Below are 57,671 nucleotides of genomic sequence, written 5' to 3' on the forward strand. Positions count from 1 at the left end.
CGTCCGGCCACGCAGCGTCGCCGCGACCGGCAGGCGGAGCGGGACGACGCGCAGCGTGAGTTCGACGAGTTCGAGGCGTTCTAGTACTCGGGCGGTATCAGGTGGGCCCCTGCCGGACGTGTGTCCGGTGGGGGCCCGCGTGTGTCGGCGGGCGGAGTCCGGCGCAGCGGTCCGATGCCTGGGAGGCCCCCTGGGGCCGAGCGGTGCGAGGGCGGCGGTGGGGGGGTTCTGCCCACCGCCTCGAGGCCCCGCGTCCGGCCACGCAGCGTCGCCGCGACCGGCAGGCGGAGCGGGACGACGCGCAGCGTGAGTTCGACGAGTTCGAGGCGTTCTAGTACTCGGGCGGTGCCAGGTGGGCCCCTGCCGGACGTGTGTCCGGTGGGGGCCTTCTCGTGTGCCCTGCCTCCCGCCGTACGCGAAAGGGGCCCGTCCCCTCCGGTGAGGAGGAGACGGGCCCCTTCGTCGTGCGTCAGCGCGTTACGCGACCGGTTCCGGTTCGGGTTCCGGGTCCGGGTCCGAGGTCGGCTTCGAGGACCGCTTCGGCTCCGGCTTCGGCTCCGTGGGCTGGGAGCGCTTGGTGAAGCGCGGCTTCGCGCCGATCAGCGGGAGGCACATGATGCCGATGAACATCGGGGCGAACATGTACCGGGCCAGCGGGGCCGGGTTCGCGGCCACGACCGTCAGCTGGAGGGCCAGCGGGATCGACAGCAGGGCCACCGGCGCCCACGTGCGGTGCTTGCGGGAGAACGCCAGGACGATCGCGTACGCCGCGTAGCACCAGATGGCGCCGCGGAAGAGGAGCCACTGCAGCTGCGGGGTCTTGCTGGCCTGCCACACGAAGTACGCCGCGTGGTTCAGCTTGTAGGACAGCGGACGGATCTTCATGATCGGGCGGTACGGGCTGTCCCGGACCTCGTCGTTCCAGTCCGCCCAGCCGTACAGGTTCTTCGGCACGGCCGGCGGGCTGATGAGCGTGTGACCCATCTTGTCCACCGGACCCGGGAACGGCGACCACGCGATGTGCGAGCGGCACAGGCGCGCCGAGATCATCCGGTCCGGCGTGCGGTCCAGCACCCGGAACCACAGGTCGAGCAGCTCGTCGTTGTACTTCGCCGCCGCCTTGCGGTTCATCGGCTTCTTCATCGCCCAGTCGGCGTTGTAGCAGTTGGCCGCCCGGCCCTTCCAGTGGTCCAGCGGCGCGACCTTCGCCATGAGCTCCTTGTCGGCCTTGGTGAAGGTATGCGGAACCTGCCCGTACACGACGGCGATGTCCGCGTAGTTCATCGCGTACACCTGGTCCTTCGTCGGCGTCTTCACGCCGAGACCCGGGTAGATCACCGTGTTGAGGACCGCCGAGATCAGCACCGGCACGACCGTCGCGAAGAGCAGCCAGCGGCGCATCTTCGGCAGCGTCAGCAGCAGCACCGGCACCGCGATGACCGCGACCAGCAGGCCGTTGTTGCGGAAGATGCCCATGCACAGGAAGCCGAGGAACAGCATCGCGATCTCGTTGCGGAAGGCCTTGTCCCGCACCTGGGACTCGCCCCGCAGCCGGCGCACGGCCAGCCGGCCCGCCGCGCCGAAGGCGATGACCGCGCCGATCGAGAACGGCACGTCCTTCCACACGTAGATCACGAAGGTGCCGATGGACGGCAGCAGCGCGCACGCCACCGCCGCGCTGAACAGCCACTTCCCCTTGATCCCGAACATCCGCAGCGTCACGGCCACGTACGCGAGCGCCGCGGCCATCGCCACGGACTGCAGGAGGGTCAGTACCGCCAGATCACCGGTGATCTGGATGGACAGCCAGACCAGGCCGTCGTACGCCACCGAGTGGTTGGACATCCAGTGGCCGGTGGTGACGTGCCACACGTACGAGATGGAGTCGTAGCTCATCCCGCCCGGGTAGAACGCCGCCCACCAGACCAGGTAGATCAGCTGGGTCGCGGCGTACACGGCCAGCGGCAGGCGCCGCCGGACGGGGATCCGCTCCACTATCCGGTTCATCCGGTTCACGAAGGAGATGGAAGACGTGGTCAACGCTGCTCCGCTGGCTGCTCGGTGGACGGGCGTTCGGGGTGGGCGAGCTCCAGCATCCGGCGGATGACCCGCTCGGACGCGTGGCCGTCGTCGAGGTCGCAGAACACCTCGCGGAACTCGCGGTACGCGTCGGTGTATCCGGCGCTGATCCGGTCGATGTCCCCGAGGGCCTCGATGAGTTCGTCCGACGTCTGCAGCAGCGGACCGGGGGCCCGCTTCTCGAAGTCGAAGTAGAAGCCGCGGAGCTGGTCGCGGTAGTACTCGAGGTCGTACGTGAAGAACAGCATCGGGCGGCCGGTGTTCGCGAAGTCGAACATCAGCGACGAGTAGTCGGTGACCAGCACGTCGGTGATGAGGAACAGCTCCGCGATGTCCGGGTAGCTCGACACGTCGAAGACGAAGCCGTCACCGGCACCGGGCACGGCGTCCACGATGTTGGAGTGCTTGCGGACGAGCAGGACGTGGTCCTGGCCCAGCCGCTCCGCCGCCTTCTCGATGTCCAGGCGGAGATCGAACTTGTAGTTGCCCGCCTGGTAGAACTGGTCGTCCCGCCAGGTCGGCGCGTACAGCACGACCTTCTTGCCCTCGGGCAGCCCGATCCGCTCCCGCACCGTGCGCGCCAGGTCCTCCGTCTTGGGGGACAGCAGCACGTCGTTGCGCGGGTAGCCGGACTCCAGGATCTCGCCGTCGAACTGGAACGCGCGCTTCATGATCGGCGTCGAGAAGCGGTTGGGGGAGACCAGGAAGCTCCAGCTGGGAGTCTCCTCGGCCACCTTCTGCAGGTACTTGCGGTCCGCGAACTGCACGCTGTCGATGTCGTGGCCGATCCGCTTGAGCGGGGTGCCGTGCCAGGTCTGCACGATCACCTGGCCCTCACGGCGCCGGATCCAGAACGGCAGGTGCGTGTTGGTCACGATGTAGCGGCTGTTGCCCAGCGCCTCGTACCACTCGCGGCTCCAGCGCCGGATGACCCGGACGCCCTCGGGGATCTCGGCCCGGCGGTCCTCCACGACCCAGATGTGCTCCAGGTCGGAGTCCTGCCGGAGCAGCTCCTCGTAGACCGCGCGCGGGGAGTCGGAGAACTGGCGGCCGGAGAAGGACGCGTACACGACGGTGTCCTTCAGCGGCGTGTTGCGCGCCTCCTGGTAGACCGTGGTGCGCATCTCGCGCTGGCGGAACCAGCCGACGTCCTCGGTGTCCAGGTCGGGCGCGGCGTCCACGAGCAGCCGGTCGTAGAAGCGGTGGGTCAGCGCGTAGTCGCGGCCGCGCACCGTGAAGGCGACCGGCAGGGTGCCGAGGGTCGAGGGCACGGCCCGGACCGGCACCTCGACGCGGCTGTCGGCGGAGCGCACGAACAGGTACCAGCGGCCCTGGCGCAGCGGCACCTTGGTGAGACCGCCGGGCACCGGAAGGAAGTCGGCGTGGAAGACGCCGTCCTCGACGGTGACGGGGTGGGTGTGCTCCTCGGCGTGCCGGCTGTGGCGCAGCACGAGCTCCAGCGGCTCGGTGACGGGCGACGGCAGCGCGCCGGTGAGGACGATGCGGCCCTCGGCGCCGACGGTGGCCTCCGCGACCATGGGCTGCACCGGCTGGGTACGCAGCACGAGCCGGCCCACGCCGTCGTTGGTGACGGCGACGGTACGGGAGCCCCACGCGGTGGAGTCCGCGCCGTCGAGCGGGTACTGGCGGCCGAGGTCGCCCTCGCGGTCGTCCACGGCCACGGGGTGCTGCTGCTTGCCGAGCAGCAGCTCGACCGCCCACTTGTCGGTGACCTCCAGGTCCTCCGAGTCGCGGCCCTCGACGTCCAGGTCGGCGAGCGGCACCCGCACCGTGAAGGCGGCGCCGTCGCGGGCTGCGGGGAACTCCAGCGTGGCCTCGGAGGTGCCGTGGGTGAGCCGGATCACGGGCTTGGCGTCCGCCGCGGCGGCCTCGTGACCGAGGACACCGGACAGTTCGAGGACGCCGTCGACGAGCCGGTGGCCGGTCAGCTTGGCGCGGACCTTGTCGACCCGCACGTACAGGTGGGCGTCGGCGACGAACGGGATGATCCGCACGTCCTTCTCGACCCAGTGCTGGGCGGGGCTCTCGGCGCTGCCGCTCTCGCCGGCCTTCAGCCGGGTGCGGCGCACCACGCCCTCCTGCACGGTGGCGACGGTGAGCCGCCACACGGCGTCGCGCCAGCCGCCCCGGCCCTTCAGCTTGGCCGGGTCGAGGTCGAGCGAGAAGCCGGACCAGTCGTAGTTGTGCAGGGACTGGCCGGAGGTCTGGGTGGCCTTGGGCGCCCGGGTGCGGCTGGGCCGGACCAGGACGGTGCGCCGGCTGCCGGTCTCCCGCAGCATCAGCACGCGCAGCGAGGGCTTCGGCTTCGGGGCGGCCAGATTGCGGATGTAGGCGTGGCCGTCGAGGTGCAGCCGGCCGCCGCGCCAGACGACCTCCTCGACCCGGGCGCGGGCGGAGAACTCCGAGCCGACCCGCAGCAGGTCGCGGGGGACGCCCTTGCCCTTGTCGAGCACCGGGTAGTCGGCGAAGTGCCGCAGGCCCTGGCGGGTGACCGGGATCGCCTGGCCGGTCTCGCGCTCGAAGGCGATCAGGTCCAGGAGCTCGTCGAAGCGGCCCTGGGTGATCAGGTGGCACTTGAGCCGCAGCGACACGTCGACGCGCGAGAGGACCTTGGGGTCGACCCGTCCGAGGAAGTCGGCGGCGCCCCGCATGAACAGCTCGCGGAACTCCTCACCGGCCTCGTCGAGCACGCCCATGAAGAGCGGCAGCTCGTCGCTGATGAAGATCTGGTCGTACCAGCGCTTGTGCTCCGCGTACGCCTCGCCCGGCTGGGAGGCGAGGAACCGGCTCACGGAGTCGCACGACCTTATGCGGTCGCGGACGTTGACCGGCTCGGTCCGACGCTGGGTGATCGAGGGGGCGCCGCCGGTCCGCTGCCGCCACAGGTACACCGGGTCGCCGAGCACGTCCACGCTCTTGGCCCGGAAGTGGGCCGGGAGGGTGACCGGGGCGTCCTCGTAGAGGATGCCGGGGAACTCGAAGGCGTGCTTGTCCCAGAAGGAGCGCCGGAAGACCTTGTTCCACGCGGTGCGGTCGTAGACCAGCTGCTTGTCGCGGGAGATGTGGGTCTTGTCGCGGTCCGTGGAAAGGCGCTTCTGGTGCAGCGGCGAGGGCAGGATCTCGCCCGCCTTGAGCAGGTTCACGTTGCCGCTGGCGAAGTCGGAGCCGGTCGCGTCGAGCTTGGCGACGAAGCGCGCGTAGGTGTCGGGCAGCACGATGTCGTCGCTGTCGACGAACGCGAGGTACTCGGTGCCGTCCGTGAGGTGCGCGACACCGGTGTTACGGGCGGGCCCCAGCCCCTTGTTCTCCTGCGCGACCACACGGAACCGCTTGTCCTTCTCGGCCCACGCGTGCGCGATCGCGAGGCTGCCGTCCGAGGAGCCGTCGTCGACGACGACCGCCTCCCAGTCGGTGAACGTCTGGTCGGCGATGGACTGCAGGCACTCGTCGAGAAAGAGCTCCACGTTGTATACGGGAACGACTACTGACAGGCGGGGAGGCATTGGGTACTGCGCCTTTCCTCAAGGTGTTTCATGCGTGACGGCGACGTACGGCTCGCCGGACACGGTAGCTCTAGCCGCGGGTGCGAGGGGTCGGGCGCTCCGGGGGGAGAGCGACCGGCGGAACATTCTCTTCGTTCAGGAAGACCTTGCGTACCACGCGCTCGGCGGCGAAACCGTCGTCGAACTCACAGAACCGCCTCCGGAACTCCGTCCGCAGCTTCGCGGCGTCGGCGTCGGACCAGCGTCCGGAGAGGAAGACGTCCAGGAGCTCGGGCTCGGTTTCCACCACGTGGCCGGGGGACTCGACGTGGATGTCGAAGTAGGTGCCGCGGGTCGCGCGGTAGACGTCCCAGTCGTTGGCGAAGATCACGACCGGCCGGTCCAGCAGGGCGTAGTCGAACATCAGCGACGAGTAGTCGGTGAGCAGACAGTCGGCCGCCAGGAACAGCTCTTCGAGTGAGGGGTGCCGGCTGACGTCGACGATGCCGGTGCCCGCCTCCGTGCCGGTGCCACCCGGGTTCTCCAGGTGGAAGTAGTGGGCCCGGGACAGGACGGTGAAGCCCTCGCCGAGCTCGGCCGCCAGGTGCTCCAGGTCGAGCAGCGGCTGCGGCACGCTCTGGTAGTCGCGGTGGGTCGGCGCGTACAGGACGACCGTGCCGGCGGCGGCCAGGCCCAGCTTCTCGCGGGCCGCGCGCCGGTCCTCCTCGGTGGCCTTCACCAGCACGTCGTTGCGCGGGTAGCCGTAGTCCAGCGAGCGGTACTCGGCCGGGTAGGCGCGGTCCCAGACGGCGGTGGTGAAGCTGTTGGAGGAGACGCTGTAGTCCCAGCGGTCCACCCGGTCCATGAGCGACTTCATGTCGAGCTCGCCCTGGGCGATCGGGAACTCGGTCAGGTCGACGCCCATCCGCTTGAGCGGGGTGCCGTGGTGGGTCTGCACGTGGATCTGGCCGGGGCGCTTGACGACCCGGGTGGGGAAGTTCACGTTGTTGACGAAGTACTTCCCCCGGGCCATGGCACGCCAGAAGCCGAAGGAGCCCGGGTGCACGACGTTCGTGCCGGGCGGCGGGGTGTTGCGCGCGCCGGGCTTGAGGATCCAGGTGGTCTTCACCTTCGGCGCCAGTTCGAGCAGCTTCTGGTGGATTGCGGCCGGGTTGCAGGCGTAGTCCGTGTTCCAGTACGCGGCGAAGACCGCCGTGTCGTTCTGCACCGGCAGCATCCGCTGGGCCCGGTAGTAGCCGGCCAGGACGGCGGTGCGCAGCGGCTTGCGCAGCTTGCGCGGGGCCGCCTTGGCGCGCCGGGCCACCCGGTACGCGCGCCGGGCGGCGCCGCGCAGGGGGGCGGGCAGCTTGGCCACGGCCTTGCGGGAGGAGCCGCCGGCGGCCCGCGGGCCGGTGTGCCCGGCGGGGCGCAGGGTCGCCTCGTACCGCATGTGCTTGGCGTGGAACTCCGCGCGGGCCTCGTCGGGGAGGCGGCCGGGGGACTTCTCGACCACCCGGAAGTGGGTGATCATGCGGTCGAACAGCGGGCCGCGCCAGCGGTCGAACTCGGGGTGCGCGTCGAGGAACGCGAAGACCTTGTCGTACTGGTCGAAGACGTCGAAGTGCTTGCGGCTGGTGCTGTGCAGGATGCTGCCCTGGCGGCGCTGGCGGTAGTGCACGCAGATCCGCGGCAGCACGGCGATCGACTCGGCCGCGACCAGCACCGGATAGGTCCAGGGAGTGTCCTCGTAGTAGCCGACCGGGTACTCGAAGCCCCAGCGGTCGAGGAAGTCACGGCGGTACGCCTTGTTCCACGCGACCTGCAGCAGGTCGAGCAGGCCCGGGTTGTCGGCCAGGCCGACGGCGGCGCGCGGGCTGTCGGCCAGCACCTTCGCCTTGGCGTTGGGGGCGATCCGGCCGTCCCAGTGGGTCCGCGCGTAGTCGAAGACCAGCAGCTCCGGGTCGCCGGTCTCGGCGATCCGCTGCGCGATCGCCGCCAGCGAGCCGGGCAGCATCGTGTCGTCGCTGTCGAGGAACAGCAGGTAGGTGCCCCTGGCCCGGGCCATGCCCACGTTCCGGGCGCGGCCCAGACCGACGTTCTCGGTGAGCTGCACCGCCACGACCCGCGGGTCCACGGCCGCGTACTCGTCCATGATGACGCCGCACGCGTCGGGCGAGGCGTCGTTGACCGCGATGAGCTCGAAGTCCTGGAAGGACTGGCCCAGGACGGAGTCGAGGCAGTCCCGCAGGTACGCCTCGACGCCGTAGGCCGGAACGATGATGCTGAACCGGGGAGCGGCTGCGTCGTCGGACGGGCGTTCTGCTGCTTGCGAGGGAGTCATGAGGGCGTGGCTTCCGGACGGACGAGGGGCGGACGAGGTGCGGTCGGGACGGGCGTCTCGCGGCCGCGTACGGACAGAACTCCGCGGGGCGGCGGGAGTGGTCCCGCCGCCCCGCGGGGGACGGTCATCGTGCGTTGGTCAGGGCGTACCCCAGCAGACTGCGTACGGCCGCCGACTGGCGATGGCGCAAGGCTCCCGGGACCATCGTCAGCGCGTGCAGCCGCATCGACAGATGGCGGCGGGCGGCGCGGGCGGCCTTCGGCCAGCCGTGCCCGTCGAGTTCGTCGGCCACCTCGTTGAAGAAGCGGACGGCCTCGCCGAAGCGGGCTCCCGAGACGGCCTCCGAGGAGGACAGGCTGCCCGAGTGGCGCCGGTAGCGGAAGGCGGTGGCCGGCTCGACCACGAGCTTCTCGCCGCGCCGGATCAGCTCGATGATCAGCGCCAGGTCCTGGATGACCGACAGGTCCTCCCGGAAGCTGATCTCCTTGACGGCGGCGGCGCGCCACACGATCGAGGGGAAGTAGAGCCAGTTGCCGCCGAGCAGGTTCGCGGCGAGCGGCTCCCCGGCGAGCACCAGCCGGCGGCCGGTGTTCTTCGGGGCGTACAGGCGCTTCTTGACCTCGTCGCCGAGCGACGTGGAGGTGTTGCCGAGCTCGTCGATGACCTCGACGCCCGGCTGGTAGATCGCCGCGTCGGGCACGGCCGCGACGGCGGCGCGCATGGTCTCGACATAGGTCGGGAGCAGCAGGTCGTCGCTGCCGAGCATGGTGAAGTGGGTGGACTCCACCAGATCGACGCACTTGCGGAAGTTCCGGGTGATGCCCAGGTTCTGTTCGTTGCGCTGGTACCGGACCCGGCTGTCGCCGAGCGAGGCGAACCACTCGGGGACGTCCGGCTCCTTGCCGTCGTCGACGACGGTCAGCCGCCAGTCCTTGTCGGTCTGGTCGAGCACGCTGCGCACCGCGGCCTGCATCAGGGCGGTGTCGCCGTAGTGCGGCAGCATGATGTCGAGCGTGCCGAGGCCCTCCGTCCCGCGCACCGCCGTCACTTGCTCTTCCCCTTGGGGCCGAGGGCGGAGCGGCGGCTGAGCGCGAGCAGCAGGATCATGCCGATCCGGCCGAGGTAGAGCGTGGCCTTCCACGGGGACTGGCTGGGCGTGCCGGTGGCGCGCGGCCGCATCGCGACGGGCACCTGCTCGACGCGGTAGCCGGCCCGGACGACGGCGATCGTCGACTCGACGGTGTCGCCCAGGTACTCCACCGGGTACCAGTGCGCGAAGACGTCGATCAGGTCGCGGTTGGAGGCGCGGAAGCCCGAGGTGACGTCGGTCAGCTTGGTCCTGGCCATCCGCGACAGCCAGAAGGCGAGCACCTTCATGGCCCACTTGCGGGGGCCGCGGGTCTCGTAGTCGCCGGTGCCGGCGAAGCGCGCGCCCATGACGAGGTCGGCGCCGGTGTCCAGACGCGCGAGGAGCTCGGGGACGTTGCGCGGGTCGTGCTGACCGTCGGCGTCGACCTGGATGGCGACGTCGTAGCCGCGGTCGTGCGCGTAGCGGTAGCCGGCGCGCATCGCGCCGCCCACGCCGAGGTTGTACGGGAGCGTCATGACGGTCGCGCCGGCACCGCGCGCCACGGCGCTGGTGTCGTCGGCCGAGCCGTCGTCCACGACGAGGACGTCGACGCCTGGGAGCGTGGTGTGGACCTCCTTGATGACGTCGGCGACGCCCTCGGCCTCGTTCCACGCGGGCATGATGATGAGTACGCGCTTGCCGTCGATCACTTGCGACCCCCCTGCGCGGCCCCGTCGGTCTTCTCCGCCTTATCCGCGACCTGCCCGCGGAGTTCCTGTACGTCGATGCGGAGCAGTGCCACTTCCTCCGAAAGGGTGCGGCCCTCCTCTTCCAGGTGACCCACCTCCCAGCTCAGCTGGAGGCACACGATGAAGAGGAACGCCACGCTGAGGAAGAGGATCAGGCTGACGCCGGAGGCCACGCCCACGGCACGCGCGACGGAGTCGAGACCGGTCGGGAAGAAGCCGAGCGGAATGATCACCAGTCCGGTGAGCACCCACAGGAAGGCGTACTTCTCCTTGAGCTTGCGGCGGCGCAGCAACTCGATGATGCACGCGACGAGAAAGACTCCGGTGACCGAAGTCAGCATCCACAACTTCACGCGGGGCTCCGGTCTATCGGACGACTCATGGAAAGGGCCTGTCTACTTCCGAAGAGGGGGTGAAAAGGCGCCGTAAGGCTGCAGCCCACTGTCCGTCGGATGGTCACGGAGAGTGAGGGAATGGTGATCATTCCTATGAGTGGACCGAACGGTAGCCTACACGAGAGCGAAGAACGAGAATCATCACGGTGACGACCGCCAGCGACCCCACGGCATAGGCGACCTCGACCCTGGTGCGCAGCTCCAGGGGACTCAGCGTGATCGCCAGGAGAACGCCCGTTCCCACGATCCAGGCCAGCAGCTGCTGCCGCGCGGCACCGCTCGTGAGAAGCGCCTGGCCGAGCACCATGGCCAGCATGTAGAACGTCGTGCCGAGCGCCAGCCACATGAAGTCCACCGGTCCCAGCACGTCCGGCGAACCGAACAGCACCGGCAGCAGCAGGGGCCCCAGCGCGACCGCGCCGACGCCGAAGGCCGCGCCCAGACCCGCCGTGATCCCGCTCGCCCGCAGCAGCAACCGTCGGTAGCCGCGACTGTCGCCCTCGGCCTGCGCCGTCGACAGTCCCGCGAGCAGCGAGGCCTGGAAGGCGCCGAAGGCGAACAGCGGCACCCGGGCCAGGACCAGTGCCGAGAGCAGCGCGGCCACGAGGGCGCTGTCGTCCGTCGAGATCAGCTTGGTGCTGATCACCGCGATGTTGACCAGCACCTGCGCCAGCAGCGTCGAACCGACGAGCAGACCCAGGTGCTCGATGAGCTCCCGCCACTCCGCCGTCGAACCCGGCCGCGCCCCGCGCAGCACCGGCGGCAGCGTGACGAGCACCGAGATCAGCGGCGCCACGGTCATCACCGCCGCGAACACGAAGACCGACGTCACTCCGGCGAGCGCCAGGGCCACCGAGAGCACGATCCGCAGCAGGCCGTCGAGACCCAGCTGCAGCCCATACGCCTCGAAGCGGCCGAGCCCGGCCAGTATGCCGCGGGTGACATGCGCGCAGGCCAGCGCCGTGAAGGCGCCGCCGAGCGCGAGGATCAGGCTGCGGTCCCCGTGGAAGAACAGGTCGGCGAGCGGCTGCGCGAACACCGCGAGCGGCACCAGCACCGCCGCGAGCAGTCCGAAGGAGAGCGCCGCCCCGCGCTTCAGCACGGGCAGGGCACCGTCCCCGGCCACCACGCGGGCGGCCACCACCCGGGTGACCTCCTGCTCGACCGGGAAGAACAGGCCGAGGCCTAGGGAGGCGACCACCGTCCACAGGACGGAGAAGCTCGCCATGTCGTCGACGGACAGCGAGTGGCCGGCCGCCGCGAGATGGACGTAGTTGGCCCCGCCGAGCAGCGCGGTGCCGATACCGACGAAGGCGGTGCCGCGCGGCAGGGCCGTGGTGATCCGGTCGAGCAGGGTCACGCGCCGGACCGTCCGCCCGGAGCCAGGGTCTTCAGCGCCTCGGTGAGCTGGTCACGCCAGTGCGGCTGCGGAGCCACGCCCGCCTCCGCCCAGCGCTCGTGCGCGAGCACGCTGTAGGAAGGCCGGCGCGCGGGGCGCACGAACTTCTCCGACGTGGTCGGCCGCACCCGCTCCGGGTCCAGGCCGGTCAGCTCGAAGGCCGCCCGCGCCAGGTCGAACCAGGTCGCCGTCTCGGAGGCCGTTCCGTGGTAGACGCCCGCCGGGGCCCTGCCCGCCACGGCCGCCTCGCCCAGGTCGCGCAGCTGGCGGGCCAGGGCGCGGGTCCAGGTCGGCTGACCGCGCTGGTCGTCGACCACGTCGACGGTCTCGCGCTGCTCGGCCAGGCCCAGCATCGTCGACACGAAGTTCCGGCCGTGCGCGCCGTACAGCCAGGCCGTGCGCACGACGTAGCCGCGCTCGGGCAGCAGCTCGGCGACCGCCTGCTCGCCGGCCAGCTTGCCGCGGCCGTAGGCGTTCACCGGGGAGGTCGGGGCGTCGTGCCGGTAGGGCTCGGTGGCGTCGCCCGGGAAGACGTAGTCCGTGGAGACCTGCAGCAGCACGGCGCCGCTGTCGGCGCAGGCCGCCGCGAGGACCCGCGGGCCCTCGCCGTTGATCCGGGTGGCCGCGGCCTCCTCGGCCTCGGCGCCGTCGACGTCGGTCCAGGCGGCCGCGTTGACGACCACGTCGTGGCCCGTCACGGCGGCGCGCACGGCCTCGGCGTCGGTGATGTCCAGCTCGGCGCGGGTCAGCGCGGTGACGTCCGCGCCGGAGTCGGCCAGGACCTCGGCGAGGTCACGGCCGAGCATCCCGGCGGCACCGGTGATCAGCCAGCGGGTGGGGGCGTCGGCGCTCATCAGGCGAGGGCCGCCTTGGCCTTCAGCGGCTCCCACCACGAGCGGTTGTCGCGGTACCACTGCACGGTGGAGGCGAGGCCCTGCTCGAAGGTGACGAGCGGCTGGTAGCCGAGCTCCTCCTGGATCTTGGCGATCGACAGGGAGTAGCGCAGGTCGTGGCCCTTGCGGTCCTCGACGTGCTCGACCATGTCCCAGCCCGCGCCGCAGGCGTCGAGGAGCATGCCGGTGAGCTCCTTGTTGGTGACCTCGGTGCCGCCGCCGATGTGGTAGACCTCACCGGCGCGGCCGCCGCGCAGCACCATCTCGATGCCACGGCAGTGGTCCGAGACGTGCAGCCAGTCGCGGATGTTCAGGCCCTCGCCGTACAGCGGCACCTTCTTCCCGTCCAGCAGGTTCGTGGTGAACAGCGGGATCATCTTCTCGGGGAAGTGGTACTGCCCGTAGTTGTTGGAGCAGCGGGTCACGACGACGTCCATGCCGTGCGTGCGGTGGTACGACAGCGCCAGCAGGTCCGAGCCGGCCTTGGAGGCCGAGTACGGGGAGTTCGGGGCGAGCGGCCAGTCCTCGGTCCAGGTGCCCTCGGCGATGGAGCCGTAGACCTCGTCCGTGGAGACGTGCACGAAGCGGCCGACGCCGTGGCGCTTGGCGGCGTCGAGCAGGACCTGGGTGCCCAGCACGTTCGTGGTGACGAACGGCGAGGAGTCCAGGATCGAGCGGTCGACGTGGGACTCGGCGGCGAAGTGCACGACCGCGTCCTGACCGCGCATCGCGTCGTCGACCGTCGCGTAGTCGCGGATGTCGCCGTGGACGAACGTGTAGCCGGACTTGTCCGCCACCGGGGCGAGATTGGCCTCGTTGCCCGAATAGGTGAGGTTGTCCAGGACGGTGACCTGGGCGCCCTCGCCAGAGGGCAGCTCTCCGGAGAGCAGTGCCCGCACGAACTGTGAACCGATGAACCCGGCGCCGCCGGTGACGAGAATCCTCATAAGGGCCACCATTCTATGGGCTCGGCCCGGACCACCAGTTCGCCGGCCGTTCCGTGGCCGTTCTCACGGTCGTCCCGCACGTGTGATGGTGAGCGGCCCCACGGCGCTGCCGTAGGCTGCGTGCCCATGCGTGGAATTTTGCTTGCCGGTGGTACCGGCTCCCGACTGTGGCCGATCACCCGAGCCGTGTCGAAGCAGCTGATGCCGGTCTTCGACAAGCCGATGATCTATTACCCCCTGTCGACCCTCGTGATGGCGGGGATCAAGGAGATTCTGATCATCACCGGGCCGGAGGAGCGCCCGCAGTTCGAGCGCCTTCTGGGCGACGGGTCCGATTTCGGACTGGACATCCAGTTCGCGACCCAGGAGCACCCCAACGGAATTGCCGAGGCATTCGTCATCGGTGAGGAATTCATCGGCGACGAGCCCGTCGCCCTGATCCTCGGCGACAACATCTTCCACGGCGTCGGCCTCGGCCGTCAGCTGGCCAAGTACCGGCAGCCCGAGGGCGGTGTGGTCTTCGCCCACGCCGTCTCCGACCCCACCGCCTACGGTGTCGTCGACTTCGACGAGAACGGCGTCGCCCGCTCCATCGAGGAGAAGCCGAAGAACCCCAAGTCCCGCTACGCGGTGCCGGGTCTCTACTTCTACGACAGCCGGGTCGTCGAGATCGCCAAGGGCTTGAAGCCCAGCGGTCGCGGCGAGCTGGAGATCACCGACGTCAACAAGCACTACCTCGACCGCGGCGAGCTCCAGGTCTCGGTCCTCGACCGCGGCACCGTCTGGCTCGACACCGGCACCTTCCAGTCCCTGGTCCAGGCCTCCGAGTACGTCCGCGTGGTCGAGGAGCGCCAGGGCATGAAGATCGGCTGCCTGGAGGAGGCCGCCTGGCGGGCCGGCTTCATCGACGACGAGCGGCTGCGCGCTCTCGCCGAGCCGCTGACCAAGAGCGGCTACGGGAACTACCTGCTCGACCTGCTCGCGTACGAAGCCGACCAGGCCTGAGGGCCTTCAGAGAGGACCGACCGTTTCCATGAAGGTCAACCCGCTTGGCATCGAGGGTGCCTGGGAGTTCGTCCCGCAGCAGCACGGGGACGCCCGCGGCCTCTTCCTCGAGTGGTACAAGGCCGACGTGCTCGCCGAGGCCGTCGGTCACCCGCTCGGTCTGAAGCAGGGCAACCTCTCCGTCTCCGCGGCCGGGGTCGTGCGCGGCATCCACTTCGCCGACGTGCCGCCCGGCCAGGCGAAGTACGTGACCTGCGTGCGCGGCGCGGTGCTCGACATCATCGTCGACGTCCGGGTCGGCTCGCCGACCTTCGGCCGCTGGGAGGCCGTGCGCCTCGACGACAAGGACCGCAAGGCCGTCTACCTCTCCGAGGGCCTCGGCCACGGCTTCTGCGCGCTCACCGACGACGCGACCGTCACCTACCTCTGCTCCGAGGGGTACGCGCCGCAGCGCGAGCGCACGATCCACCCGCTCGACCCGGCGATCGGCATCGAGTGGCCGGTCGACGGTGAGCCCGAGCTCTCCGCCAAGGACGCCCAGGGCCCCACCCTGGAGCAGGCCCGCGAGGCCGGCATCCTGCCGGTGTACGAGGAGTGCCTGGCGTTCCGGGCCTCGCTCGCCGAGCGCGGCTGAGCCCCTGTCCGAGGCGGCGGCCCGGCGGTCCCCTTCGGGGAGCACCGTCGGGCCGCCGCTGTTTCGTCCCCTTCGCGTTAGGCTGCCCGAATGACGTGGCTCATCACCGGCGGCGCCGGCTACATCGGCTCCCATGTCGTCAAGTCCATGACCGAGGACGGTGAGCGGGTGGTCGTCCTGGACGACCTCTCCACCGGCGACCCGGCCAGGGTCCCGGCGGGCGTGCCCCTGGAGCGCGGCAGCGTCCTCGACCGCCCCTTCCTCGACCGGGTGCTGCGCGCGCACGCAATCAGCGGCATCGTCCACCTCGCCGCGAAGAAGGCCGTCGGCGAATCCGTCGAGCGCCCCCTCCTCTACTACCGCGAGAACGTCAGCGGCCTCCAGGTCCTGCTCGAAGCCGCCGCCGGGGCCGGCGTCCGCGCCTTCCTTTTCTCCTCCTCCGCCTCCGTGTACGGGACGCCCGACACCGAGCTCGTGACCGAGGACACCCCCTGCGCCCCGCTCAGCCCGTACGGCGAGACCAAGGTCACGGGCGAGTGGATGGTGCGCTCCGTCGGGCGCGCGCACGGCATGGCCACCGCCTGCCTGCGCTACTTCAACGTGGCCGGCACCGCCGAGCCCGCCCTCGCCGACACCGGCGTCTTCAACCTCGTGCCGATGGTCTTCCAGCGGCTCGACGCCGGCGAGCCGCCGCTGATCTTCGGCGACGACTACCCGACCCCCGACGGCACCTGTGTCCGCGACTACATCCACGTCGCCGACCTCGCCGACGCCCATCTGGCCACCGCGCGCCGGCTCACCGAGTTCGCCGCGGCGGGGGAGTCCCGCGACCTCACTCTCAACATCGGCCGGGGCGAAGGCGTCTCGGTCCGGGAGGTGATCGACCTGGTCCGCGAGGTCACCGGCCGGGACGTCGCGCCCGAGGTCGTCGCCCGGCGCCCCGGCGACCCGGCCCAGGTCGTCGCCTCCGCCGAGCGGATCACCGCGGAACTGGGCTGGAAGGCCCGCCACGACGTGCGCTCGATGATCGTCTCGGCCTGGCAGGCGCACACCGGAGCCGCCGTCCAGCCGGTGGAATAGGCGGGCGGCGGCCGCCGCGGCTCGCGTAGATTGCCTGCCGAGCGAGAGCACGAGCAGGACGGCGAGGACGACGCAGGTGACAGTGGCCAGGCAGTACGTGACGGAAGCCCGCAGGATCGTCGTGAAGGTCGGGTCGTCCTCGCTGACCACCGCCTCCGGGGGCCTGGACGCCGACCGCGTCGACGCCCTCGTGGACGTCCTCGCCAAGGTCCGCAGCGGCGGCGAGAAGGAGATCGTCCTGGTCTCCTCCGGCGCCATCGCCGCGGGCCTCGCACCGCTCGGCCTCACCCGCCGCCCCAAGGACCTCGCCCGGCAGCAGGCCGCCGCCAGCGTCGGCCAGGGCCTGCTCGTCGCCCGCTACACCGCCTCCTTCGCCCGCTACGGGGTCCGCGTCGGCCAGGTCCTGCTCACCACGGACGACACCAGCCGCCGCGCCCACTACCGCAACGCCTACCGCACCCTCGACCAGCTGCTCGCCATGGGCGCCCTGCCGGTCGTCAACGAGAACGACACCGTCGCCACCGACGAGATCCGCTTCGGCGACAACGACCGACTCGCCGCCCTCGTCGCCCACCTCGTCCGCGCCGACCTGCTCGTCCTGCTGTCCGACGTGGACGGGCTCTACGACGGCGACCCGTCGAAGCCCGGCACCTCGCGCATCGCGGAGGTCACCGGCCCCGCCGACATCGCCCACGTCGAGATCGGCTCCGCCGGCAAGGCGGGCGTCGGCACCGGCGGCATGGTCACCAAGGTCGAGGCCGCCCGGATCGCGGCCGCCGCCGGCATCCCCGTCGTCCTCACCTCCGCCGTCCGCGCCGCCGACGCCCTCGCCGGCCGCGACACCGGCACGTACTTCCACCGCACCGGCCGCCGCTCCGCCGACCGGCTGCTCTGGCTCGCCCACGCCTCCACCCCGCAGGGCGCGCTCACCCTCGACGACGGGGCCGTGCGGGCCGTGGTCGAGGGCAAGAAGTCGCTGCTCGCGGCCGGGATCGCCGCCGTCGAGGGCGAGTTCACCGCCGGTGACCCGGTCGAACTGCGCGACACCTCCGGCCACGCCGTCGCCCGTGGGCTCGTCAACTTCGACGCGAAGGAGATCCCGCAGTTGCTGGGCCGCTCCACCCACGAACTCGCCCGCGCACTCGGCCCCGAGTACGAGCGCGAGGTCGTCCACCGCGACGACCTCGTCGTGATGTGAACCGAAACGGCTGAAACTCTGGTCATCCGGTAGGGACCTTTACCAAAACCGCCCCATGCGTCGCCCCGGGCTGGTCAACTTTGTCTCGGGGACAACGAACAGGGCGGGGACGACAGCACGCGCAGCACACGCAGCAGCATGCAGCAGCACGCAGCACAGGCATCACACAGGAGGCCGCCGGTGAGACGAGCGCGCCCAGGGGCAACGCCCCGCGGGACGGCCGAACGCGCCCTGACGAGCGTCGAGGCCGGAGCCGACTTCGACCAGTACGAGCAGGACCCGCCCGAGCAGACGGACGAGACGACCCCGGACCGGGAGGTGTCCAAGCTCTGGCACATCACCCTCAGCGTCTCCGGGGCGGAGGCTCCGCTGACGGAGGTGCGCCGGGGCCTGGAGCAGCTGGCCCACGACCACCCGTTCCTGCTGACCAGCCGCTATGCCAACGACCACGCCGAGATCCGCTACTGGGAGGAGGCCCGCGACCTCCACGACGCCGCGGCCGTCGCCCTGCGGCTGTGGGGCGAGCACCGGCAGACCGCCAAGCTGCCGCCCTGGGAGATCGTCGGCCTGGAGGTCATCGACCGGGAGACCTACCACCAGCGGATCGCCGAGGGCTACGGCCCCCCACCGGCCGCCCCGGTCGGCGTCCACCCGTACTGACGTCGACTTCCGGCCGTTCGGCAGCCGGCCGCGGGGCGTCTCGCAGTGCGGGACGGCGGAGGGATACGTGAGGGATGTCCGCAGAGGTGCCAGTACCCTGCGGGCATGACCTCGCTCACGCCCTTCGACAACATGTCCCCGGTCACCCAGGCCGCCTACCGGGCCCGCGGCGCCGCCGCCGAGATCGCGCCACTCCCGCGCGCGACGAAGGACGACGCCCTGCTCGCCGTCGCGGACGCCCTGGAGGTCCGCACGGCGGAGATCGTCGAGGCCAACGGCGAGGACATCGCCCGCGCCCGTGAGGCCGGCACCAGCGAGGCGATCATCGACCGCCTGACCCTCACCCCCGAGCGGGTGCGGGCCATCGCCGCCGACGTCCGGCACGTGGCCGCCCTGCCCGACCCGGTCGGCGAGGTCGTCCGCGGCTCCACCCTCCCCAACGGCATCGACCTGCGTCAGGTCCGCGTCCCCCTCGGCGTCGTCGGCATCATCTACGAGGCCCGCCCCAACGTCACCGTCGACGCCGCCGCCCTCTGCCTCAAGTCCGGCAACGCGGTCCTGCTGCGCGGCTCGTCCTCCGCGTACTCCTCCAACACCGCCCTGGTGAGGGTCCTGCGCGACGCCGTCGGCGGCGCCGGACTGCCCGCCGACGCGATCCAGCTCGTCCCCGGCGAGTCCCGCGAGTCGGTGCGCGAGCTCATGCGCGCCCGCGGCCTCGTCGACGTCCTCATCCCGCGTGGCGGCGCCTCCCTGATCAAGACCGTCGTCGAGGAGTCCACGGTCCCCGTCATCGAGACCGGCACCGGCAACTGCCACGTCTACGTGGACGCCCAGGCCGACCTCGACATGGCCGTCGAGATCCTGATCAACTCCAAGGCCCACCGGGTCAGCGTCTGCAACGCCGCCGAGACCCTCCTCGTCCACCAGGACATCGCCGCCGACTTCCTGCCGCGCGCCCTGGACGCCCTGGCCGAGGCCGGCGTCACCGTCCACGCCGACGAGCGCGTCCTCGCCCTCGCCGAGGGCGGCAAGGCCACCGTCGTCCCGGCCACCCCGGAGGACTGGGAGACCGAGTACCTCTCCTACGACATCGCCGCCGCCGTGGTCGACTCCCTCGACCGGGCCGTCGAGCACATCCGCCTGTGGTCCTCCGGCCACACCGAGGCCATCGTGACCACCTCCCAGGCCGCGGCACGCCGCTTCACCCAGCTGGTCGACTCGACCACCGTCGCCGTCAACGCCTCCACCCGCTTCACGGACGGTGGACAGTTCGGCTTCGGCGCCGAGATCGGCATCTCCACCCAGAAGCTGCACGCCCGGGGCCCCATGGGCCTTCCGGAGCTCACCTCCACCAAGTACATCGTGACCGGCGACGGTCACGTTCGGTAACCGGCTTCCCCTTCCGGACGCCGGGATCGGGCAGGGACAGTTCGCGCTCTCCCTGCCCAAAACCCCCTCCCAGGTCTACTCTGAGTCCGTGCCGGACGACGTGGGGGGCGAGCCGTTCCAGGACGGCGGGGACCCCGAGGACTCTGTCGACCGCGGCGGCGCCGACGAGGATTTCGCCACCGTGGTCTTCGACGAGGACTTCGTACGGGCCGCCACCGTCCACGAGCCGACCGCCGTCGAGCGGCTGCTCGCCGCCGCGCAGGCCCGCGCCGAGGCCGAGGCCGCCCGGGCCCGCGCCGTCGCCGGTCTCGCCGACGACGACCTCTACGAGGACGGCTACGACTCCGGCCGCCTCCCCGACGGCTACGATCCGGACACCGCCGACGACGACCTCGGCCCCTACGGCCCGCACGGCGGCGCCCTGCGCCCCTACCGGAGCAGCGCACGCTGGCACAGGCCGGTCGCCTGGGTCCTTGCCCTGGTGATGGGGGTGGGCATGGTCGCCCTCGCCTTCAGCGCGGTCTACCGGGGCGCCTCCGCCAACCGCCAGGACCGCATTCCCCCGCCGGCCACCACCGGCGTGGACAAGCCCCGTACGGCGCCCTCCGCGGCCACCGCCTCCGCCCCGGCCGCCCCCGCCGTTCCCGCGGCACCGGGCGCTCCCTAGGACCCGACGGGCGCTCCCTAGGACCCGACGGGCGCTCAGGGCCGCCTCGCGGACCGCACCGGGCTCGTGGGAGCCCCGCGTCCGCTCGGGGTGTCAGGCACCTTGGCCCATTTGCCGCAGCACTTCCGCATTCTTCGGAAGTTGTCGTGTACCTGGGCGTTTACCGAAGCTTCCGCCGACCTACCCTGAAGGTATGGCAGGGCGTGGCGACCCGCCTGAGGGGACTCCCGAGGGACTCCCCGGCGGTGAGGACGAGTACCGATCCGTCGTCTTCGACGAGGCGTTCGTCCGTGCTGCCCGGCTCCAGGAGTTCTCCGCCCAGGAGCGCATGGGGGAGCACGCCCAGGCGGTCCGCTCCCGCCCCACCTGGGAAGGCCGCAGCGGATCCCGGCAGGCCCTGCTGCTCGTCCTGCTGATCGTGCTGGCCTTCGGTACCGCGGTGTATCTCGGCGTCCGCAACCCCTATCAGCCGCCCGTCGACCAGCGGGCGGAGGCGCTGCGGACCCTGATGGTCCCCCTGGCCCCCCAGGACCCCGTGCCCGGCGGTGAGGCCGCCGCGCTCTTCGCCCACAGCCCCGCCGCCGAATACCGCATCGGCGCCGCCGGCATCAACCTCCCCCTGGCCGGGCGCACCAGCCACTTCTCCGAAAGTCAGGTGGTCTCCGCCCTCGGCATCGCCAAGGACTACCTGGTCGCCTCCTCCCTCGAACCCGATGTCCTGGCCGGCCTCACCGTCCGCCCGCCGCGGCTCCTCCTCGACCCCGACCAGCTGGAGCAGTTCGACCGGAGCGTCGAATCGCCCGAGGACGACGGCCGGCACGCCGTCTCCGGCTGGCTGGTCCGCTTCGACTCCCACCGGGTGGTGCTCGCCGACCCCGGCGTCCGCGTCCAGGGCACCCTGCGCTTCGCCGAGATCAACTCCGACCTGCTGGACGTCATGGCGGACCACACGTTCACCTACGCCGTCCGCCCCGCCGCCTCCGGCAGCGGCCCGGCGGCCCGGGCCTCGCTGTACACGGTCCACCGCGAGCTGCACTTCCGCTTCGACCGCGAGGACCTGCGGATGCACCGCGCCGAACTGCTCACCAGCACCGTCGAGGCCGGCCCCCAGGCCTGCGACCTCGACACCACCGGCTCGCTCCGTCCGCTGCTCGCGGGCGAGCGGGCCGCCGACCCGGGGCGTCGGACGGGCACCGACCCGTACACCACGGGCCGGCCCGCCGTCTCCTCGCTCTGCGGGACCCTGGCCCCGAGCGCTCAGCCCTCGCTCTGACCCCGATCGCCGCCGGCGCCGTCCGTGTCGCTCGCCGAGCCGCTCTGCGGGCCCTTGGCGCCCTGACCGCCGTCGTTGCCGGCGCCGTTGCCGAAGCGGCCGAACAGCTTGCTGCCCACGTCGCCCGCGAGGTCCCCGGCGCCGCCGGCTATGTCCGTCACCAGCTTCATCAGCGGATCCTTGCTGCTGCGCACCGACTCCGCGTAGTGCCGGCCGGACTCGCGAAAGGAGTCGGTCACCGAGGCGTCCTTGTCCTCGGAGCGCTTCGGGTAGTGCCCGTCCATGATCCGCTGGTAGTCGCGGGTCTCGGACCACTTCTTCAGCTCGGCGGCCCGTACCGTGGTGAACGGGTGCGAGCGCGGCAGCACGTTCAGGATCTTCAGGACGGAGTCCCGCAGATCGCCGCCCTTCTCGTACTCGTCGGCCTGCGCGAGGAACGCGTCCACGTTCATCTCGTGCAGGTGGTTGCCGCCCGCGATCTTCATCAGGCCGCGCATCGAGGCCTGCAGGTCCTGGCCCACGAGCAGGCCCGCCCGGTCGGCCGAGAGCTCCGACTTGCGGAACCACTCGCGCAGCGCCGTCACGATCGCCATGATCGCCACGTTCCCCAGCGGGATCCAGGCGACCTTCACCGCCAGGCTGGTGAGGAAGAGGAGGATCGTCCGGTACACCGAGTGGCCCGACAGCGCGTGGCCCACCTCGTGCCCGACGACCGCGCGCATCTCCTCCTCGTCGAGGAGCTCCACCAGGCCGGTGGTGACGACGATGATCGGCTCGTCGAGACCGATGCACATCGCGTTCGGCTTCGGGTCCTGCACGACGTACATGGGCGGGACCTTCTCCAGGTCCAGGATGTAACAGGCGTCCCTCAGCATGTCGTTGAGGTGGGCGAACTGGGCGTCGCTCACCCGCACGGAGTCGGAGAGGAACAGCAGGCGCAGGCTGCGCTCGGGCAGCAGCCCGCTCAGCGCCTTGAAGACGGTGTCGAAGCCGCTCAGCTTGCGCAGCGCGACCAGTGCCGAGCGGTCGGCCGGGTGCTCGTAGGCCCGCGAGGAGATACCGGCGAAGCGCTTGCGCTGCCTGCCCGGCAGGTTCTCGTGGTTCTCGGTCATGGATGCCCCCTGTTCGTACGAGTCGGTGCTCGTCCCCCTGACGCGACCCAGACTAGGCGAGCGGGCTACCGTGTGGCGGAGCCTGTGGATAACTCGGGCACTGTGGACAAGCGAGGAGCACCACCGTCATGACGGACACCGCGACCACCGCCGTCACCGCTCTGCTCGCCGCGACGGGCCGGCAGGGGCCGGGCGACACGCTCCGGATCGTCCTGCTCGTCTCGATCGTGGGAGCCGCCCTGCTTGCCTGGTTCCTGCTGCGGGGATACCGCAACGGCGGTGCGGACACGGGCGACGACGCGGGCCCGCAGGGCGACGCCCCGGCCGCCACGACCCCCACGCGGAACGGACCGGGTGACGCCAACGCCTGAGTCGGCGTGAGCGCTCCGCGACCCGCCGCATACGATGTGCGCGAAGTCTCCGCTCCCATCCCCGATCGAAGGTCCTGCCGAAGATGAGCCTCCACGCCACCGCCGCCAACCTGGTCACGCTCGCCGAGGGTGCCGAGCACGGCGGCAACCACGAAAGCCTCAGCCCGTACGTGACGGGTGGCGGCGCCCTGCTCGCGCTCCTTCTGCTCCTCTGGATCACCACCCGCTTCAACCGCGACCGCTGAGCCGAGAGGCCGCTGATCCGACGTCCGCAGCCGTGCCAGTAGGCTCTGCACGCATGGGAGAGCAGGAAGTGCCTACTGGCGGTCGCGGCAAGCGCCGCCTCGGCGTGATGGGCGGCACGTTCGATCCGATCCATCACGGACACCTGGTGGCCGCCAGCGAGGTGGCCGCCCTGTTCCACCTCGACGAGGTGGTGTTCGTGCCGACGGGGCAGCCGTGGCAGAAGAGCCACAAGGCCGTCACGCCGGCCGAGGACCGCTATCTGATGACGGTCATCGCGACCGCCTCCAACCCGCAGTTCTCGGTCAGCCGCATCGACATCGACCGCGGCGGCCCGACGTACACCATCGACACCCTGCGGGACCTGCGCTCCCTCAACAGCGACTCGGACCTCTTCTTCATCACGGGCGCCGACGCGCTGTCCCAGATCCTCACCTGGCGCGACGCCGAGGAACTGTTCGCGCTCGCCCATTTCATCGGCGTCACCCGACCGGGTCACGACCTCACCGACGACGGCCTGCCCAAGGGCGGCGTGTCGCTGGTCGAGGTCCCCGCGCTCGCGATCTCGTCCACCGACTGCCGGGCCCGGGTCGCACAGGGCGACCCCGTCTGGTATCTGGTCCCGGACGGTGTGGTGCGCTACATCGACAAGCGCCAGTTGTACCGCGGCGAGTGAGCCTCGGGGAGGGGCACCGGTGAACGATCAGCAGAACCCGTACGACCCGTACTATCCGCAGCCGCAGATCATCGGCTACGACGCGTACGGGCAGCCGGTGTACCAGCAGCAGGTCCCGCAGCAGCACTACGACCCGTACGGACACCCCGTCCAGCAGCAACAGCACCAGCAGCAGCAGCAACAGCAGCAACAGCACCAGCAACAGCAACAGCACTACGGCTACGACGCCTACGGGCAGCCGCTCCAGCAGCAGCACCAGCCGCCGCAGCCGCAGGCGCAGCAGCCCTCGTACGACCCGTACGCCCAGCAGCCCCCGTACGACTACCAGCAGTACGACACGGGCCAGACCGCGCAGGCCGACCAGACCGGGCGGTTCGGCCAGGCCGAGCAGACGGGTCAGCAGTGGGCCGTCCGGACCGAGCAGGCCCCCGCGCCGCAGGCGCCGCCGGCCCGCCCGCCGCAGGCCGCCCCGGCCGCCGTGCCCGGGCAGCGCCCCGCGCCGGAGGACGACGACGGGCGCGCGTACCGCACCGAGCAGTTCTCGTTCATCGAGGAGCCCGACGAGGACTCCGAGGACGTCATCGACTGGCTCAAGTTCACCGAGAGCCGGTCCGAGCGGCGGGAGGAGGCCCGTCGGCGCGGCCGCAACCGCGTCGTCGCCCTCGTCGTGGTCCTCGTGCTCGCCGCCGTCGGCGGCGTCGGCTACCTGTGGTCCGCCGGGAAGCTTCCCGGCACGTCCGCCGACGAGCAGCAGCAGAACACCGCCACCGGGCCGCAGAAGCGCGACACGATCGTGGTCCACCTGCACAACACCACCGGCGGCGGGACCTCCACCGCCCTCCTCGTGGACAACGCCACCACCAAGCAGGGCACGACCGTCCTGCTCCCCAACTCCCTCGCCGTCGCCGACGCCGAGGGCGCCACCACCACGCTCGCCAAGTCGGTCGAGGAGGACGGCTCCAGCGGGACCCGCGAGGCCGTCGGCAACCTGCTCGGCGCGAAGATCACCGGTACCTGGCGGCTCGACACCCCGTTCCTGGAGAGCCTCGTCGAGCTCGTCGGCAATATCGACGTCACCACCGACACCGATGTCCCCGGCGCCAAGCCCGGAGAAGAGCCGCTGGTCAAGAAGGGCGAGAACCAGACCCTCAACGGCCGCGCCGCCGTCGCCTACGCGACCTACCGGGCGTCCGGCGAGGCCGAGGCCAAGCAGCTCCAGCGCTTCGGCACGGTCCTGTACGGCGTGCTGCGGAAGATCTCCGACGACCCCAAGGCCGCCACGGTCACCATCGAGACCCTGGCCCAGATCCTCGACCCGTCCCTGCCGGAGAAGGACCTCGGAGCCTCCCTCGCCAAGCTCGCCGAGCACGCCAAGATCGGCGACTACAAGACGGCGGTGCTGCCCGTCGAGCCCGACGGCTCGCTCAGCGAGGCCACCGGCGACAGCGTGGTCAAGGACATCCTCGGCGGCAAGGTCAGCGCCCCCGAGCAGGGCGCAGCGACCCGCGTCGCGATCCGCGACGCCACCGGCAAGGACGCCACCGAGGCGGCGCGCGTGGTGCTGATCAACGGCGGCTACGCCGTGGTCGGCGGAACCAAGGCGGACAGCGAGGAGAAGTCCCAGGTCGTGTACGGGGACGACGCGCAGAAGGCGACCGCCGCGGAGGTCGCCAAGACCCTCGGTCTGCCGGCCGGATCCATCACCAAGGGCAAGGCCGCCGGAAACGCCGAGGTCACCGTCGTCCTGGGCGAGGATTACAAGATCCCGGGCGCCAAGCGGTGACCCTCCGACAATCCTTTTAGGGCCCGTCGGCGGTACATGAGACCCTTGAGGTGACTCAGACCGCCGACGAAAGCCTGCATGTGACCGCCACGGACCGCTCCATCGAACTCGTCAACGCCGCCGCCCAGGCGGCGGCCGACCGGCTCGCGCACGACATCATCGCGTACGACGTCAGTGATGTGCTGTCGATCACCGACGCCTTCCTGCTCGCCTCCGCGCCCAACGACCGCCAGGTCAAGTCGATCGTCGACGAGATCGAGGAGCGGCTGAACAAGGAACTGGGCGCCAAGCCGGTTCGCCGTGAGGGCGACCGCGACGCCCGCTGGATCCTCCTCGACTACGTCGACATCGTCGTCCACGTCCAGCACAGCGAGGAGCGGGTCTTCTACGCCCTGGAGCGGCTGTGGAAGGACTGCCCCGAGCTGGAGCTGCCCGAGGAGGCCCGCCAGACCCGCGGCAAGGCCGAGGAGCACGCCAAGCTGATGGGCCTCGACGGAACGGACGGTGAGCTGAGCTGACCAGCGGCAAGGGCGGCACCGGCCGCCGCATCGTCCTGTGGCGCCACGGCCAGACCTCCTGGAACCTGGAGCGCAGGTTCCAGGGGTCCACGGACATCGAGCTGACCGAGGCCGGTGTCGGCCAGGCGCGCCGGGCCGCCCGGCTGCTCGCCGCGCTGCAGCCGGACGCGATCGTCGCCTCCGACCTCAAGCGGGCGGCGGCCACGGCCGCCGAGCTCTCCGCCCTGACCGGTCACGCCGTGGCCCACGACTCCGCGCTGCGCGAGACGTACGCGGGGGACTGGCAGGGCCTCACGCACGACGAGATCACCGCGCGCTACGGCGAGCAGTACGCCGCCTGGAAGCGCGGTGAGCCGGTGCGCCGGGGCGGCGGCGAGCTGGAGACCGAGGTGGCCGACCGGGCCGCCCCGGTGGTCCTGGACCACGTCGACAAGCTGCCCGAGAACGGCACGCTCGTCGTGGTCAGCCACGGCGGCACCATCCGCACCACGATCGGCCGGCTGCTCGGCCTGGAGGCCCGGCACTGGGAGTCCCTCGGTGGACTGTCGAACTGCTGCTGGTCCGTCCTGGGCGAGGGCGCGCGTGGCTGGCGCCTCCTGGAGCACAACGCCGGCACGCTGCCCGAGCCGGTCCTCGGCGACGACGACTGAACCCCGCGTGCGGCCTGCGGGACCTCGATTTCACTTTCCGGCAGGTCACAGGCTAAAGTTCTTCTTGTTCGCAGCGCGGAGCGCGAAGAACACGAGGGGCTATAGCTCAGTTGGTAGAGCGCCTGCATGGCATGCAGGAGGTCAGGAGTTCAATTCTCCTTAGCTCCACAGTCACCGGATCCCGTCCCCAGTAGGGGGCGGGATCCTGCTTTTGTGTCACATCGCCACGCGCAGACGGTCGATGGCCTCGCGACTGCTCTCGTCGTTCGGGGTGTACGTCACGATCCGGCACTCCGGCATCCCGTTGATCGACAGCGAGACCGAGGTCATCCGTATCTCGCCCACCAGCTCGTGCCGGAAGGTCTTCACCCGGGTGCCCGGCGGCACGACGTCCCCGCTGCGCCACAGCTCCGCGAAGTACCCGCTCGCCTCGCAGAGGCGCCGGACGAACGCCTCCCACGAGGGCTCGCCCACATGCCGGCCGTACGCGCCCCGCAGTTGCGCCACCATCAGCGGCAGCTCCAGCCGCCGGTCGACCACCGGGCAGGCCGGCTCGGGCATCGTGAAGAGGCTCCACAGCACGTTCCGCACCCCCAGCGGACGGTCCGCCGCGTCCTCGCCGTCGCTCAGGAAGAGCGCGTCGTACGTCGTGTTGGTCGCGAGCACGTCGTACCGCGCGTTGTAGACCACGGCCGGGTGCGGCACGAGGGCGTCCAGGATGCCCTGGATCTCCGGGCTGACCGCCGCCACGTACTCGGGGGCCGCCTCGGGCTCGTACGGCACCTCCGCCAGGTGGTACAGGTGCTCGCGCTCCGGGCGGTCCAGCCGTAACGTGCGGGCCACCGCGTCGAGCACCTGCGCCGAGGCGTTGATCGGCCGCCCCTGTTCCAGCCACGTGTACCAGGTCACGCCGACCCCGGAGAGCTGCGCGACCTCCTCGCGGCGCAGGCCCGGGGTGCGCCGTCTCAGCCCCGGCGGCATGCCGACGTCCTCCGGTGTCACCCGCGCCCGGCGGCTGCGCAGGAACGCCGCCAGCTCCGGCCTGCGGCGCGCCTGCGTCGGTGCTGTCCGTACTGCCAAGGTCGTCACACCCCCCATGGTCGAGCCCCCGTACCGCCGTTGCCAGGTGCTGTCGGTACCAGCATCAGCGGGCTCTCGTTACCCGTATCCGGTCGGCGTCACGCTCCTGACATGACGACGACCACCGCACGTCCCGCACTCAGTAAAGACCGTCGCACCGACAGACGGCCCGGTGCGCTCCTCGCCGTCGTGCTCGCCGCCCAGTTCATGGCCCTGCTCGACGTCTTCATCGTCAACGTCGCCGCCCCCACCATCCGTACCGAACTCGCCGCCGGCGGCGCCGGGATCCAGCTCGTCGTCGCCGGATACACCATCGCCTACGCGGTGTTGCTCATCACCGGAGCGCGGCTCGGTGACCGGATCGGGCACCGGCGCGTCCACCTCCTGGGTCTCGCGGTCTTCACCGCCGCCTCGCTCGCCTGCGGGCTGGCCGCCGACACCGGGCAGTTGATCGCCTTCCGCGTCGTGCAGGGCGCCGGATCGGCCCTGATGATCCCGCAGGTGCTCAGCCTCATCCAGCGCACCTTCACCGGCGAGGCCCGGGTCCGGGCGCTCGGCGCCTACTCCGCCGTCCTCGCCACCGGCGCGGCCGCCGGGCAGGTCGTCGGCGGCGTCCTCGTCAGCGCCGACCTGTTCGGCACCGGCTGGCGCCCGGTCTTCCTCGTCAACGTGCCCATCGGACTCGTCCTGCTCGTCCTCGGCACGAAGGTGCTGCCCCGGGACACGGACAGCGGTGCCGGGCGGGTCCGTTCCCTCGACCTCCCCGGCCTGCTCCTGCTGGCCGGGTCCGTCTCGCTGCTCACCGTCCCGCTGGTGCTCGGCCAGGAGGCGGACTGGCCGCTGTGGACCTGGCTGTCGCTCGGCGGCTCCCTGGTCCTCTTCGCCGTCTTCGGCGCGTACGAGGCGGGTCTCGCCCGGCGCGGCGGCGCCCCGCTCATCGCCCCGCGGGTGCTGCGCGTCCCCGGCATCGGCAAGGCCGCTCTCCGCATCGCCGCCGTGATGGCCGTCAACGCGGGATTCCTGTTCACCCTCACCCTGCACCTCCAGGGCGCCCTGGGACAGAGCGCCCTGCGGGCCGGGCTCACCTTCGGGCCCACCGCGGCCGTCTTCGGGCTCGTCGGCCTCACCTGGCGCCGCTGGCCCGCCCGGCTGCAGCCCCTCCTGGTGCCGGCCGGCTTCCTGCTGACGGCCGCCTCCGCGCTGGGCGTGGGCGCCGCCCTGGAGGACGGCGGCACGGGCGGAATGCCGCTGTACCCGGTCCTGTGCGCCATGGGCGCGGGTCTGGCCCTGGCCTTCGGCCCCGTGCTGACCGGCGCGCTCGCGACCGTACGGCCGGAGGACGCCGCGGACGCCAGCGGACTGCTCGCCACCGTCACCCAGCTCGGGCAGCTGATCGGTGTCGCCGCTTTCGGGAGTCTCTACCTCGGAGCCGTCGCCGGACCGGGTGCGCGGGCCTCGGCCGAGGCGCTCGGGGAGGGCACCCTGGCCCTTGCCGCGGTGGCCGTCCTGGGTGCCTCGGTGGGCCTGCTGGGCCGACGACGCTGACCCCCTTGCGGGGCCATGGCAGAATCGGACCGCCGGTGGGGAAGAGGGTCCGGGCGGGAGGGAGCGCGCATGGCCGTGGACGGTGCCGAGGAGATCGCAGCCTTTGCCGTCGCGGAAGCCGCCCCCGAGCCACGGGCCCGGTCGGACCGCCCCTCGTACGGTTCCGCGCGCGTCGCCGGAGCCGAGTGATGGGCGCTCACAGGCGGAAGTGCGACTGGTGCGGCAGCGGTACGCCCATCGTCCGGGACATGGACCCGGTCAACCCCGGGTTCCAGTACTGGTGCGAGGAGTGCGCGCGGGCGCTGATCATAAAAGGCGACCCCATCGAGACCTACCGTGAGCTCGAAGGGGAGCCGATCTACGGCCGGCTCCTCGACGAGCACTGCACCCTGAAGCGGTTCTACTCGTTCGCGACGGCCTGAGGCTCCCGCCGCCGGACCGCCTCCCGCGGCTCAGGAGCCAGGGGCCGCGGCCGTCTCCGGGCCCGCCAGAGGGTGAGCGCGTAGCCGGTGAGGACCGCGGTCGCCGTCAGCGGATAGACCGCGGACAGCAGCATCTGACCGGCGTTCTGGTCCAGTTCGGGACGGCCCGGGTCGTGCGGTACCCACCACAGCGCGAACGAGGCGAAGGCCAGGGCCACCGCCGCCGTCACCGGCCACGCGCGCGTGGAGCGCTCGTACAGCAGGATCAGCAGGGTCACGCACCACACCCAGTGGTGGGACCAGGAGATCGGGCTGATCATCAGCGCCGTGAAGGCGGTGACGACCACGGCCACCGCCCTGTCGCCGCGCAGCGCGGCCCGTACCGCGAGCACCATCGCCGCGCCGCCGAGGAGGGCGGCCGCGGCCACCCACCACAGGCCCGGGGCGTCCGTGTGCAGGAGGCGCGCGAGGACGCCGCTGACGGACTGGTTGGCGGTCTCCTCGGCGTGGCCGACCCGGCCCGTCTCGAAGAGGGTCTGCGTCCAGAACTTCTTCGAGTCGGCTGGCAGGGCCAGCGCCGAGGCGAGCGTGATCCCGAGGAAGGTCCCGGTCGCCGTGAAGGCGGTCCGCAGCCACTGGTTGAGCCGGCGGTCCCGGCGCCACAGCAGCAGGCCCGCGGCGAGCAGCAGGACCACGAAGAGGCCCGGAGTGAGCTTCACCGCGGTGGCGAGGCCGATGCCGACACCGGCCCACCGGCTGCCCTCGCGGCGCGTCAGGTCCCAGAGCACCGCCACCGCCACGAGCAGGTTGATCTGTCCGTACCGCAGTGTCGTCCACACCGGCTCGCACCAGACCACGACCGCCGCGACCCACAGCGTCGTGCGCCACAGGTCGGCGCGGGACCCGGCGCGGGACAGCGCTGGGCGGACCAGCTGAAGCGACAGCTGGACCAGCGCGACCACCAGGAGCAGGTTCCCCGCGGTGTTCAGTGTCCGCATCAGGGGCACGCCGACCAGTGTCAACGGCAGGAACAGCACGGCCGCGAACGGCGGATAGGTCATCGCGAGGTTCGCCGACGTGGCCCGCATCGCGTACAGATCGCCGCCGGCCCGCAGGGTCTCGGCCTCGGCCCGGTAGACCATTACGTCGAGCATGTTCACGTGGGCGAGGCGTTGCGCCACCCAGAAGGCCGCGAACGAGATCAGACAGACCGCCGCGGCGGTGGCGAGGGGCCACGGCCGGGCGCGGGTCGGGGACAGCGGGGAGACGGACACAGTCGGCGACCCTACCCGGAGCCCCGGACGGGCCGGGGAAACGGATTTGGCGATCGGCCGGGCGGGCCGTTACTGTTCTGTCCGTCGCCGCGAGGAAGACCGGAGCGGGGACGGCGAAACAAGGGGCTATAGCTCAGTTGGTAGAGCGCCTGCATGGCATGCAGGAGGTCAGGAGTTCAATTCTCCTTAGCTCCACAGAACGGAAGCCGGCCATCCGAATCGGATGGCTTGCGCCGCTTCTGCGGTAATCTGAATTCCCGCACGCGGGGCTATAGCTCAGTTGGTAGAGCGCCTGCATGGCATGCAGGAGGTCAGGAGTTCAATTCTCCTTAGCTCCACAGATGAGAAGCGGGCCGTCCGAACAGGACGGCCCGCTTCTTCGTGTGCCCACGGGGCGAAACGTCGGTGCGGCCCGCTCGGGCCCTGCGGTACCCTGGCGCCATGCGTGCCGTACGCCTTCTGCTTAGCGAGCCGCGCTGATCAGTCCCGACGGATGAAGATCCGGTCGGCATCGGCGCGGCGTCCCCTCCTGTGCGAGGGGATTTTTCATTTCGTGGCAGTTGCCGGCAGCGGGCAGAGACGATCGATGGAGCTTCAAGGACCATGACCGAGATCAACACGGCCGCCGAGACCGCGGCCCCGCATCGTTACACGGCGGCCATGGCCGCCGACATCGAGGCACGCTGGCAGGACGCCTGGGACGCCGAGGGCACCTACGAGGCCCCGAACCCCACCGGTGACCTGGCCGGGGACGCGGCCGTGGCGGCCCGTCCCAAGAAGTTCATCATGGACATGTTCCCCTACCCGTCGGGCGCCGGACTGCACGTCGGCCACCCGCTGGGCTACATCGCCACCGACGTCTTCGCCCGCCACGCACGCATGTCCGGGCACAACGTCCTGCACACCCTGGGCTTCGACGCCTTCGGCCTGCCGGCCGAGCAGTACGCCGTGCAGACCGGCACGCACCCGCGCGTGTCCACCGAGGCCAACATGGAGAACATGAAGGTCCAGCTGCGCCGGCTGGGCCTGGGCCACGACAAGCGCCGCTCGTTCGCCACGATCGACCCGGGCTACTACAAGTGGACCCAGTGGATCTTCCTGCAGATCTTCAACTCCTGGTACGACGACGAGGCGAAGGCGGCCCGCCCGATCGCCGAGCTGGTCGAGCAGTTCGAGAACGGCACCCGTGAGATCCCCGGCTCCACGCGCGCGTGGAGCGAACTGAGCGGCCCGGAGCGCGCCGACGTCCTGAGCGAGTACCGCCTGGCGTACGCCTCCGACGCCCCGGTCAACTGGTGCCCCGGCCTGGGCACCGTGCTGGCCAACGAGGAGGTCACCGCCGACGGACGCTCCGAGCGCGGCAACTTCCCCGTCTTCAAGGCCAAGCTGCGCCAGTGGAACATGCGCATCACGGCCTACGCGGACCGCCTGCTGGACGACCTGGACGGGCTGGACTGGCCCGAGGCCATCAAGCTGCAGCAGCGCAACTGGATCGGCCGCTCCGAGGGCGCCCGTGTCGACTTCCAGGTCGGCGACGCCGGTGCCATCACCGTCTTCACCACCCGCCAGGACACCCTGTTCGGCGCCACCTACATGGTCCTGGCACCCGAGCACGACCTGGTCGAGAAGATCGTCCCGGCCGCCTGGCCCGAGGGCACCCACGACGTGTGGACCGGCGGTCACGCCACCCCCGCCGAGGCCGTCGACGCCTACCGCAAGCAGGCCGCCTCCAAGTCCGACGTCGAGCGGCAGGCCGAGGCCAAGGACAAGACCGGCGTCTTCACCGGCGCCTACGCGACCAACCCGGTCAGCGGCGAGCAGGTCCCGGTCTTCATCGCCGACTACGTCCTGATGGGCTACGGCACCGGCGCGATCATGGCGGTCCCGGCGCACGACGGCCGCGACTTCGCCTTCGCGCGCGCCTTCGAGCTGCCGATGCGCTGCGTCGTGGAGCCCTCCGACGACCGCGGCACCGACCCCTCGGCGTGGGACGACGCCTTCGGCTCGTACGAGGCGAAGCTGATCAACTCCGCCAACGACGAGATCTCCCTGGACGGCCTGGGCGTCGTCGAGGCCAAGGCGAAGATCACCTCCTGGCTGGCCGACCGCGGCATCGGCGAGGGCACTGTCAACTTCCGCCTGCGCGACTGGCTGTTCAGCCGTCAGCGCTACTGGGGCGAGCCCTTCCCGATCGTCTACGACGAGGACGGCGTCGCGCACGCGCTGCCCGAGTCGATGCTGCCGCTGGAGCTGCCCGAGGTCGACGACTACTCGCCGCGCACCTTCGACCCGGACGACGCGGACACCCAGCCGGAGACCCCGCTGTCCCGCAACGAGGACTGGGTCAACGTCACCCTGGACCTGGGCGACGGCCCCAAGAAGTACCGCCGCGAGACCAACACCATGCCCAACTGGGCCGGTTCCTGCTGGTACGAGCTGCGCTACCTGGACCCGAACAACGACGAGAAGCTGGTCGACCCGGCGATCGAGCAGTACTGGATGGGCCCGCGTGAGGGCATGCCCACCGGTGGTGTCGACCTGTACGTCGGCGGTGCCGAGCACGCCGTGCTGCACCTGCTGTACGCGCGCTTCTGGTCCAAGGCCCTGTTCGACCTGGGCCACGTGTCCTCGGCCGAACCGTTCCACAAGCTGTACAACCAGGGCATGATCCAGGCCTTCGTCTACCGGGACGCCCGCGGCATCGCCGTCCCGGCCGCCGAGGTCGAGGAGCGCGACGGCGGCTTCTTCTACCAGGGCGAGAAGGTCAGCCGCGTCCTGGGCAAGATGGGCAAGTCCCTGAAGAACGCCGTCACCCCGGACGAGATCTGCGCCGAGTACGGCGCGGACACCCTGCGCCTGTACGAGATGGCCATGGGCCCGCTGGACGTCTCCCGCCCGTGGGACACCCGCGCGGTCGTCGGCCAGTACCGCCTGCTGCAGCGCCTGTGGCGCAACATCGTCGACGAGGCCACCGGCGAGGTGACCGTCGTCGACGAGCCGGCCGACGAGGACACCCTGCGGGCCCTGCACAAGGCCATCGACGGGGTCGGCCAGGACATGGTCGCGATGCGCTTCAACACCGCGATCGCGAAGATCACCGAGCTGAACAACCACCTGACCAAGTCCGGTGGCGCGCTGTCCCGCCCGGTCGCCGAGCAGCTGGTGCTGCTGGTCGCCCCGCTGGCCCCGCACATCGCCGAGGAGCTGTGGCACCGCCTGGGCCACGCCGACTCGGTCGTCCACCAGGACTTCCCGGTCGCCGACCCGGCCTACGTCGTGGACGAGAGCGTGACCTGCGTCGTGCAGATCAAGGGCAAGGTCAAGGCCCGCCTGGAGGTCTCCCCGTCGATCACCGACGCCGACCTGGAGGCGCTGGCGCTGGGCGACGCGAACGTGGTCGCGGCGCTGGGCGGCGCGGAGATCCGCAAGGTGATCGTCCGCGCGCCGAAGCTGGTCAACATCGTCGCCGGCTGACGCCGTGGGCCGCTGACTCCGGCCGTCCCCTAGGGGAGCGGTGGGGGCAGGTTGGGGGTTCTCCTGGAACCGTCGGCCTGCCCCTTCCGTTTACCGTGGAAGAACCACCATCGACGCCGGAGGGGCGAGCCCATGGAAGCCGCGATCACGATCATGGCCTTGCTCTTCGTCGCCTTCGTGGCACTGGGGGTCTACGCCACGGTGAAGGTCGCCAAGGCGGCCAAGCGCGGGGTGGACCGCACCGTCGACCACGCCCGGCGCGCGGTCGAGGACACCACCCTGAAGGCGAAGAGCTTCGGGCAGGTCGGCGTCGGGGGCCAGCTGGCCCAGCTGCGCCTCTCGCTGCGCACCTCGATGCGCGCCACCCAGGACGCGCTGCACGCGGGCGTCGCCGAGGACGCCTCCCTGAGGGAGTCCCTGGACCTCTTCCACCGGCTGAGCACCCATGCCCGCGAGCTGGACGAGGACCTCAAGCGGCTGGAGCGCGAGCCGGACAAGGCGCACCTCGTGGCGCAGCTGCCGGACCTGCGCCACCGCACCGAGCAGATCACCCACTCCGCCGACGCACTGCGTTTCGCGGCCCGGGACAGGGCCCGCAAGTTCGCCGAGGACGAGCTGTCCTCGCTGAGCGCCCAGATCGACATGGAGGCGGGCGCTCTGCGGCACTGGACCGGGGCCGTTGCCGGGACCGAGGGCGCCGACGGCGGAAGCACGGGTACGACGGGCGCGGGCCGGCCGCAGGACCGGTCGGACGCGGGTGCCGGGACGGCCGGGCAGCCGCAGGCGATCACGGCTCCCGATCCCCGCGCGACGGCGTATCCGTGGGAGAAGGCGAACCGGCCCGAGCCGACGACCTGAGCACGTCCGTGCCGCGCGCGATGCGCGGGCCGGGCGTGGCCGGTTGCGCGCCTGCCGTGACGCAGGCGAGCGGCTACCGCCGCCGAGCGAGCGGTCGACGCACGCCGGCGACGGGGCCGGAGGAGGCCGCCGGAGGTGGCGGTCCGCACGGCTGCCGGGGGCCCGGGCTGCCGTGCGGCGGTCCCTGCGGGTAACCTCCCGCTCATGTCCCGGCATGTCGCGATCGTCACCGATTCCACGGCCTACCTGCCACCCCAGACGATGGAGCGGCACGCCATCACCGCCGTTCCGCTCACCGTCGTCATCGGCGACCGCGCGCTGGAGGAGGGGACCGAGATCTCGGCCCGCTCGCTCGCCGAGGCGCTCCAGAAGCGGCGCTCGGTGACCACCTCGCGGCCCGCCCCCGAGGTCTTCGCGGCCGCCTACCGCGCCGCCGCCGAGGCGGGGGCCGAAGGCATCGTCTCGCTGCACCTCTCCGGGGAGTTCTCCGGCACCTACGACGCCGCCGTGCTCGCCGCCAAGGGCGCCCCCGTGCCCGTCCGGGTCGTCGACACCCGCATGGTGGGGATGGCGCTGGGCTTCTGCGCCCTCGCGGCGGCGGAGGTCGTCGAGGCGGGCGGCTCGCTCGACGAGGCCGTCGCGGCGGCCGAGAAGCGGGCGGCCGGCACCTCCGCCTTCTTCTACGTGGACACCCTCGACTACCTGCGCCGCGGTGGGCGCATCGGCGCGGCGCAGGCGTTGCTCGGATCCGCGCTGGCCGTGAAGCCGCTGCTCGAACTCGACGGCGGGCGGATCGAGCTGCGCGAGAAGGTCCGCACGGCATCGAAGGCGATCGCCCGACTCGAGGAGATCGCGGTCGAGCGGGCGGGCGGCGGTCCCGTCGAGATCGCCGTGCACCACCTTTCCGCCCCGGAGCGGGCCGCGGCGCTGGCCGAGAGGCTGCGCGAGCGGCTGCCCGCCGTCGAGGACCTCCAGGTCACCGAGGTCGGCGCGGTCATCGGCGCGCACACCGGACCGGGGCTGCTCGCGGTCGTCGTCTCTCCGCGCTGAGCGGGCGCCGATGGCCGCACGATCCCCCGTGCGGGTGACGAAGTTATCCACAACTGGGTAGTTGTCCACCGGATTCGAGTGATCTCGGCAGGTGCGGGCGGAAGTCCCTACCGTCGGATCCATGACTCTTCGCACACACATCGGATCGCGCCGCGGCGCACCCACCAGCGGACCCGGCCGGGCACCGGGATCGGACGGCCGCGCCGCCCGCCGCCGTCCGCCGACGGCTCGTGCGGCACGGGGCGGAAGCTCCGGGCGGCACGCGGCAGGGCCCACGTCGGAGGCGCTCCGACGCAGGGGCGACGCGCTGTTCCCCTCGGCCGCGCCGCCGGACCAGCGCGCTCCCGAACCGCTTGAGGCGCCCGAAGCCACGGTGGGGGAACGGGCAGGACCGGAACCACCCGTGCCCCGCGGGGAACGCTTACGGCTCGCTCTGCGGGAGCGGATGCCGCTCTGGATCCAGGCGCGCTGCGGGCTCGAACGGCGTTCGCTGGCGGCCCTCGGCGTCGTCCTGGTCGTGGCGGCCGGCGTCGCCGGCACCTTCTTCTGGACGGGACGCCCCCAGCAGGTCAGCGCGCCCGAGGTGGTGGCCGCGACCCGGCCGCTGCCGGAGACCGCCCCGCCCCTCCCCGGGTCCGCCGACCCGCCGCCGACGGGCGGAGGAGTGGGAGCGACAGGACCGGGGGTGCCCGGGGCCGGGGTGGGCACGCGTGCCGCCGCCGGCGCCGCGGTGATCGTGGTGGACGTCGGGGGCAAGGTGCTCCGCCCCGGGGTCTTCACGCTGCCCGCCGGATCCCGCGTGACCGACGCCCTGCGCGCGGCCGGTGGTGCGCGCCCCGGCACGGACCTGACGGGCCTCAACCGGGCCAGGGTCCTGCTGGACGGTGAACAGGTCGTGGTCGGACTGCCGGGCGCCCTCGTGAGCGGTTCGGGAACGAGCGGTGCGGGAGCCGGCGGAGCGCCGGGCGGAGGCGGTGGGACGCCTCCCGGGCCGCCGGGGCCGGTCGCCCCGTTGAGCCTCAACACGGCGACCGTGGAGCAGCTCGACGGGCTGCCCGGGGTCGGCCCGGTGCTCGCCCGGCACATCGTGGAACACCGCGTCGAGCACGGGGGGTTCCGATCGGTCGCCGAGCTGCGGGACGTCAACGGGATCGGCGCACGCCGGTTCGCGGACCTCGCTCCGCTGGTCCGGCCGTGAGCGGGGACATCGGCCGCCCGCCCGGGTGGGACGAGGGCCCGGCCGATCTGCGGCTCGTCCCGCCGGCCCTCGCCGCCTGGGGCGGTGCGGCGCTCGCCGTGGGCGCCGCCGGCTGGTGGACGGTCGCGGGCGTGCTGTTCTGCCTGGCCGGTGCGGCGCTGCTGCTGGTGCCGGCCGGGCGGCGCGGACTGCGGGCGACCGCTTGCGCCGGAGTGCTGCTCTGCGCCGGGGCGGGGGCCGCCTCGGGCGGGCTGCACGCGGCCGACCTGCGGCGCGGTCCGGTCCCCGAGCTCGCGCGCACGGAGGCCCGGGTGGTCGTGGAGGTGACGGTCACCGCCGATCCGCGACTCACCCGGCCCCGGGTGAGCGGCAGCCGGGCGGCTCCGGTCTTCGTGGTCGTGACGGGCCAGGCAGTCAGGGTCGAGGGGCGGGACGGCGCCGTGCACCGGACCCGGGCACCGGTCCTGGTGCTCGTGCCCGCGCGGGAAGGGCGGGAGGAGTGGCTGCGATTGCTGCCCTCGACCCGGATCGGGGTGGGAGGCCGGCTCGCGCCGGCGCGAGCCGGCGACACGGTCGCCGCTGTGCTGCGGGCCGACGCCAACGGGCCGCCCCGGATCGTCGGGCCACCCAGCACGCTCCAGCGGACGGCCGGGGACCTGCGGGCCGGGCTGCGGCGGGCGACCGAGGGGCTGGCCCCGGACGCCCGGGCGCTGCTTCCGGGCCTCGTGGTGGGCGACACCTCACGGGTCGGGCCCGACCTGAAGGAGGCCTTCGAGGCCACGGACCTGACCCATCTCCTCGCCGTCTCGGGCTCGAACCTCACGGTCGTCCTGCTGCTGCTCATCGGCAGACCCGGTACGGCGCAGCAGGTCGAGCGGGGTGGGCTGGCGCCCGCACTCGGCATTCCGCTGCGGGCCACGGCCTTCGCCGGGGGCGGGCTGACCCTCGCCTTCGTGATCGTGTGCCGCCCCGACCCGAGCGTGCTGCGCGCGGCCGCGTGCGGGCTCGTGACGCTGATCGCGATCGCGACCGGCCGACGCCGCTCGCTGATCCCGGCGCTCGCCGCGGTGGTGCTCCTCCTCGTGCTCTACGACCCCTGGCTGGCCCGGAGTTACGGCTTCCTGCTCTCCGTCCTGGCCACGGGGGCGCTGCTCACGGTGGCTCCGCGTTGGAGCGATGCGCTGCGGCGGCGCAGGGTGCCCGGCCGGATCGCCGAGGCGCTGGGCGCGACCCTCGCGGCCCAGGTGGTCTGCGCGCCCGTCGTGGCGGTGTTCGCGGCCCGGGTGAGCCTGGTCGCCGTCCCCGCCAATCTGCTCGTGGAACCCGCGGTGGCCCCGGCCACGGTCCTCGGATTCGCCACCCTGGCCCTCGCGGCCGTGTGGCCGGGAGCGGCGGAGGTGGTGGCGGCGATCGCGGGTCTGCCCGCGGGGTGGATCGCGAAGGTGGCCCGCACGGGGGCGGAACTGCCCGGCGCCGAGACCGCCTGGCCGGACGGCTGGTGGGGCGGCCTGCTGCTCGCGCTGGTATCGGGGCTGCTGTTGCTCGCCCTGTGGCGCGCGCCGTACCGGCGGTGGATCGGGGCGGGCTGCGCCGTGCTGCTGTTCCTGGCCGTGGTGCGGCCGCCGCCGCTGGTCCGGCTGGTCACGGGATGGCCGCCGCCGGGCTGGGTGTTCGCGATGTGCCAGGTCGGCCAGGGGGACGCGACCGTGCTCGCGGCGGGCGGGGACACCGCCGTGGTGGTCGACGCAGGGCCGGACGCGGAGCCGGTCGACCGCTGCCTGCGCGACCTCGGGGTGCGCCGGATCCCGCTCCTGGTACTCACCCACTTCCACGCGGACCATGTGGCCGGCCTGCCGGGGGTGCTGCGCGGGCGGTCGGTGGGGGCGATCCAGGTGACCGGACTCGAAGAGCCGGTGGAGCAGGCGGAGTTCGTACGGCGGACGGCGCTGGCGGCCGGAGTGCCGTTGGTGCCGGCCGGGGCGGGGGAGCGGCGCAGGCTCGGACCGCTGGAGTGGCGGGTCCTGTGGCCCCGGGCCGGACCCGGCGCCGCGGTACCGGTGGCGGAGGGGGAGCCGGGCGAGCCGGTGGGGTCGGGGGCGAACGACGCCAGTGTCACCTTGTTCGTCCGGACCGCCGGAGGGGTGACGCTGCTGCTGCTCGGCGACCTCGAACCTCCGGCGCAGCAGGCCCTGCTGCGGGCGTATCCGGCGCTGCCGCCCGTCGATGTGCTCAAGGTCGCCCACCATGGCTCGGCCCACCAGGATCCCGGGCTCATACGGGCGGCACGACCCCGGCTCGCGCTGGTCTCGGCGGGCCGGGACAACCCGTACGGCCACCCCTCGCCTAGGACGGTGGGGGCGCTGCGGGCCGGCGGGGCGAGGGTGCTGAGCACGGACCGGGAGGGCGCGATCGCGGTGACCGGTGCGGGGGCGGAGCTGGCGGCGCACGCGTCGGGCAGCGGGGCGGACTGAGGCGGCGCCGGGGATCCGGCGGCGACAGTCCTTGTAAAGGAACGCTTGTAAAGGAGTCTTTCTAAAGATATGTTTTCATCATGACCGATCAGCAGCCCCGCAGCATCCGGCTGACGGACCCCCGGGCCCTCCGGGCCTACGCCCATCCGACGCGGATGACCCTGGTGGGCCTCCTGCGGCGCAGCGGGCCGTTCACCGCCACCAGGGCGGCCGAGCTGACCGGCGAGTCCGTCGCCAGCTGCTCGTACCACCTGCGGATACTCGCCAAGTACGGCCTGGTCGAGCAGGCCCCGGGCGGCAAGGGCCGGGAGAAGCCCTGGCGGGCCACGGCGCAGTACACGGAGTGGCCGGACCACAGCGAGGACGCGGCCGTCGCCGAGGCGGCGGACGCGCTCAGCGGTGCCGCGATCGAGCTGTACTTCCAACGGGTCCTCCGGGCGGTGGAGAACCGGCACACGCTGCCCCCGGAGTGGCGGGAGGCCGAGCGGTACAGCGACGCGCTGTTCCATCTGACCCCCGATGAGCTCACCGGTCTCGGGGAGCGGATCGAGGAACTGCTGCGGCCCTACGAGGAGCGCGAGCGGGACCCGGCGCTGCGGCCCGAGGGGGCCGAGGCGGTCGCCTTCGTGCAGCTCGCCTTCCTGGACCGCGAGATTCCCGGCGGCGTGGACGCGGAGACGGCGGACGGTACCGACGGCGGCAACGGCGGCAACGGCAAGGGTGGCGCGGGCAGCGCCGGCAGCGGCGACGAGGGGGAGTGAGCGATGGGGATCGGGGCACGGATACCCGCGCTGCTGCGCGTGCGGGCGTTCCGGCGGTACTGGACCGGTCAGACGGTGTCCCTCGTCGGCGACCAGATCTCGCTCATGGCGCTCCCGCTGGCCGCCGTCCTCGTCCTGGGGGCCGACGCCGCCGAGATGGGCTGGCTGAAGACGGCCGAGCTGCTGCCCGCCCTGCTGCTCAACCTGCCGTTCGGAGCCTGGGCGGACCGGCAGGCCCGGCGTCGGCGCGCCATGATCGCGACAGACCTCGCGCGGGCGGCGCTGTTGCTGACCCTGCCGGCCGCCTACCTCCTGGACGTGTTGACGCTCGGTCAGCTGTACGCGGTGGCCTTCGGGGTGGGTGCGCTCAGCGTGCTCTTCGAGGCGTGCAACGCCACCCTGTTCGTGGCGCTCGTCCCGACCGAGCGCTACGTGCAGGCGAACTCGCTCGTCAACGGCAGCCGTTCGATGGCCTGGCTGGCCGGTCCGGGCATCGGCGGGGTGCTGGTGCAGGTGCTCACCGCGCCCTTCGCGCTGGTGGCGGACGCGCTCACCTACGTGGTCTCGGCCGGGTACCTGGCCCGGATCGATCCTGCGGAGCCCGCTCCGGCGCCGGTCGAGAAGGGGCACTTCACCGAGGGGCTGCGCTGGGTGGTGGGGAACCCCTCGATGCGCGCGCTGTTCGCGGCCTCCGGCACGGTGCAGTTCTTCAACTACGCCTTCCACACCCTCTTCGTGCTGTACGCGACGACCGAACTCGGCCTGAGCGCCGGCGTGCTGGGCGCGGCGCTCGCGGCGGGTGCGGTGGGCGGGGTGATCGGGGCGCTGTGCAGCGGGGCGGTCGTGCGGCGGATCGGCATCGGGCCGTCCCTCGTGGCCGGCTTCCTGGGCTTCACCCTGCCGCTGCTCCTCATACCGGCCGCCGGCGGCCCGCTGCCGCTGGTCCTCGTACTGCTCTTCGCCGCCGAGTTCCTCTCCTGCGCCGGGGTGATGGTGGTCGACGTCGCGGCCGGGTCGTTGCAGATGGCGCTGATACCCGACGGCGTCCGCTCGCGGGTGATGGGGGCCTTTCGGACCCTCAACCAGGGTTTCCGCCCGCTCGGCGCGCTCGCCGGTGGCCTGCTCGGCACGACGCTCGGCCTGCGGCCCACGCTGTGGCTCGCCACCGGGGGCGCGGTTTTCGCGGTGCTCTGGGTGCTGCCCTCGCCGCTCCCGCGGCTGCGCGAACTGCCGGAGCAGGCGCCGGTCGCGTCACGCGCGTGAGCGGAACGTTCAATTCGGACCTCCGGTAACACTTCCGCTGTTTGCCTCGAACGGCGCAACAGTGATCGAATGCGTCTTCGTCGGTGTGAAAACGCGAGCGGTTTGTCCGGGGGTACGTGAAGTGTTCGGTCTGTTCGGTCGGCGTCGTGCGGGAGCCTCTCCGGGCGGCCCGCTCGCGGGACTCGCCGTGCCGCCGTCGGCGGGGGTCCTGAGCTGCCGGGTCCTGGACCCCGTGAGCGAACCGGTCCGCCAGGCCGAGTTCACGGTCAGCGACGCCGCGGGCCGCAAGGTCCTCGCCGGGGAGACCGATCCGTACGGCAGCGTCCTCGCGACCGTACCCGCCGGGGAGTACCGGCTCGCGGTCACGGCCGAGGGCTACACGCCGTACCACGGCAACGCCGTCGTCGCGGAGAGCACGCACGCGAGCCTCGGCGACGTGCTGCTCCAGGTCGCACCCCAGCAGCAGCTGCCCGAGCCGGGCGACTGGGAGATCGACCCGATGCACTCCCAGATCGGCTTCACCGCGCGGCACATCGGCCTCGCGCGGATCCACGGCCGGTTCAACAGCTTCGCCGGAGCGGTCCGGATCGCCGAGCGGATGGAGCAGTCGGCCATGCACGTCGTGATCGACGCGGCCTCCATCGACACCGGCGTACAGATGCGCGACGACCACCTGCGCTCCGGCGACTTCCTCGACGTCGGCACCTTCCCGACGCTGGACTTCTACAGCGAGCGCTTCGTCCACAAGGGCGGCAGCCGATGGGCCGTCACCGGCGCGCTCACCCTGCACGGCGTCAGCCGTACGGTCACCCTCGACACCCGGTACCTGGGCCTCGGCAGCGGACTGCAGGGCGAGACCCGGGGCGCCTGCCGGGCGACCACCGAACTGCACCGCGAGGACTTCACGCTGACCTGGCAGACCCTGCTCGCCCGGGGGATCGCGGCGATCGGCTCCAGCATCACGATCGATCTGGACATCCAGATCGTGCCCAAGACGCCGGCGTAGCCGCGGGGCCGGCCGATCCGGAGGACACGGCTAGGGAGCTTCGAGCCAGCCCTCGTACTCGGCGGCCAGTGCGTCCAGGGCCGACGGGTCCAGGCGGGCTTCCGGGTCCTCGACCACCACCAGCCACTGGGCGTCCTCGGCGTCGTCCTCGCCGGCCAGGGCGTCCCGGACGAGCTGGGGTTCCTCGGCGAGGCCGAAGCGGTCGGGGAGTTCCCCGGCGACCTCCTCGGCCGCGTCGCGGTCGGGCAGGACCAGTACGTGTCTCACATCGCTCACGTGCACATTCTCGACGACGGCCGGACCGGGGCCGGACCCGCTGTCGGTGCCCCGTGGGATGCTGGAGCGCGATGGCCACCAAGAAGTCTTCCCCCGACGATCTCCTCGCCCCCGTCACGCTCGCCGTGGGCCAGGAGGACCTGCTGCTTGACCGCGCGGTCCGCGAGGTCGTGGCGGCGGCCCGTGCCGCCGACGCCGACACGGACGTGCGCGATCTCGGCCCCGAACAGCTCCAGCCCGGCTCGCTGGCGGAGCTGACCAGCCCCTCCCTCTTCGCCGAACGCAAGGTCCTGGTCGTACGGAACGCGCAGGACCTGTCGGCGGACACGATCAAGGAGATCAAGGCCTACATCGACGCGCCGGTCGAGGAGATCAGCCTCGTACTGCTGCACGCCGGCGGGGCCAAGGGCAAGGGGCTCCTCGACGCGGCCCGCAAGGCCGGCGCGCGCGAGGTGGCCTGTCCGAAGACGACGAAGCCGGCGGAGCGGCTGACGTTCGTGCGGCAGGAGTTCCGGACGCTCGGGCGTTCGGCCACGCCCGAGGCGTGCCAGGCGCTCGTCGACGCGATCGGCAGCGATCTGCGGGAGCTGGCCTCCGCGGCGGCGCAGTTGACGGCGGACGTCGACGGGACGATCGACGAGGCGGTCGTCGGGCGCTACTACACCGGCCGCGCCGAGGCGTCGTCCTTCACGGTCGCCGACCGCGCCGTCGAGGGACGGGCGGCGGAGGCCCTGGAGGCGCTGCGCTGGTCCCTGTCGACCGGGGTCGCGCCCGTTCTGATCACCAGCGCGCTCGCGCAGGGTGTGCGGGCCATCGGGAAGCTCTCCTCCGCGCGCGGGGGGCGACCGGCAGACCTGGCGCGGGAGCTCGGCATGCCGCCGTGGAAGATCGACCGGGTCCGCCAGCAGATGCGCGGCTGGACCCCCGACGGCGTGGCGGTCGCCCTCAGGGCGGTCGCGGAGGCGGACGCGGGCGTCAAGGGCGGCGGCGACGACCCCGAGTACGCCCTGGAGAAGGCCGTGGTCACCATCGCCCGCGCCGCCCGCATGCGCCGCGGCTGAGGATCGCCGCAACGCCAGGGCCCACCGCTGCCGGACGTCGAACCCGACCGCGCTGGGACTGCAGCCGTCGCCCCGGCCGAACCTCGCCCCGGCGAGCCGAACCTCGCCCCCGGCCGGACCTCGACCCCCGCCGGACCTCGACCCGGCGGTCGCTGCCTCGACACCGGGCGCCGGTCTCGACACCGGGCGCCAGCCACGACCCCGGCGCCCGGACCACGGCCCGGCCCCCGGACCACGGCCCGCCTCCGGGCCACGGCCCGGCCCCCGGACCACGACCCCGGCGCCCGGACCACGACCCCGGCGCCCGGACCACGGCCCGCCTCCGGGCCACGGCCCGGCGCCCGAGCCCAACGCCCCAGGCGCGACGCCGGGTGTTCAGTCACTGTGGGCCGCACCGCCGCACCGGCCCTGCGGCCGTGGAGTCCTGTGCGGCGTGCCGTGCGCCCGGACCACGGCCCCCGGACCATGGCCCCCCGGACCACGGCCCCCCCGGATCACGGCCCCCCGGACCACGGCCCGGCACGGGCCCCCACCCGGCGCCCGGACCACGGCCCCTCGGACCACGGCCGGCCCCGGGCCACCACGGCCCCCCGGACCACGGCCCCCCGGACCACGTCCCGGCCCCCCGGACCACGTTCCGGGCCCCCGGACCACGGCCCAGCCCCCAGGCCACCACCCGCCCCCCGGGCCACGACCCAAGGGCCAGAGCCACGGCCCAAGCGCCCGGATCACGACCCCGGCGCCCCAGGCGCGACGCCCGGGTGGTCAGTCGCTGTGGCGCGCACCGCCGCGCTGGGCCCTGCGGCCCAGGCGTCCGGTGCGGCGTGCCGCGCGGGCGAGGAGGCTCGGACGGCGCCGGGGCGGCAGCGGGGTGCGCGCGGCCCAGGGGTCGGGTGACAGCAGCGGAGCCTTGCGCTCGGCCTGCGCCTGGACCTCCACGTACGACTCGTGCGCCGTGATCCTGAACGCCTCGTCGTGCGCGGCCAGCGCCGCCGTGATCGCCGCGCCCGCCGTGCCCCTGCGGCGCACCACGACGGCCAGGCGGGCCAGCAGGCCCAGCACCCCGGCGAGCGCCGCGGCGATCACGAGAAGAGGCAGGAAGTCGGTCATGCGGTGAGCCTACGCACGCCCGCCCCGTACGGCGAAGGCCCCGTCGCCTCCTGGGGAAGGAGGGCGGCGGGGCCTTCGGCGTTCAAGCTTGTGGCTCGTACACGCGTGGCGAACGCGTCTCGCGTACGGAGCCGGGTGGCCGGGCGGGAGCGGTTAGAGGGCCCGCTGGTTCCCGTGCGGCCGTGTCACATCAGAGCTCAGCCCTGAAGGGAGGCAACCTTGGTGGCCAGCGCCGACTTCTTGTTGGCGGCGGCGTTCTTGTGGATGACACCCTTCGAGACAGCCTTGTCGAGCTGACGCGCGGCGGCACGAGCGGCAACGGTCGCCTTCTCGAGGTCGCCGGCGGCGACAGCCTCACGGGCCTTGCGGATCGCGGTCTTGAGCGACGACTTGACGGCCTTGTTGCGCAGGCGCGCCTTCTCGTTGGTCTTGTTCCGCTTGATCTGGGACTTGATGTTCGCCACGAAAAGAGCCTTTACAGGTTCGATGTTTCTTCAGGATGTACCGCGCAGCTGAGAGGGCACACGAGGCACAGCCGTCCACGTTATCAGCCGCTCCCCAGGCCGCCCAAACCGAGCACCGGCCCACAGTCATGGGACCATGGAGCCTACGTATCCGTTCTGAACATCGCCCGAGACGAGAACCCTGCGTGCCCGCGACTCCTACCAACGTGCCCGAGCCGAGCCGTACCGACCCGGCTCTGATCCGCAATTTCTGCATCATCGCGCACATCGACCACGGCAAGTCCACGCTTGCCGACCGGATGCTCCAGCTGACCGGTGTGGTCGACCAGCGGCAGATGCGCGCCCAGTATCTCGACCGGATGGACATCGAGCGTGAGCGCGGCATCACGATCAAGTCCCAGGCGGTCCGTCTGCCCTGGGCCCCCACCGAGGGGCCGGACCAGGGCCGCACGCACATCCTGAACATGATCGACACCCCCGGGCACGTCGACTTCACGTACGAGGTGTCGCGTTCGCTGGCAGCCTGTGAGGGCACGATCCTGCTGGTGGACGCCGCCCAGGGCATCGAGGCGCAGACTCTCGCCAACCTCTACCTGGCGATGGAGAACGAGCTCACCATCGTCCCGGTGCTCAACAAGATCGACCTCCCGGCCGCCCAGCCGGAGAAGTTCGCGGAGGAGCTGGCCAACCTCATCGGCTGCCAGCCGGAGGACGTGCTCAAGGTCTCCGCCAAGACCGGCCTGGGTGTCGAGGCGCTGCTCGACCGGGCCGTCCGGGACATCCCGGCCCCGGTGGGCGACGCGGACGCCCCCGCCCGCGCGATGATCTTCGACTCGGTCTACGACTCCTACCGCGGCGTCGTGACGTACGTCCGTGTCGTCGACGGCCAGCTCAACAAGCGCGAGCGCATCCGGATGATGTCGACCGGCGCCACCCACGAGCTCCTGGAGATCGGCGTCTCCTCTCCGGAGATGACGCCGTCCGACGGCCTCGGCGTCGGCGAGGTGGGCTACCTCATCACCGGCGTGAAGGACGTCCGCCAGTCCAAGGTCGGTGACACGATCACCTCGCAGGCCAAGGGCGCCACCGAGGCGCTCGGCGGCTACAAGGACCCGAAGCCGATGGTCTTCTCGGGCCTCTACCCGCTGGACGGCTCGGAGTACCCCGACCTCCGAGAGGCCCTCGACAAGCTCCAGCTCAACGACGCCGCGCTGGTCTACGAGCCGGAGACCTCCGCGGCCCTCGGCTTCGGCTTCCGCGTCGGCTTCCTGGGCCTGCTCCACCTCGACGTCATCCGCGAGCGCCTGGAGCGCGAGTTCGGCCTCGACCTGATCGCCACCGCCCCCAACGTGGTCTACCGCGTGGTCATGGAGGACGGCACCGAGCACACGGTCACCAATCCGAGCGAGTTCCCCGAGGGCAAGATCAACGAGGTGCACGAGCCGGTCGTGCGCGCCACGATCCTCGCGCCCACCGAGTTCATCGGCTCGATCATGGAGCTGTGCCAGACCCGGCGCGGCACCCTCCTCGGCATGGACTACCTCTCCGAGGACCGCGTCGAGATCCGCTACACCCTGCCGCTGGCCGAGATCGTCTTCGACTTCTTCGACCAGCTGAAGTCCAAGACCCGCGGCTACGCCTCGCTCGACTACGAGCCCACCGGCGAGCAGGCCTCCAGCCTGGTCAAGGTCGACATCCTGCTGCACGGCGACAAGGTCGACGCCTTCTCCGCCGTCACCCACAAGGACGCCGCGTACGCCTACGGTGTGCGGCTCGTCGCCAAGCTGCGCGAGCTCATCCCGCGGCAGGCCTTCGAGGTGCCCATCCAGGCGGCCATCGGCTCCCGGGTCATCGCCCGTGAGACCATCCGCGCCATCCGCAAGGACGTCCTCGCCAAGTGCTACGGCGGTGACATCTCCCGTAAGCGGAAGCTGCTGGAGAAGCAGAAGGAAGGCAAGAAGCGGATGAAGATGGTCGGCTCCGTCGAGGTCCCGCAGGAGGCGTTCATCGCCGTCCTGTCGAGCGACGACGCGGCGGGCGGCAAGGCGAAGAAGTAGCCGCCGTCGAGGCCGTGAAGTAGCTGCCTCGTACACCGACATGTCCACCGAACGGGTCTGTACGCCGAGTGCGTGCAGACTCGTTCGTTATATGCAAGCCCTTACGCGCCAGTCCCCGGCGCTCTACTCTGAAGCCGCTCGAAGGTTACTCGCCAGTTAGTTACGCACTGTCCGGCCCACCGCCTGACCGCACCGCCGCCGCCCGGAGGACGTCGTGAGCGACACACAGACCCTGATCGAGAACCGGCCGCCGTCCGTGGCGACCCTCTTCCTTGAGCGAGTCGAGCGGACGCCGGACGCGGAGGCCTACCGCTACCCGGTTCCCGCCGCCTCCGACCAGGGACCGGACGACTGGAAGTCGCTCAGCTGGGCGCAGGCCGCCGAGCGCGTCTACGGCATCGCGGCCGGCCTCATCGACCTCGGCGTCCAGCCGGAGGAGCGGGTCGCCCTCGCCTCCTCGACGCGGGTCGAGTGGATCCTCGCCGACCTCGGCGTGATGTGCGCCGGCGCGGCCGTCACCACGATCTACCCGCAGACCAACGCCGAGGAGTCGGCGTTCATCCTCTCCGACTCCGACTCGCGCGTCCTGATCGCGGAGAACGCCGCACAGCTCGCCAAGGCCGTCGAGTGCCGCGCCGACCTGCCGAAGCTCCACCACGTCGTCGTCATCGACGCCGAGGGCGCGGACACCTCGGACGAGTGGGTGCTCACCCTCGCCGACCTGGAGGCGCGCGGCAAGGCGTACCTGGAGAAGCACCCGGAGGTCGTGAAGGAGCGCGTCGGGGCGATCACCGCCGACCAGCTCGCCACCCTCATCTACACCTCGGGCACCACCGGCCGCCCCAAGGGCGTCCGCCTCCCGCACGACAACTGGTCGTACATGGCCAAGGCCATCGCGGCCACCGGCCTGGTCACCCAGGACGACGTGCAGTACCTCTGGCTGCCGCTGGCCCACGTCTTCGGCAAGGTGCTCACCTCCGGCCAGATCGAGGTCGGCCACGTCACCGCCGTCGACGGCCGCATCGACAAGATCATCGTGAACCTGCCGGTCGTGCAGCCCACCTACATGGCCGCCGTCCCGCGCATCTTCGAGAAGGTCTACAACGGCGTCGCCGCCAAGGCCCGCGAGGGCGGCGCGGCCAAGTACAAGATCTTCCAGTGGGCGGCCGGCGTCGCCCGCGAGTACGCCAAGGTCACCCAGGACAACTTCCGCCGCACCGGCACCGCCTCCGCGCCCTTCGGCCTCGCCGCCAAGCACAAGGTCGCCGACGCGCTCGTCTACAAGAAGCTCCGCGAGGCCTTCGGCGGCCGGCTGCGCGCCGCCGTCTCCGGCTCCGTCGCGCTCGCCCCGGAGATCGGCTACTTCTTCTCCGGCGCCGGCATCCACATCCTGGAGGGCTACGGCCTCACGGAGTCCTCCGCCGCGTCCTTCGTCAACCCCGGCGAGGCCTACCGCACCGGCACGGTCGGCAAGCCGCTGCCCGGCACCGAGGTCCGCATCGCCGACGACGGCGAGATCCTGCTGCGCAGCCCCGGCGTGATGGAGGGCTACCACGGCCTGCCGGAGAAGACCGCGGAGGTCCTGGAGCCGGACGGCTGGTTCCACACCGGCGACATCGGCGAGCTGTCCGCCGACGGCTACCTGCGCATCACCGACCGCAAGAAGGACCTCTTCAAGACCTCCGGCGGCAAGTACATCGCCCCGACGGAGATCGAGGGCCAGTTCAAGGCCGTCTGCCCGTTCGTCTCCAACATCGTGGTGCTCGGCGCCGACCGGAACTACTGCAGCGCCCTCATCGCCCTCGACGAGCCCGCCATCCTCGGCTGGGCCGCCGAGCACGGCCTCGGCGGCAGGTCCTACGCGGAGGTCGTCGCCTCCCCGCAGGTCGAGCAGCTGATCGAGGGGTACGTCGGCCGCCTCAACGAGGGGCTGCAGCGCTGGCAGACGATCAAGAAGTTCCGGCTCCTGCCGCGCGACCTCGACGTCGAGCACGGCGAGCTCACGCCGAGCCTGAAGATGAAGCGACCGGTGGTGGAGCGGACCTACCAGCACCTGATCGACGAGATGTACGCGGGGTCGCGGGAGGCCTGACCGGCCGACCGGGCCGGACGGGGCCGAGCGGGCGTGACGGGGCCGAGCGGGCGTGACGGGGCCGAGCGGGCGTGACGGTGCCGAACGGCCCCGTCCCGTCCGGCAGCCCTGTCACGTGCGGGAGGCCCCCGGCAGGCGCGTCCAGCCCGGCAGGCCCGTCCCGCCCGGCAGCCCCGGCAGGCCCCTCCCGTCCGGCATGCGCCGGCAGACCCGTCCCGCCCGGCATGCGCCGCCACGACGGGCAGGGCCGCCGGTGACGCCGGGCCGGTGACGCCGAGCCGTACGGTTCGGGCTGATCTGACGGGCCCTGTCGGGCCCCACCGGCCTGACCTGGGCCTTCCGGAGTTGTCCACAGGCGCGGGGCCTACCCCGGGCGGTACGGGACAATGGGCTCATGCCTTCCGTACTGCCCGATGGTGAGCCCATGCCCGAGGACGGTGCGCTGCCCGTGAGCGCCCTGCAGGGCGCCGGGGAGCGACCGCTCGGGTTCTATCTGCACGTGCCGTACTGCGCCACCCGGTGCGGCTACTGCGACTTCAACACCTACACCGCGAGCGAGCTGCGTGGTGCCGGCGGCGTGCTCGCCTCCCGGGACAACTACGCGGGGCAGGTGGCCGAGGAGATCCGGCTCGCGCGCAAGGTCCTCGGCGACGACCCGCGTCCGGTGCGGACCGTCTTCGTCGGCGGCGGCACCCCCACTCTGCTCGACGCGGGCGATCTCGTGTCCATGCTCGCGGTGATCCGGGACGAGTTCGGGCTCGCGGACGACGCCGAGGTGACGACGGAGGCGAATCCGGAGTCCGTCGACCCCGCGTATCTGGCGACCCTGCGCGAGGGCGGCTTCAACCGGATCTCCTTCGGCATGCAGAGCGCCCGGCAGCACGTGCTGAAGGTCCTCGACCGCAGCCACACACCAGGGCGTCCCGAGGCGTGCGTCGCCGAGGCGCGCGCGGCCGGCTTCGAGCACGTCAATCTGGACCTCATCTACGGCACGCCCGGCGAGTCCGACGACGACTGGCGGGCCTCGCTGGACGCGGCGATCGGGGCCGGGCCGGACCACGTCAGCGCCTACGCGCTCATCGTGGAGGAGGGCACCCAGCTCGCGCGGCGCATCCGGCGCGGTGAGATACCGATGACCGACGACGACGTGCACGCCGACCGCTATCTCATCGCCGAGGACGTGCTGTCCGGAGCGGGGTACGCGTGGTACGAGGTGTCCAACTGGGCCACTTCCGACGCCGGCCGCTGCCTCCACAACGAGCTCTACTGGCGCGGTGCCGACTGGTGGGGCGCCGGACCGGGCGCCCACAGCCACGTGGGCGGGGTCCGGTGGTGGAACGTCAAGCACCCGGGCGCGTACGCGGCGGCGCTGGGGGCCGGTAAGTCGCCCGGAGCGGGGCGCGAGCTCCTGACCGAGGAGGACCGGCGGGTGGAGCGGGTGCTCCTGGAGCTGCGGCTGCGGGAGGGCTGCCCTCTCGGGCTGCTGCGCCCGGCCGGGCTCGCCGCGGCCGAGCGGGCCCTCGCCGACGGCCTCCTCGACCCCGGGCCGTACGCCGAGGGGCTGGCCGTGCTGACGCTGCGGGGGCGGCTGCTGGCCGACGCGGTGGTCCGCGACCTGGTGGACTGAGATCTGGTGGTCCGCGACCGGGTGGACTGAGACCTGGTGGTCCGCGACCGGGTGGACCGAGACCTGGTGGACTGACCGACCAGGGCCGGGGCCGCACGGGACCCGGGCCGGGCCTCACGGACCCAGGCCCGCGGAGCGCGCTCTCCCGTGCCGGGACGCGGCGGCCCCCGTGCGGACGGCGTAGGCGGCCGGGCCGGCGTCACGGAGGGGCCGCCGGCCGGCGGCCGGACGCTGAAGTCCTGGACTCCCCTGCGGGGCGCCGCGACCGCAGGATCGGGCGGGCCCGCAGGGGAGTCGAGGCGGCGCAGCGCTTACGGGGCCGTGACGAAGTCGATGAGTTCCTCGACCCGGCCCAGGAGCGCCGGTTCCAGGTCCTTGTAGGAGTGGACCCTCGACAGGATGTGCTGCCAGGCCGCGCCCGTGTTCTCGGGCCAGCCCAGGGCGCGGCAGACGCCGGTCTTCCAGTCCTGGCCGCGGGGGACCGTCGGCCAGGCGCGGATGCCGACCGAGGAGGGCTTCACGGCCTCCCAGACGTCGATGTACGGGTGGCCGACGACCAGGACGTCGGGCGAGGTGACGCGGGCGGCGATACGGGACTCCTTGGAGCCCTCCACGAGATGGTCCACCAGGACGCCCAGGCGGGCGTCCGGGGCCGGGGCGAAGTCGGCGACGATGGCCGGGAGGTCGTCGACGCCCTCCAGGTACTCCACGACCACGCCTTCGATGCGCAGGTCGTCGCCCCACACCCGCTCCACCAGCTCGGCGTCGTGGCGGCCCTCCACGTAGATGCGGCCCGCCCGCGCGACGCGCGCCCGGGCGCCCGGGACGGCGACCGAGCCGGAGGCCGTACGGGCGGGGCGGGACGGTGCCGGCCGGGAGGGGCGGACCAGGGTGACGACCCGGCCCTCCAGGAGGAAGCCGCGCGGTTCCAGCGGGAAGACCCGGTGCTTGCCGAAGCGGTCCTCCAGGGTGACCGTGCCCGCCTCGCAGCGGATCACCGCCCCGCAGAAGCCCGTCGAGACCTCTTCGACGACGAGGTCGTGGTCGGCCGGGACCTCCGGCACGGGAGCCGACTTCTTCCAAGGAGGCGTCAGATCCGGGTTGTAGCTGCGCATTCGGGCGACGCTACGACACCTCGAAGCGGCGTGCCAGTTCATCGCGCTGGCGTCGGACGAAGTCCGCGTCCACCAACGCGCCGTGGCCCGGCACGTAGAGCGCGTCCTCGCCGGCCAGGGACAGCAGGCGGTCGAGGGCGGCCGGCCAGCGGGACGGAATCGCGTCCGGGCCCGCCTGCGGCTCGCCCGACTCCTCCACCAGGTCGCCGCAGAAGACGATCTCCCGCTCGCCCGGCACGAGGAGCGCCAGGTCGTGGCCCGAGTGGCCGGGGCCGACGTTCGCGAGCAGGACCTGGCGTCCGCCCAGGTCGAGGGTCCACTCGCCCGAGACCGTGTGGCGCGGGGCGACCAGGACCTCGGCGGCCTCCGCCGCGGCCTGCTCGTCCACCCCCTGCTGCACCGCGTCCCGGCGCAGCTCCTCCGCCTCCCGGCGCAGCAGCGCGTCCATGCCCACCGCGCCGAAGACCTCCGCCCCCGCGAAGACCGCCGTGCCGAGGACGTGGTCGAAGTGGGGATGGCTGAGTGCGACATGCGTCACCCTCCGGCCGCCTGTGATCGACGCCACCTGCGCGCGCAGTTCGGCGCCCTGCACGAGGGTGGCGCCCGTGTCGTACAGCAGGACCGCGTCCCGGCCGACGACCAGGCCCACCGTGGCGTCCCAGCCCGGCATCCGGCGGCGTCCCACCCCCTTGCCGAGGCGCTCCCAGCCCTGCTCTTCCCACCGCTCCGCCGACACGTCTTCCCGTTCCAGATCCATGACGCGACGCTATCCGCTCCGACCGCTCCGACCCCGCCTCCTTGCCAGGAGCGATGTGCGCCGCCGTACACTGGCCGGGGGATTCCTGGCACTCGGGCAGGGCGAGTGCCAAAAGTGGAGCAACCGGAACCGGATCGACAGCTGGAGGTGCGCGCGATGCTCAGCGAACGCAGACTCGAGGTGCTGCGCGCCATCGTCCAGGACTACGTCGGGACGGAGGAGCCGGTCGGCTCCAAGGCGTTGACCGAGCGCCACAGGCTCGGCGTGTCGCCCGCCACCGTGCGCAACGACATGGCGGTCCTGGAGGAGGAGGGCTACATCGCCCAGCCTCACACCAGCGCCGGCCGCATCCCCACCGACAAGGGCTACCGCCTCTTCGTGGACCGGCTCGCGGGCGTCAAGCCGCTCTCGACCCCGGAGCGGCGGGCGATCCACAACTTCCTCGACGGAGCCGTCGACCTCGACGACGTCGTCGGCCGCACGGTCCGCCTGCTCGCGCAGCTGACCCGGCAGGTCGCCGTCGTGCAGTACCCGTCGCTGACCCGTTCGACGGTCCGGCACGTGGAGCTGCTGTCGCTGGCCCCCGCCCGGCTGATGCTGGTGCTCATCACCGACACCGGCCGGGTCGAGCAGCGGGTCATCGACTGCCCGGCCCCCTTCGGCGAGAACTCCCTGGCCGACCTGCGGGCCCGGCTCAACAGCCGGGTCGTCGGCCGCCGGTTCGCCGACGTGCCGCAGCTGGTGCAGGATCTGCCGGACTCCTTCGAGGAGATCGAGGACCGCGGCACGGTCACGACCGTGCTCGCGACCCTCCTGGAGACCCTCGTCGAGGAGCAGGAGGAGCGGCTCATGATCGGCGGCACCGCCAATCTGACCCGCTTCGGACACGACTTCCCCCTGACGATCAGGCCCGTCCTGGAAGCGCTCGAGGAGCAGGTCGTGCTCCTCAAGCTGCTGGGCGAGGCCAAGGAATCGGGCATGACCGTACGCATCGGGCACGAGAACGCCCACGAGGGACTGACGTCCACGTCGGTCGTCTCGGTCGGCTACGGTTCCGGCGGCGAGGCAGTCGCCAAACTCGGCGTGGTCGGACCGACCCGCATGGACTACCCCGGAACGATGGGAGCGGTACGCGCAGTGGCACGTTACGTCGGACAGATCCTGGCGGAGTCGTAAGTGGCCACCGACTACTACGCCGTACTCGGCGTACGCCGCGACGCGTCGCAGGACGAGATCAAGAAGGCCTTCCGCCGTCTTGCCCGTGAGCTTCACCCGGACGTGAATCCGGACCCGAAGACGCAGGAGCGGTTCAAGGAGATCAACGCCGCCTACGAGGTCCTCTCGGACCCGCAGAAGAAGCAGGTCTTCGACCTCGGCGGGGACCCCTTGTCCGCAGCCGGCGGCGGCGGCGGTGCCGGCGGCTTCGGCGCGGGCGGCTTCGGGAACTTCTCGGACATCATGGACGCCTTCTTCGGTACGGCGTCCCAGCGCGGGCCGCGCTCGCGCACCCGGCGCGGCCAGGACGCGATGATCCGCCTGGAGATCACCCTCGACGAGGCGGCCTTCGGCACCACCAAGGACATCCAGGTCGACACGGCCGTCGTCTGCACCACCTGCTCCGGCGAGGGCGCCGCGCCCGGCACCACCGCGCAGACCTGTGACATGTGCCGCGGCCGTGGCGAGGTCTCCCAGGTCACCCGGTCCTTCCTGGGCCAGGTCATGACGTCGCGCCCCTGCCCGCAGTGCCAGGGCTTCGGCACCGTGGTCCCGACCCCGTGCCCCGAGTGCGCGGGCGACGGGCGCGTGCGGTCCCGCCGTACGCTCACGGTCAAGATCCCGGCCGGTGTCGACAACGGCACCCGCATCCAGCTCGCGGGCGAGGGCGAGGTCGGCCCCGGCGGCGGCCCCGCCGGCGACCTGTACGTGGAGATCCACGAGGTCCCGCACGAGGTCTTCCAGCGGCGTGGCGACGACCTGCACTGCACGGTCACCATCCCGATGACGGCGGCCGCGCTCGGCACGAAGGTGCAGCTGCAGACGCTGGACGGACTGGAGGACGTCGACATCCGTCCGGGCACCCAGTCCGGCCAGTCGATCCCGCTGCACGGCCGCGGTGTCACGCACCTGCGGGGCAACGGCCGGGGCGACCTGATCGTCCACGTCGAGGTGCAGACCCCGACGAAGCTCGACCCGGAGCAGGAGCGCCTGCTGCGCGAGCTGTCCCAGCTGCGCGGCGAGGAGCGCCCGACAGGGCAGTTCCAGCCGGGACAGCAGGGCCTGTTCTCGCGTCTGAAGGACGCGTTCAACGGGCGCTGAGGCGCCGGCGGTACGAGCGAAGGGGCGGTCCCGCGTTTCCCGCGGGACCGCCCTTTCGCGTTCCCCGCGGGGCGGGTTCCGCGGTCGTGGCGGCCGCATGCGCCGCGCCGTCCTCGTCCGCGTTGTCCGGGACCGCGGGCCTCGCCGCACGGTGGGGGCATTTCGGGCGGGCGGCGTGGTCGCGGGCCCCTCTCGCACCGCTCCCGCGTCCACCGCGTACCCCTCCCGTACCGATTCGGCCGGGTCCTTCCGGCATGGCACGATGCCTGCATGTCCACCGCACTGAACGATCTCTCTCGTCACCCGATCGTGCAGGCCCCGATGGCGGGTGGCGCCTCCTGTCCCGAGCTCGTCGGGGCCGTGTGCGAGGCGGGGGCGCTCGGGTTCCTGGCCGGGGGGTACAAGACCGCGGGCGGGCTGTACCAGGAGGTCAAGCAGGTACGCGCGCTCACCGCGCGGCCCTTCGGGGTCAACCTCCTCATGCCGCCCGGCGGGCAGCCCGCCGATCCCGCCGCCGTCGAGGTCTACCGGCACCAGCTCGCGGGCGAGGCCACCTGGTACGAGACGCCGCTCGGCGACGCCGACCAGGGGCGGGACGACGCCTACGACGCGAAGGTGGCGATCCTCCTCGACGACCCCGTGCCGGTCGTCTCCTTCACCTTCGGCTGCCCCGACCGCGACGCGCTCGACGCCTTCGCCCGGGTCGGTACGTTCACGATCGCCACCGTCACGTCCGTCGAGGAGGCCCGGACCGCCGAGCGCGCCGGAGCCGGGGCGGTCTGTGTGCAGGGCGCCGAGGCGGGCGGGCACCAGGGCACCCACCGCGACGACCCGGCCGACGGGCCCGCCCCGGGCCGCGGGCGGGGACTGCTGCCGCTGCTCACCGAGGTCCGTGAGGCCGTGCGGCTGCCCCTCGTCGCGACCGGCGGGATCATGCGCGGCCGGCAGATCGCCGCCGTGCTCGCCGCGGGCGCCGACGCCGCGCAGCTCGGCACCGCGTTCCTCCCCTGTCCCGAGTCGGGGGCGCATCCGCTGCACAAGCGGGCCCTCACGGACCCGCTGTTCACCCACACCGAGTTCACCCGGGCCTTCTCCGGGCGCCCGGCGCGGGGGCTCGTCAACCGCTTCCTGCGCGAGCACGGGCCCTACGCCCCCGCCGCGTACCCCGAGGTGCACCACCTCACCGCCCCGCTGCGCAGGGCCGCCGCGATCGCCGGCGACCCGCAGGGGATGGCCCTGTGGGCCGGGCAGGGGCACCGGATGGCGCGGGAGCTCCCGGCCGGCCGGCTGGTCGAGGTCCTCGTCGAAGAACTCCACTCCGCCCTCTCCGGGCTCGCAAGCAGCGCCACCACCGGCGATGCCGGCGGTACCACCCGTACCACCGGCACCCCACCTACCAGGAGCACCTCGTGACCGCACCCGTCTTCGTCGTCGACACCGTTCCCGGGAGCGGCAGCTTCCTCCTCGACGGGCCCGAGGGCCGGCACGCCGTCTCCGTGAAGCGGCTGCGCTCGGGCGAGGAGCTCGTGCTGACCGACGGACGGGGGCGCTGGGCCGAGTGCGTCGTGGTGTCCGCCGAGGGCAAGGACCAGCTGACCGTGCGGGTCTCCGCGGACCACGAGGAGCCCGGACCCGAGCCGCGCGTGACGGTCGTCCAGGCCCTGCCCAAGGGCGACCGCGGCGAACTGGCCGTCGAGATCATGACGGAGACCGGCGTGGACGCGATCGTGCCGTGGGCCGCGTCCCGGTGCATCACGCAG

Annotated in this window: 49 protein-coding genes and 3 tRNA genes (1 of these 52 cut by a window edge); 35 read left to right on the forward strand and 17 right to left on the reverse strand. The window is 72.1% G+C overall.

The window, feature by feature from the left end:
* Positions 1-477: 477 nt before the first annotated feature.
* The 9 genes from ACIRQF_RS31875 to rfbB form a co-directional block, all read right to left on the reverse strand.
* Entirely contained in the window at positions 478-2,040 is a 1,563-nt protein-coding gene (locus ACIRQF_RS31875) for a DUF6020 family protein (protein ID WP_376630410.1), read from the reverse strand.
* Complete coding sequence (locus ACIRQF_RS31880; RefSeq protein WP_404097631.1) at positions 2,037-5,603, reverse strand: CDP-glycerol glycerophosphotransferase family protein; 3,567 nt, start codon at positions 5,601-5,603, stop codon at positions 2,037-2,039. The genes ACIRQF_RS31875 and ACIRQF_RS31880 overlap by 4 nt, the downstream gene beginning before the upstream one ends.
* A 70-nt stretch (positions 5,604-5,673) precedes the next feature.
* Positions 5,674-7,923: a CDP-glycerol glycerophosphotransferase family protein gene (locus tag ACIRQF_RS31885; protein ID WP_404097634.1), complete on the reverse strand. Its 2,250-nt coding sequence runs from the start codon at positions 7,921-7,923 to the stop codon at positions 5,674-5,676.
* Positions 7,924-8,047: 124 nt separating this feature from the next.
* Complete coding sequence (locus ACIRQF_RS31890) at positions 8,048-8,971, reverse strand: glycosyltransferase family 2 protein (protein ID WP_404097637.1); 924 nt, start codon at positions 8,969-8,971, stop codon at positions 8,048-8,050.
* Positions 8,968-9,702, reverse strand: coding sequence for a glycosyltransferase family 2 protein (locus ACIRQF_RS31895; protein WP_404097640.1), 735 nt, complete (start codon positions 9,700-9,702; stop codon positions 8,968-8,970). Before ACIRQF_RS31895 ends, ACIRQF_RS31890 begins: the two co-directional genes overlap by 4 nt.
* Positions 9,699-10,082 carry a DUF2304 domain-containing protein gene (locus ACIRQF_RS31900; RefSeq protein WP_404097643.1) on the reverse strand — a complete coding sequence of 128 codons (384 nt, stop codon included), beginning with the start codon at positions 10,080-10,082 and terminating at the stop codon, positions 9,699-9,701. Before ACIRQF_RS31900 ends, ACIRQF_RS31895 begins: the two co-directional genes overlap by 4 nt.
* A gap of 145 nt (positions 10,083-10,227) precedes the next feature.
* Complete coding sequence (locus ACIRQF_RS31905) at positions 10,228-11,496, reverse strand: lipopolysaccharide biosynthesis protein (RefSeq protein WP_376630398.1); 1,269 nt, start codon at positions 11,494-11,496, stop codon at positions 10,228-10,230.
* A complete protein-coding gene (rfbD, locus tag ACIRQF_RS31910; RefSeq protein ID WP_376630397.1) occupies positions 11,493-12,389 on the reverse strand; it encodes a dTDP-4-dehydrorhamnose reductase in 897 nt (298 codons plus the stop codon). Before rfbD ends, ACIRQF_RS31905 begins: the two co-directional genes overlap by 4 nt.
* Complete coding sequence (gene rfbB, locus ACIRQF_RS31915) at positions 12,389-13,375, reverse strand: dTDP-glucose 4,6-dehydratase (RefSeq protein WP_382484834.1); 987 nt, start codon at positions 13,373-13,375, stop codon at positions 12,389-12,391. The genes rfbD and rfbB overlap by 1 nt, the downstream gene beginning before the upstream one ends.
* A 126-nt stretch (positions 13,376-13,501) precedes the next feature.
* Here rfbB and rfbA point away from each other — a divergent pair, with 126 nt between their 5' ends.
* From rfbA to ACIRQF_RS31955, 8 genes are all read left to right on the forward strand, one after another.
* The gene (gene rfbA / locus ACIRQF_RS31920; RefSeq protein ID WP_376630393.1) at positions 13,502-14,380 is read left to right on the forward strand and encodes a glucose-1-phosphate thymidylyltransferase RfbA; all 879 of its coding nucleotides are present in this window, start codon (positions 13,502-13,504) and stop codon (positions 14,378-14,380) included.
* A gap of 28 nt (positions 14,381-14,408) precedes the next feature.
* The gene (gene rfbC, locus ACIRQF_RS31925; protein ID WP_382484837.1) at positions 14,409-15,014 is read left to right on the forward strand and encodes a dTDP-4-dehydrorhamnose 3,5-epimerase; all 606 of its coding nucleotides are present in this window, start codon (positions 14,409-14,411) and stop codon (positions 15,012-15,014) included.
* A 90-nt stretch (positions 15,015-15,104) separates the two neighbouring features.
* On the forward strand, positions 15,105-16,094 hold the full coding sequence (galE, locus tag ACIRQF_RS31930) for a UDP-glucose 4-epimerase GalE (RefSeq protein ID WP_376630389.1): 990 nt from the start codon (positions 15,105-15,107) through the stop codon (positions 16,092-16,094).
* A 76-nt stretch (positions 16,095-16,170) separates the two neighbouring features.
* Positions 16,171-17,292: a glutamate 5-kinase gene (proB, locus tag ACIRQF_RS31935; RefSeq protein ID WP_376630387.1), complete on the forward strand. Its 1,122-nt coding sequence runs from the start codon at positions 16,171-16,173 to the stop codon at positions 17,290-17,292.
* 180 nt (positions 17,293-17,472) lie between these two features.
* The gene (locus ACIRQF_RS31940; protein WP_376630386.1) at positions 17,473-17,952 is read left to right on the forward strand and encodes a hypothetical protein; all 480 of its coding nucleotides are present in this window, start codon (positions 17,473-17,475) and stop codon (positions 17,950-17,952) included.
* Between the two features lie 105 nt (positions 17,953-18,057).
* Positions 18,058-19,341, forward strand: a complete 1,284-nt coding sequence (locus tag ACIRQF_RS31945; protein WP_376630384.1) for a glutamate-5-semialdehyde dehydrogenase — start codon at positions 18,058-18,060, stop codon at positions 19,339-19,341.
* An 88-nt stretch (positions 19,342-19,429) separates the two neighbouring features.
* Positions 19,430-20,008, forward strand: a complete 579-nt coding sequence (locus tag ACIRQF_RS31950; protein WP_404097650.1) for a hypothetical protein — start codon at positions 19,430-19,432, stop codon at positions 20,006-20,008.
* A 193-nt stretch (positions 20,009-20,201) separates the two neighbouring features.
* Entirely contained in the window at positions 20,202-21,281 is a 1,080-nt protein-coding gene (locus ACIRQF_RS31955) for a hypothetical protein (RefSeq protein WP_404097653.1), read from the forward strand.
* On the opposite strand, the gene ACIRQF_RS31960 is transcribed toward ACIRQF_RS31955, so the two are convergent.
* Positions 21,266-22,393, reverse strand: coding sequence for a M48 family metallopeptidase (locus ACIRQF_RS31960; protein WP_376630379.1), 1,128 nt, complete (start codon positions 22,391-22,393; stop codon positions 21,266-21,268). The genes ACIRQF_RS31955 and ACIRQF_RS31960 overlap by 16 nt on opposite strands.
* 128 nt (positions 22,394-22,521) lie before the next feature.
* Here ACIRQF_RS31960 and ACIRQF_RS31965 point away from each other — a divergent pair, with 128 nt between their 5' ends.
* From ACIRQF_RS31965 to ACIRQF_RS31995, 7 genes are all read left to right on the forward strand, one after another.
* Entirely contained in the window at positions 22,522-22,764 is a 243-nt protein-coding gene (locus ACIRQF_RS31965; RefSeq protein ID WP_376630694.1) for a hypothetical protein, read from the forward strand.
* Between the two features lie 83 nt (positions 22,765-22,847).
* On the forward strand, positions 22,848-23,009 hold the full coding sequence (locus tag ACIRQF_RS31970) for a hypothetical protein (RefSeq protein WP_376630377.1): 162 nt from the start codon (positions 22,848-22,850) through the stop codon (positions 23,007-23,009).
* Positions 23,010-23,062: 53 nt separating this feature from the next.
* The gene (gene nadD / locus ACIRQF_RS31975; RefSeq protein ID WP_365340122.1) at positions 23,063-23,683 is read left to right on the forward strand and encodes a nicotinate-nucleotide adenylyltransferase; all 621 of its coding nucleotides are present in this window, start codon (positions 23,063-23,065) and stop codon (positions 23,681-23,683) included.
* Positions 23,684-23,702: 19 nt separating this feature from the next.
* Positions 23,703-25,466: an LCP family protein gene (locus ACIRQF_RS31980; protein ID WP_404097656.1), complete on the forward strand. Its 1,764-nt coding sequence runs from the start codon at positions 23,703-23,705 to the stop codon at positions 25,464-25,466.
* A gap of 50 nt (positions 25,467-25,516) precedes the next feature.
* Positions 25,517-25,984 carry a ribosome silencing factor gene (gene rsfS, locus ACIRQF_RS31985; protein ID WP_376630373.1) on the forward strand — a complete coding sequence of 156 codons (468 nt, stop codon included), beginning with the start codon at positions 25,517-25,519 and terminating at the stop codon, positions 25,982-25,984.
* Positions 25,981-26,634 (forward strand): histidine phosphatase family protein, encoded by a 654-nt coding sequence (locus tag ACIRQF_RS31990; RefSeq protein ID WP_376630681.1) that lies wholly within the window; start codon positions 25,981-25,983, stop codon positions 26,632-26,634. The genes rsfS and ACIRQF_RS31990 overlap by 4 nt, the downstream gene beginning before the upstream one ends.
* Before the next feature lie 95 nt (positions 26,635-26,729).
* Positions 26,730-26,802, forward strand: a tRNA-Ala gene (locus ACIRQF_RS31995).
* A 48-nt stretch (positions 26,803-26,850) separates the two neighbouring features.
* On the opposite strand, the gene ACIRQF_RS32000 is transcribed toward ACIRQF_RS31995, so the two are convergent.
* Positions 26,851-27,732: a helix-turn-helix transcriptional regulator gene (locus ACIRQF_RS32000; protein WP_376630371.1), complete on the reverse strand. Its 882-nt coding sequence runs from the start codon at positions 27,730-27,732 to the stop codon at positions 26,851-26,853.
* Positions 27,733-27,825: 93 nt separating this feature from the next.
* Here ACIRQF_RS32000 and ACIRQF_RS32005 point away from each other — a divergent pair, with 93 nt between their 5' ends.
* Together ACIRQF_RS32005 and ACIRQF_RS32010 are read left to right on the forward strand one after the other, a co-directional pair.
* Positions 27,826-29,259: an MFS transporter gene (locus ACIRQF_RS32005; protein WP_404097659.1), complete on the forward strand. Its 1,434-nt coding sequence runs from the start codon at positions 27,826-27,828 to the stop codon at positions 29,257-29,259.
* 188 nt (positions 29,260-29,447) lie between these two features.
* Entirely contained in the window at positions 29,448-29,681 is a 234-nt protein-coding gene (locus ACIRQF_RS32010; protein WP_015033559.1) for a hypothetical protein, read from the forward strand.
* Here the strand turns inward: ACIRQF_RS32010 and ACIRQF_RS32015 are convergent.
* On the reverse strand, positions 29,660-30,955 hold the full coding sequence (locus tag ACIRQF_RS32015) for a glycosyltransferase 87 family protein (protein ID WP_389750122.1): 1,296 nt from the start codon (positions 30,953-30,955) through the stop codon (positions 29,660-29,662). The two genes, ACIRQF_RS32010 and ACIRQF_RS32015, sit on opposite strands and share 22 nt — an antisense overlap.
* 122 nt (positions 30,956-31,077) lie before the next feature.
* On the opposite strand from ACIRQF_RS32015, the gene ACIRQF_RS32020 reads away from it, so the two are divergent.
* The 10 genes from ACIRQF_RS32020 (at position 31,078) to ACIRQF_RS32065 (ending at position 43,036) form a co-directional block, all read left to right on the forward strand.
* Positions 31,078-31,150 (forward strand) — tRNA-Ala (locus ACIRQF_RS32020).
* Between the two features lie 70 nt (positions 31,151-31,220).
* Positions 31,221-31,293, forward strand: a tRNA-Ala gene (locus tag ACIRQF_RS32025).
* A 265-nt stretch (positions 31,294-31,558) separates the two neighbouring features.
* Positions 31,559-34,429 carry a leucine--tRNA ligase gene (leuS, locus tag ACIRQF_RS32030; RefSeq protein ID WP_404097662.1) on the forward strand — a complete coding sequence of 957 codons (2,871 nt, stop codon included), beginning with the start codon at positions 31,559-31,561 and terminating at the stop codon, positions 34,427-34,429.
* Positions 34,430-34,561: 132 nt separating this feature from the next.
* Positions 34,562-35,287, forward strand: a complete 726-nt coding sequence (locus tag ACIRQF_RS32035) for a hypothetical protein (RefSeq protein WP_404097665.1) — start codon at positions 34,562-34,564, stop codon at positions 35,285-35,287.
* 204 nt (positions 35,288-35,491) lie between these two features.
* Positions 35,492-36,337, forward strand: coding sequence for a DegV family protein (locus ACIRQF_RS32040; RefSeq protein WP_389750121.1), 846 nt, complete (start codon positions 35,492-35,494; stop codon positions 36,335-36,337).
* A 445-nt stretch (positions 36,338-36,782) separates the two neighbouring features.
* The gene (locus ACIRQF_RS32045) at positions 36,783-37,535 is read left to right on the forward strand and encodes a helix-hairpin-helix domain-containing protein (RefSeq protein WP_404097668.1); all 753 of its coding nucleotides are present in this window, start codon (positions 36,783-36,785) and stop codon (positions 37,533-37,535) included.
* Complete coding sequence (locus ACIRQF_RS32050; RefSeq protein WP_404097671.1) at positions 37,532-40,006, forward strand: ComEC/Rec2 family competence protein; 2,475 nt, start codon at positions 37,532-37,534, stop codon at positions 40,004-40,006. The genes ACIRQF_RS32045 and ACIRQF_RS32050 overlap by 4 nt, the downstream gene beginning before the upstream one ends.
* 80 nt (positions 40,007-40,086) lie before the next feature.
* Entirely contained in the window at positions 40,087-40,767 is a 681-nt protein-coding gene (locus ACIRQF_RS32055; RefSeq protein ID WP_404097674.1) for a winged helix-turn-helix domain-containing protein, read from the forward strand.
* Positions 40,768-40,770: 3 nt separating this feature from the next.
* Positions 40,771-42,030, forward strand: coding sequence for an MFS transporter (locus ACIRQF_RS32060; protein ID WP_404097677.1), 1,260 nt, complete (start codon positions 40,771-40,773; stop codon positions 42,028-42,030).
* 121 nt (positions 42,031-42,151) lie between these two features.
* Positions 42,152-43,036 (forward strand): YceI family protein, encoded by an 885-nt coding sequence (locus ACIRQF_RS32065; protein WP_382479812.1) that lies wholly within the window; start codon positions 42,152-42,154, stop codon positions 43,034-43,036.
* 30 nt (positions 43,037-43,066) lie between these two features.
* On the opposite strand, the gene ACIRQF_RS32070 is transcribed toward ACIRQF_RS32065, so the two are convergent.
* Positions 43,067-43,312, reverse strand: coding sequence for a hypothetical protein (locus tag ACIRQF_RS32070; protein ID WP_404097680.1), 246 nt, complete (start codon positions 43,310-43,312; stop codon positions 43,067-43,069).
* A gap of 71 nt (positions 43,313-43,383) precedes the next feature.
* On the opposite strand from ACIRQF_RS32070, the gene holA reads away from it, so the two are divergent.
* Entirely contained in the window at positions 43,384-44,373 is a 990-nt protein-coding gene (holA, locus tag ACIRQF_RS32075; protein ID WP_376630349.1) for a DNA polymerase III subunit delta, read from the forward strand.
* 765 nt (positions 44,374-45,138) lie between these two features.
* Here the strand turns inward: holA and ACIRQF_RS32080 are convergent.
* Together ACIRQF_RS32080 and rpsT are read right to left on the reverse strand one after the other, a co-directional pair.
* A complete protein-coding gene (locus tag ACIRQF_RS32080) occupies positions 45,139-45,483 on the reverse strand; it encodes a hypothetical protein (protein WP_404097684.1) in 345 nt (114 codons plus the stop codon).
* 197 nt (positions 45,484-45,680) lie between these two features.
* Positions 45,681-45,947 carry a 30S ribosomal protein S20 gene (gene rpsT, locus ACIRQF_RS32085; protein WP_376630345.1) on the reverse strand — a complete coding sequence of 89 codons (267 nt, stop codon included), beginning with the start codon at positions 45,945-45,947 and terminating at the stop codon, positions 45,681-45,683.
* Between the two features lie 185 nt (positions 45,948-46,132).
* Here rpsT and lepA point away from each other — a divergent pair, with 185 nt between their 5' ends.
* From lepA to hemW, 3 genes are all read left to right on the forward strand, one after another.
* Positions 46,133-48,004: a translation elongation factor 4 gene (gene lepA, locus ACIRQF_RS32090; protein ID WP_376630343.1), complete on the forward strand. Its 1,872-nt coding sequence runs from the start codon at positions 46,133-46,135 to the stop codon at positions 48,002-48,004.
* Between the two features lie 214 nt (positions 48,005-48,218).
* On the forward strand, positions 48,219-50,096 hold the full coding sequence (locus tag ACIRQF_RS32095; RefSeq protein ID WP_376630341.1) for an AMP-dependent synthetase/ligase: 1,878 nt from the start codon (positions 48,219-48,221) through the stop codon (positions 50,094-50,096).
* Between the two features lie 394 nt (positions 50,097-50,490).
* On the forward strand, positions 50,491-51,723 hold the full coding sequence (gene hemW / locus ACIRQF_RS32100) for a radical SAM family heme chaperone HemW (RefSeq protein WP_376630339.1): 1,233 nt from the start codon (positions 50,491-50,493) through the stop codon (positions 51,721-51,723).
* Positions 51,724-52,034: 311 nt separating this feature from the next.
* Here the strand turns inward: hemW and ACIRQF_RS32105 are convergent, their stop codons facing one another.
* Positions 52,035-52,838 carry a DUF3097 domain-containing protein gene (locus ACIRQF_RS32105; RefSeq protein WP_376630337.1) on the reverse strand — a complete coding sequence of 268 codons (804 nt, stop codon included), beginning with the start codon at positions 52,836-52,838 and terminating at the stop codon, positions 52,035-52,037.
* 10 nt (positions 52,839-52,848) lie between these two features.
* Positions 52,849-53,595, reverse strand: coding sequence for an MBL fold metallo-hydrolase (locus ACIRQF_RS32110; RefSeq protein WP_376630335.1), 747 nt, complete (start codon positions 53,593-53,595; stop codon positions 52,849-52,851).
* 156 nt (positions 53,596-53,751) lie between these two features.
* Between ACIRQF_RS32110 and hrcA the strand changes: the two genes are divergently transcribed.
* The 4 genes from hrcA to ACIRQF_RS32130 all read left to right on the forward strand — a co-directional run.
* On the forward strand, positions 53,752-54,771 hold the full coding sequence (gene hrcA, locus ACIRQF_RS32115; protein WP_376630333.1) for a heat-inducible transcriptional repressor HrcA: 1,020 nt from the start codon (positions 53,752-53,754) through the stop codon (positions 54,769-54,771).
* Positions 54,772-55,911, forward strand: coding sequence for a molecular chaperone DnaJ (gene dnaJ / locus ACIRQF_RS32120; RefSeq protein WP_376630331.1), 1,140 nt, complete (start codon positions 54,772-54,774; stop codon positions 55,909-55,911).
* 270 nt (positions 55,912-56,181) lie between these two features.
* A complete protein-coding gene (locus ACIRQF_RS32125) occupies positions 56,182-57,324 on the forward strand; it encodes a nitronate monooxygenase (RefSeq protein WP_404097690.1) in 1,143 nt (380 codons plus the stop codon).
* Positions 57,321-57,671, forward strand: the beginning of a protein-coding gene (locus tag ACIRQF_RS32130; RefSeq protein ID WP_376630327.1) for a 16S rRNA (uracil(1498)-N(3))-methyltransferase. It continues 393 nt past the right edge of the window; the window shows 351 of its 744 coding nt (coding positions 1-351); it begins with the start codon at positions 57,321-57,323; the stop codon falls past the right edge of the window. The genes ACIRQF_RS32125 and ACIRQF_RS32130 overlap by 4 nt, the downstream gene beginning before the upstream one ends.

It is taken from the genome of Streptomyces sp. NPDC101191 (genome assembly GCF_044767915.1).
GTDB lineage: Bacteria > Actinomycetota > Actinomycetes > Streptomycetales > Streptomycetaceae > Streptomyces.

What these genes read in the sequence shown, in the direction of transcription:
- ACIRQF_RS31965 (WP_376630694.1), top strand. Translation starts at nt 22,522, where the DNA reads ATGACGGACACCGCGACCACCGCCGTCACCGCTCTGCTCGCCGCGACG.
- ACIRQF_RS32125 (WP_404097690.1), top strand. Translation starts at nt 56,182, where the DNA reads ATGTCCACCGCACTGAACGATCTCTCTCGTCACCCGATCGTGCAGGCC.
- ACIRQF_RS32000 (WP_376630371.1), bottom strand. Translation starts at nt 27,732, where the DNA reads ATGGGGGGTGTGACGACCTTGGCAGTACGGACAGCACCGACGCAGGCG.
- ACIRQF_RS31880 (WP_404097631.1), bottom strand. Translation starts at nt 5,603, where the DNA reads ATGCCTCCCCGCCTGTCAGTAGTCGTTCCCGTATACAACGTGGAGCTC.
- ACIRQF_RS32035 (WP_404097665.1), top strand. Translation starts at nt 34,562, where the DNA reads ATGGAAGCCGCGATCACGATCATGGCCTTGCTCTTCGTCGCCTTCGTG.
- ACIRQF_RS32080 (WP_404097684.1), bottom strand. Translation starts at nt 45,483, where the DNA reads ATGACCGACTTCCTGCCTCTTCTCGTGATCGCCGCGGCGCTCGCCGGG.
- ACIRQF_RS31900 (WP_404097643.1), bottom strand. Translation starts at nt 10,082, where the DNA reads ATGCTGACTTCGGTCACCGGAGTCTTTCTCGTCGCGTGCATCATCGAG.
- leuS (WP_404097662.1), top strand. Translation starts at nt 31,559, where the DNA reads ATGACCGAGATCAACACGGCCGCCGAGACCGCGGCCCCGCATCGTTAC.
- ACIRQF_RS32040 (WP_389750121.1), top strand. Translation starts at nt 35,492, where the DNA reads ATGTCCCGGCATGTCGCGATCGTCACCGATTCCACGGCCTACCTGCCA.
- galE (WP_376630389.1), top strand. Translation starts at nt 15,105, where the DNA reads ATGACGTGGCTCATCACCGGCGGCGCCGGCTACATCGGCTCCCATGTC.
- nadD (WP_365340122.1), top strand. Translation starts at nt 23,063, where the DNA reads ATGGGAGAGCAGGAAGTGCCTACTGGCGGTCGCGGCAAGCGCCGCCTC.
- ACIRQF_RS31960 (WP_376630379.1), bottom strand. Translation starts at nt 22,393, where the DNA reads ATGACCGAGAACCACGAGAACCTGCCGGGCAGGCAGCGCAAGCGCTTC.
- ACIRQF_RS32010 (WP_015033559.1), top strand. Translation starts at nt 29,448, where the DNA reads ATGGGCGCTCACAGGCGGAAGTGCGACTGGTGCGGCAGCGGTACGCCC.
- ACIRQF_RS31885 (WP_404097634.1), bottom strand. Translation starts at nt 7,923, where the DNA reads ATGACTCCCTCGCAAGCAGCAGAACGCCCGTCCGACGACGCAGCCGCT.
- hemW (WP_376630339.1), top strand. Translation starts at nt 50,491, where the DNA reads ATGCCTTCCGTACTGCCCGATGGTGAGCCCATGCCCGAGGACGGTGCG.
- rfbB (WP_382484834.1), bottom strand. Translation starts at nt 13,375, where the DNA reads ATGAGGATTCTCGTCACCGGCGGCGCCGGGTTCATCGGTTCACAGTTC.
- hrcA (WP_376630333.1), top strand. Translation starts at nt 53,752, where the DNA reads ATGCTCAGCGAACGCAGACTCGAGGTGCTGCGCGCCATCGTCCAGGAC.
- ACIRQF_RS32045 (WP_404097668.1), top strand. Translation starts at nt 36,783, where the DNA reads ATGCCGCTCTGGATCCAGGCGCGCTGCGGGCTCGAACGGCGTTCGCTG.
- ACIRQF_RS31970 (WP_376630377.1), top strand. Translation starts at nt 22,848, where the DNA reads ATGAGCCTCCACGCCACCGCCGCCAACCTGGTCACGCTCGCCGAGGGT.
- ACIRQF_RS32055 (WP_404097674.1), top strand. Translation starts at nt 40,087, where the DNA reads ATGACCGATCAGCAGCCCCGCAGCATCCGGCTGACGGACCCCCGGGCC.
- ACIRQF_RS32060 (WP_404097677.1), top strand. Translation starts at nt 40,771, where the DNA reads ATGGGGATCGGGGCACGGATACCCGCGCTGCTGCGCGTGCGGGCGTTC.
- holA (WP_376630349.1), top strand. Translation starts at nt 43,384, where the DNA reads ATGGCCACCAAGAAGTCTTCCCCCGACGATCTCCTCGCCCCCGTCACG.
- rfbD (WP_376630397.1), bottom strand. Translation starts at nt 12,389, where the DNA reads ATGAGCGCCGACGCCCCCACCCGCTGGCTGATCACCGGTGCCGCCGGG.
- ACIRQF_RS32005 (WP_404097659.1), top strand. Translation starts at nt 27,826, where the DNA reads ATGACGACGACCACCGCACGTCCCGCACTCAGTAAAGACCGTCGCACC.
- rfbC (WP_382484837.1), top strand. Translation starts at nt 14,409, where the DNA reads ATGAAGGTCAACCCGCTTGGCATCGAGGGTGCCTGGGAGTTCGTCCCG.
- ACIRQF_RS31945 (WP_376630384.1), top strand. Translation starts at nt 18,058, where the DNA reads ATGACCTCGCTCACGCCCTTCGACAACATGTCCCCGGTCACCCAGGCC.
- ACIRQF_RS32105 (WP_376630337.1), bottom strand. Translation starts at nt 52,838, where the DNA reads ATGCGCAGCTACAACCCGGATCTGACGCCTCCTTGGAAGAAGTCGGCT.
- ACIRQF_RS32110 (WP_376630335.1), bottom strand. Translation starts at nt 53,595, where the DNA reads ATGGATCTGGAACGGGAAGACGTGTCGGCGGAGCGGTGGGAAGAGCAG.
- ACIRQF_RS31955 (WP_404097653.1), top strand. Translation starts at nt 20,202, where the DNA reads ATGGCAGGGCGTGGCGACCCGCCTGAGGGGACTCCCGAGGGACTCCCC.
- rfbA (WP_376630393.1), top strand. Translation starts at nt 13,502, where the DNA reads ATGCGTGGAATTTTGCTTGCCGGTGGTACCGGCTCCCGACTGTGGCCG.